The sequence below is a fragment of the Exiguobacterium sp. QJM3NY_9 genome (assembly GCF_056173545.1).
The window spans coordinates 2,968,355-3,026,025 of record NZ_CM149679.1 but is presented as its reverse complement, the minus strand read 5'-3'; the positions used below and the strand labels follow the sequence as shown (position 1 = coordinate 3,026,025).

General features: G+C 47.3%; 54 protein-coding genes and 3 riboswitches (2 of these 57 running past the window's edge). Of the genes, 33 read left to right on the top strand and 21 right to left on the bottom strand.

Features of this window, described 5'->3' with window-relative positions; translation table 11 throughout:
- The 6 genes from AC0VYQ_RS15380 to AC0VYQ_RS15355 form a co-directional block, all read left to right on the top strand.
- Positions 1–526: the 3' end of a S1C family serine protease gene (locus tag AC0VYQ_RS15380; protein WP_088838294.1), read on the top strand. The gene continues 770 nt to the left of window position 1, outside the view; the window shows 526 of its 1,296 coding nt (coding positions 771–1,296); the start codon falls outside the window, past its left edge; the stop codon is at positions 524–526.
- Positions 527–875: 349 nt separating this feature from the next.
- Positions 876–1,037 (top strand): CxxH/CxxC protein, encoded by a 162-nt coding sequence (locus AC0VYQ_RS15375; protein WP_475403960.1) that lies wholly within the window; start codon positions 876–878, stop codon positions 1,035–1,037.
- Positions 1,038–1,109: 72 nt separating this feature from the next.
- The gene (rlmH, locus tag AC0VYQ_RS15370; protein ID WP_012371884.1) at positions 1,110–1,589 is read left to right on the top strand and encodes a 23S rRNA (pseudouridine(1915)-N(3))-methyltransferase RlmH; all 480 of its coding nucleotides are present in this window, start codon (positions 1,110–1,112) and stop codon (positions 1,587–1,589) included.
- A gap of 395 nt (positions 1,590–1,984) precedes the next feature.
- Positions 1,985–2,467 carry a hypothetical protein gene (locus tag AC0VYQ_RS15365; RefSeq protein ID WP_214770321.1) on the top strand — a complete coding sequence of 161 codons (483 nt, stop codon included), beginning with the start codon at positions 1,985–1,987 and terminating at the stop codon, positions 2,465–2,467.
- 111 nt (positions 2,468–2,578) lie between these two features.
- Complete coding sequence (locus AC0VYQ_RS15360; RefSeq protein WP_475403959.1) at positions 2,579–3,172, top strand: DUF4230 domain-containing protein; 594 nt, start codon at positions 2,579–2,581, stop codon at positions 3,170–3,172.
- A 114-nt stretch (positions 3,173–3,286) separates the two neighbouring features.
- The gene (locus AC0VYQ_RS15355; RefSeq protein WP_475403958.1) at positions 3,287–4,222 is read left to right on the top strand and encodes an aldo/keto reductase; all 936 of its coding nucleotides are present in this window, start codon (positions 3,287–3,289) and stop codon (positions 4,220–4,222) included.
- Positions 4,223–4,391: 169 nt separating this feature from the next.
- Here the strand turns inward: AC0VYQ_RS15355 and AC0VYQ_RS15350 are convergent, their stop codons facing one another.
- The 3 genes from AC0VYQ_RS15350 to AC0VYQ_RS15340 form a co-directional block, all read right to left on the bottom strand.
- Entirely contained in the window at positions 4,392–5,402 is a 1,011-nt protein-coding gene (locus tag AC0VYQ_RS15350) for a serine hydrolase domain-containing protein (RefSeq protein ID WP_475403957.1), read from the bottom strand.
- An 84-nt stretch (positions 5,403–5,486) separates the two neighbouring features.
- Complete coding sequence (locus AC0VYQ_RS15345; RefSeq protein WP_475403956.1) at positions 5,487–5,729, bottom strand: hypothetical protein; 243 nt, start codon at positions 5,727–5,729, stop codon at positions 5,487–5,489.
- Positions 5,730–5,778: 49 nt separating this feature from the next.
- Entirely contained in the window at positions 5,779–6,411 is a 633-nt protein-coding gene (locus AC0VYQ_RS15340) for an HNH endonuclease family protein (protein ID WP_475403955.1), read from the bottom strand.
- 352 nt (positions 6,412–6,763) lie between these two features.
- On the opposite strand from AC0VYQ_RS15340, the gene AC0VYQ_RS15335 reads away from it, so the two are divergent.
- The 3 genes from AC0VYQ_RS15335 to AC0VYQ_RS15325 all read left to right on the top strand — a co-directional run bounded on the left by AC0VYQ_RS15335 (position 6,764) and on the right by AC0VYQ_RS15325 (position 12,089).
- Positions 6,764–7,960, top strand: a complete 1,197-nt coding sequence (locus tag AC0VYQ_RS15335; RefSeq protein WP_475403954.1) for a DUF4317 domain-containing protein — start codon at positions 6,764–6,766, stop codon at positions 7,958–7,960.
- Positions 7,961–8,217: 257 nt separating this feature from the next.
- Positions 8,218–9,318, top strand: coding sequence for an alpha/beta hydrolase (locus AC0VYQ_RS15330; RefSeq protein ID WP_475403953.1), 1,101 nt, complete (start codon positions 8,218–8,220; stop codon positions 9,316–9,318).
- Positions 9,315–12,089: a glycoside hydrolase family 3 protein gene (locus AC0VYQ_RS15325; protein WP_475403952.1), complete on the top strand. Its 2,775-nt coding sequence runs from the start codon at positions 9,315–9,317 to the stop codon at positions 12,087–12,089. Before AC0VYQ_RS15330 ends, AC0VYQ_RS15325 begins: the two co-directional genes overlap by 4 nt.
- An 88-nt stretch (positions 12,090–12,177) precedes the next feature.
- Here the strand turns inward: AC0VYQ_RS15325 and AC0VYQ_RS15320 are convergent, their stop codons facing one another.
- Both AC0VYQ_RS15320 and AC0VYQ_RS15315 read right to left on the bottom strand, forming a co-directional pair.
- Positions 12,178–13,173, bottom strand: a complete 996-nt coding sequence (locus tag AC0VYQ_RS15320) for a tRNA dihydrouridine synthase (protein WP_475403951.1) — start codon at positions 13,171–13,173, stop codon at positions 12,178–12,180.
- Positions 13,174–13,312: 139 nt separating this feature from the next.
- The gene (locus tag AC0VYQ_RS15315) at positions 13,313–14,899 is read right to left on the bottom strand and encodes an FMN-binding glutamate synthase family protein (protein ID WP_475403950.1); all 1,587 of its coding nucleotides are present in this window, start codon (positions 14,897–14,899) and stop codon (positions 13,313–13,315) included.
- 160 nt (positions 14,900–15,059) lie between these two features.
- On the opposite strand from AC0VYQ_RS15315, the gene AC0VYQ_RS15310 reads away from it, so the two are divergent.
- The 3 genes from AC0VYQ_RS15310 to AC0VYQ_RS15300 are packed head-to-tail and all read left to right on the top strand — an operon-like array spanning position 15,060 to position 16,601.
- Positions 15,060–15,539 (top strand): LURP-one-related/scramblase family protein, encoded by a 480-nt coding sequence (locus AC0VYQ_RS15310; protein ID WP_214770286.1) that lies wholly within the window; start codon positions 15,060–15,062, stop codon positions 15,537–15,539.
- Positions 15,540–15,560: 21 nt separating this feature from the next.
- Entirely contained in the window at positions 15,561–16,070 is a 510-nt protein-coding gene (locus AC0VYQ_RS15305; protein WP_214846177.1) for an LURP-one-related/scramblase family protein, read from the top strand.
- Positions 16,071–16,601, top strand: a complete 531-nt coding sequence (locus AC0VYQ_RS15300; RefSeq protein WP_475403949.1) for an NUDIX hydrolase — start codon at positions 16,071–16,073, stop codon at positions 16,599–16,601.
- 50 nt (positions 16,602–16,651) lie between these two features.
- On the opposite strand, the gene AC0VYQ_RS15295 is transcribed toward AC0VYQ_RS15300, so the two are convergent.
- A complete protein-coding gene (locus tag AC0VYQ_RS15295; RefSeq protein WP_475403948.1) occupies positions 16,652–17,896 on the bottom strand; it encodes an MFS transporter in 1,245 nt (414 codons plus the stop codon).
- A gap of 248 nt (positions 17,897–18,144) precedes the next feature.
- On the opposite strand from AC0VYQ_RS15295, the gene AC0VYQ_RS15290 reads away from it, so the two are divergent.
- The gene (locus AC0VYQ_RS15290; protein ID WP_475403947.1) at positions 18,145–19,128 is read left to right on the top strand and encodes a PD-(D/E)XK nuclease family protein; all 984 of its coding nucleotides are present in this window, start codon (positions 18,145–18,147) and stop codon (positions 19,126–19,128) included.
- Here the strand turns inward: AC0VYQ_RS15290 and AC0VYQ_RS15285 are convergent.
- Positions 19,114–19,656 carry a histidine phosphatase family protein gene (locus tag AC0VYQ_RS15285; RefSeq protein ID WP_475403946.1) on the bottom strand — a complete coding sequence of 181 codons (543 nt, stop codon included), beginning with the start codon at positions 19,654–19,656 and terminating at the stop codon, positions 19,114–19,116. The genes AC0VYQ_RS15290 and AC0VYQ_RS15285 overlap by 15 nt on opposite strands.
- Positions 19,657–19,870: 214 nt before the next feature.
- Positions 19,871–19,946: riboswitch (glycine riboswitch) on the top strand.
- Positions 19,947–20,108: 162 nt separating this feature from the next.
- Here AC0VYQ_RS15285 and AC0VYQ_RS15280 point away from each other — a divergent pair.
- Both AC0VYQ_RS15280 and AC0VYQ_RS15275 read left to right on the top strand, forming a co-directional pair.
- Entirely contained in the window at positions 20,109–21,479 is a 1,371-nt protein-coding gene (locus AC0VYQ_RS15280) for an amino acid permease (protein ID WP_475403945.1), read from the top strand.
- A gap of 208 nt (positions 21,480–21,687) precedes the next feature.
- The gene (locus AC0VYQ_RS15275; protein ID WP_475403944.1) at positions 21,688–23,181 is read left to right on the top strand and encodes a malate:quinone oxidoreductase; all 1,494 of its coding nucleotides are present in this window, start codon (positions 21,688–21,690) and stop codon (positions 23,179–23,181) included.
- Positions 23,182–23,242: 61 nt separating this feature from the next.
- Here AC0VYQ_RS15275 and AC0VYQ_RS15270 read toward each other — a convergent pair whose 3' ends face one another.
- The 7 genes from AC0VYQ_RS15270 to AC0VYQ_RS15240 form a co-directional block, all read right to left on the bottom strand.
- On the bottom strand, positions 23,243–23,785 hold the full coding sequence (locus AC0VYQ_RS15270) for an ECF transporter S component (RefSeq protein ID WP_475403943.1): 543 nt from the start codon (positions 23,783–23,785) through the stop codon (positions 23,243–23,245).
- Positions 23,786–24,135: 350 nt separating this feature from the next.
- Positions 24,136–25,665: an alkyl hydroperoxide reductase subunit F gene (ahpF, locus tag AC0VYQ_RS15265; RefSeq protein ID WP_475403942.1), complete on the bottom strand. Its 1,530-nt coding sequence runs from the start codon at positions 25,663–25,665 to the stop codon at positions 24,136–24,138.
- A gap of 14 nt (positions 25,666–25,679) precedes the next feature.
- Positions 25,680–26,243: an alkyl hydroperoxide reductase subunit C gene (gene ahpC, locus AC0VYQ_RS15260; protein ID WP_028105377.1), complete on the bottom strand. Its 564-nt coding sequence runs from the start codon at positions 26,241–26,243 to the stop codon at positions 25,680–25,682.
- A gap of 219 nt (positions 26,244–26,462) precedes the next feature.
- Positions 26,463–27,863 carry a decarboxylating NADP(+)-dependent phosphogluconate dehydrogenase gene (gene gnd, locus AC0VYQ_RS15255; RefSeq protein ID WP_475403941.1) on the bottom strand — a complete coding sequence of 467 codons (1,401 nt, stop codon included), beginning with the start codon at positions 27,861–27,863 and terminating at the stop codon, positions 26,463–26,465.
- A 19-nt stretch (positions 27,864–27,882) separates the two neighbouring features.
- Positions 27,883–29,229 (bottom strand): GntP family permease, encoded by a 1,347-nt coding sequence (locus AC0VYQ_RS15250; RefSeq protein WP_029332123.1) that lies wholly within the window; start codon positions 29,227–29,229, stop codon positions 27,883–27,885.
- Between the two features lie 22 nt (positions 29,230–29,251).
- Entirely contained in the window at positions 29,252–30,793 is a 1,542-nt protein-coding gene (gntK, locus tag AC0VYQ_RS15245) for a gluconokinase (RefSeq protein ID WP_159173176.1), read from the bottom strand.
- Complete coding sequence (locus AC0VYQ_RS15240; protein ID WP_475403940.1) at positions 30,786–31,502, bottom strand: GntR family transcriptional regulator; 717 nt, start codon at positions 31,500–31,502, stop codon at positions 30,786–30,788. Before AC0VYQ_RS15240 ends, gntK begins: the two co-directional genes overlap by 8 nt.
- Positions 31,503–31,695: 193 nt before the next feature.
- On the opposite strand from AC0VYQ_RS15240, the gene AC0VYQ_RS15235 reads away from it, so the two are divergent.
- The 4 genes from AC0VYQ_RS15235 (at position 31,696) to mmuM (ending at position 36,921) form a co-directional block, all read left to right on the top strand.
- Entirely contained in the window at positions 31,696–32,610 is a 915-nt protein-coding gene (locus AC0VYQ_RS15235) for a ketopantoate reductase family protein (RefSeq protein WP_475403939.1), read from the top strand.
- 303 nt (positions 32,611–32,913) lie between these two features.
- A complete protein-coding gene (locus AC0VYQ_RS15230; RefSeq protein ID WP_475403938.1) occupies positions 32,914–34,320 on the top strand; it encodes a polysaccharide pyruvyl transferase family protein in 1,407 nt (468 codons plus the stop codon).
- Positions 34,321–34,428: 108 nt separating this feature from the next.
- Positions 34,429–34,530: riboswitch (SAM riboswitch) on the top strand.
- An 80-nt stretch (positions 34,531–34,610) separates the two neighbouring features.
- Entirely contained in the window at positions 34,611–36,014 is a 1,404-nt protein-coding gene (locus AC0VYQ_RS15225; protein WP_475403937.1) for an amino acid permease, read from the top strand.
- The gene (mmuM, locus tag AC0VYQ_RS15220) at positions 35,989–36,921 is read left to right on the top strand and encodes a homocysteine S-methyltransferase (RefSeq protein ID WP_475403936.1); all 933 of its coding nucleotides are present in this window, start codon (positions 35,989–35,991) and stop codon (positions 36,919–36,921) included. The genes AC0VYQ_RS15225 and mmuM overlap by 26 nt, the downstream gene beginning before the upstream one ends.
- 148 nt (positions 36,922–37,069) lie before the next feature.
- On the opposite strand, the gene AC0VYQ_RS15215 is transcribed toward mmuM, so the two are convergent.
- Positions 37,070–37,492, bottom strand: a complete 423-nt coding sequence (locus tag AC0VYQ_RS15215) for a MarR family winged helix-turn-helix transcriptional regulator (protein ID WP_475403935.1) — start codon at positions 37,490–37,492, stop codon at positions 37,070–37,072.
- A 178-nt stretch (positions 37,493–37,670) separates the two neighbouring features.
- On the opposite strand from AC0VYQ_RS15215, the gene AC0VYQ_RS15210 reads away from it, so the two are divergent.
- From AC0VYQ_RS15210 to AC0VYQ_RS15200, 3 genes are all read left to right on the top strand, one after another.
- Positions 37,671–38,126 carry a CBS domain-containing protein gene (locus tag AC0VYQ_RS15210; RefSeq protein ID WP_029332115.1) on the top strand — a complete coding sequence of 152 codons (456 nt, stop codon included), beginning with the start codon at positions 37,671–37,673 and terminating at the stop codon, positions 38,124–38,126.
- 17 nt (positions 38,127–38,143) lie between these two features.
- Positions 38,144–39,385: an MFS transporter gene (locus AC0VYQ_RS15205; RefSeq protein ID WP_214848488.1), complete on the top strand. Its 1,242-nt coding sequence runs from the start codon at positions 38,144–38,146 to the stop codon at positions 39,383–39,385.
- Between the two features lie 112 nt (positions 39,386–39,497).
- On the top strand, positions 39,498–39,863 hold the full coding sequence (locus tag AC0VYQ_RS15200; protein ID WP_475403934.1) for a hypothetical protein: 366 nt from the start codon (positions 39,498–39,500) through the stop codon (positions 39,861–39,863).
- Between the two features lie 47 nt (positions 39,864–39,910).
- Here AC0VYQ_RS15200 and AC0VYQ_RS15195 read toward each other — a convergent pair whose 3' ends face one another.
- Both AC0VYQ_RS15195 and AC0VYQ_RS15190 read right to left on the bottom strand, forming a co-directional pair.
- Positions 39,911–41,071: an ArgE/DapE family deacylase gene (locus AC0VYQ_RS15195; RefSeq protein ID WP_475403933.1), complete on the bottom strand. Its 1,161-nt coding sequence runs from the start codon at positions 41,069–41,071 to the stop codon at positions 39,911–39,913.
- A gap of 266 nt (positions 41,072–41,337) precedes the next feature.
- Positions 41,338–42,159 (bottom strand): SDR family oxidoreductase, encoded by an 822-nt coding sequence (locus tag AC0VYQ_RS15190; protein WP_475403932.1) that lies wholly within the window; start codon positions 42,157–42,159, stop codon positions 41,338–41,340.
- A 148-nt stretch (positions 42,160–42,307) separates the two neighbouring features.
- Here AC0VYQ_RS15190 and AC0VYQ_RS15185 point away from each other — a divergent pair, with 148 nt between their 5' ends.
- Entirely contained in the window at positions 42,308–43,165 is an 858-nt protein-coding gene (locus AC0VYQ_RS15185; protein WP_475403931.1) for a hypothetical protein, read from the top strand.
- Positions 43,166–43,249: 84 nt separating this feature from the next.
- Positions 43,250–45,115, top strand: coding sequence for a molecular chaperone HtpG (htpG, locus tag AC0VYQ_RS15180; RefSeq protein ID WP_475403930.1), 1,866 nt, complete (start codon positions 43,250–43,252; stop codon positions 45,113–45,115).
- A gap of 365 nt (positions 45,116–45,480) precedes the next feature.
- Here the strand turns inward: htpG and AC0VYQ_RS15175 are convergent, their stop codons facing one another.
- Both AC0VYQ_RS15175 and manA read right to left on the bottom strand, forming a co-directional pair.
- Positions 45,481–47,064 (bottom strand): Na+/H+ antiporter NhaC family protein, encoded by a 1,584-nt coding sequence (locus AC0VYQ_RS15175; RefSeq protein WP_088838252.1) that lies wholly within the window; start codon positions 47,062–47,064, stop codon positions 45,481–45,483.
- Between the two features lie 104 nt (positions 47,065–47,168).
- Positions 47,169–47,344, bottom strand: a riboswitch (Lysine riboswitch).
- Between the two features lie 109 nt (positions 47,345–47,453).
- Positions 47,454–49,262, bottom strand: coding sequence for a mannose-6-phosphate isomerase, class I (gene manA, locus AC0VYQ_RS15170; RefSeq protein WP_475403929.1), 1,809 nt, complete (start codon positions 49,260–49,262; stop codon positions 47,454–47,456).
- A 150-nt stretch (positions 49,263–49,412) separates the two neighbouring features.
- Between manA and AC0VYQ_RS15165 the strand changes: the two genes are divergently transcribed.
- The 5 genes from AC0VYQ_RS15165 (at position 49,413) to AC0VYQ_RS15145 (ending at position 53,658) form a co-directional block, all read left to right on the top strand.
- Positions 49,413–49,709 carry a PTS sugar transporter subunit IIB gene (locus AC0VYQ_RS15165; RefSeq protein WP_088838250.1) on the top strand — a complete coding sequence of 99 codons (297 nt, stop codon included), beginning with the start codon at positions 49,413–49,415 and terminating at the stop codon, positions 49,707–49,709.
- Positions 49,710–49,713: 4 nt separating this feature from the next.
- Entirely contained in the window at positions 49,714–50,043 is a 330-nt protein-coding gene (locus AC0VYQ_RS15160) for a PTS sugar transporter subunit IIA (protein ID WP_088838249.1), read from the top strand.
- Between the two features lie 14 nt (positions 50,044–50,057).
- Entirely contained in the window at positions 50,058–51,395 is a 1,338-nt protein-coding gene (gene celB / locus AC0VYQ_RS15155) for a PTS cellobiose transporter subunit IIC (RefSeq protein ID WP_088838248.1), read from the top strand.
- Between the two features lie 30 nt (positions 51,396–51,425).
- On the top strand, positions 51,426–52,847 hold the full coding sequence (locus AC0VYQ_RS15150; protein ID WP_475403928.1) for a glycoside hydrolase family 1 protein: 1,422 nt from the start codon (positions 51,426–51,428) through the stop codon (positions 52,845–52,847).
- Between the two features lie 82 nt (positions 52,848–52,929).
- On the top strand, positions 52,930–53,658 hold the full coding sequence (locus AC0VYQ_RS15145) for a GntR family transcriptional regulator (RefSeq protein ID WP_088838246.1): 729 nt from the start codon (positions 52,930–52,932) through the stop codon (positions 53,656–53,658).
- Positions 53,659–53,712: 54 nt separating this feature from the next.
- On the opposite strand, the gene AC0VYQ_RS15140 is transcribed toward AC0VYQ_RS15145, so the two are convergent.
- Positions 53,713–54,459, bottom strand: a complete 747-nt coding sequence (locus tag AC0VYQ_RS15140) for a uracil-DNA glycosylase family protein (RefSeq protein WP_475403927.1) — start codon at positions 54,457–54,459, stop codon at positions 53,713–53,715.
- A gap of 161 nt (positions 54,460–54,620) precedes the next feature.
- Positions 54,621–54,950 (bottom strand): heme oxygenase, encoded by a 330-nt coding sequence (locus tag AC0VYQ_RS15135; protein ID WP_029332105.1) that lies wholly within the window; start codon positions 54,948–54,950, stop codon positions 54,621–54,623.
- Positions 54,951–55,034: 84 nt separating this feature from the next.
- Between AC0VYQ_RS15135 and AC0VYQ_RS15130 the strand changes: the two genes are divergently transcribed.
- From AC0VYQ_RS15130 to rlmN, 4 genes are all read left to right on the top strand, one after another.
- Positions 55,035–55,667, top strand: a complete 633-nt coding sequence (locus AC0VYQ_RS15130) for a methyltransferase (RefSeq protein WP_475403926.1) — start codon at positions 55,035–55,037, stop codon at positions 55,665–55,667.
- 42 nt (positions 55,668–55,709) lie between these two features.
- Positions 55,710–56,591 (top strand): ABC transporter ATP-binding protein, encoded by an 882-nt coding sequence (locus AC0VYQ_RS15125; protein WP_475403925.1) that lies wholly within the window; start codon positions 55,710–55,712, stop codon positions 56,589–56,591.
- Positions 56,588–57,391: an ABC transporter permease subunit gene (locus AC0VYQ_RS15120; RefSeq protein ID WP_475403924.1), complete on the top strand. Its 804-nt coding sequence runs from the start codon at positions 56,588–56,590 to the stop codon at positions 57,389–57,391. The genes AC0VYQ_RS15125 and AC0VYQ_RS15120 overlap by 4 nt, the downstream gene beginning before the upstream one ends.
- Before the next feature lie 145 nt (positions 57,392–57,536).
- A protein-coding gene (rlmN, locus tag AC0VYQ_RS15115; RefSeq protein WP_088838241.1) for a dual-specificity RNA methyltransferase RlmN crosses the window boundary here: on the top strand, positions 57,537–57,671 show its beginning. The gene runs 939 nt beyond the window's last position; 135 of the gene's 1,074 nt are visible here — the first part of the coding sequence; it begins with the start codon at positions 57,537–57,539; its stop codon lies beyond the right edge, outside the window.

Below are 57,671 nucleotides of genomic sequence, written 5' to 3'. Positions count from 1 at the left end.
CAACACGGAAGTGATTCAGACGGATGCGGCAATCAACCCCGGGAACTCGGGCGGAGCACTGATCAATACGTCCGGTCAATTGATCGGGATCAACTCGATGAAGATTGCGGAAGCAAGCGTCGAAGGTGTCGGTTTTGCGATTCCGATCAACGAAGCGTTACCAATCATGCGTGACCTCGAACAGAACGGTGAAGTCATTCGCCCGCAACTCGGGATTCAGATTCGGGACGTCCAGGAGTTCCCGAGTGGCTACCGTGAGGACCGCCTGAAACTGCCGAGTGACGTGACGAAAGGAATCGTCGTCGTCGGTCTGACAAACAACAGTGGAGCAGAAAAAGCAGGGATGAAAGCAAATGACGTTATCGTCGAAATCGACGGGACAAAGATTAATTCATTCGCAGACCTGAAGAGTGTCCTGTACCGTGATGCGAAAGTCGGACAGACCGTCAAAGTGACGTTCTACCGGAATGGGGATAAACAGTCCCTTGATGTGAAGTTGTCGGCACAAGCGGCGACGGTGCAATAACAGATTCAGATTAACTACTCGTACATGTACGGGTAGTTTTTTGTGTGAAGAATATTGTGGTTCTGATCGTGTCTTGCTGTCACGCGCGTTCCTCAGGCGAGGAACAAGCCGCGGGCTTCTTGCCTGTCGGCTCGAGGCCCGGGTCTCGTTTTCCTCTGACAGCACGGCCGAGCCGTGCTTTTTCCTGTAGGAGTCGCGTGCAGCCGACACGATGAGCAGCAGGTTAATCATGAAACGAAAAGAAGCGAGAATACCACGCATGTGGATAACTTTTAAGCGGTTGAAGAAGCCGATTTTTGTTATACTGGTAGCGGATAACTGTGGATAACTAAAAAGGAGGAGAAGACCTGTGGATAAATACGTCTGCTTGGAACATGTCGAGTTAGCACTTGACGAAGTGGTTGATGAAACGGAAGAATATCCGATTTTGGAAGAAGTGAATTCAGAAAAAACGGTCGCATGCGAGTACTGTGATCAGCCCGCAACATATCTTGTGTCAAGCAAAAAATAATTATCAACATGTGGACATGTGGATAACTCTGTGGATAACTCCTGAATTTTCTGTCAGAAAGCGAGAAAAATGATGCAAATTACCATTATTACGGTCGGAAAGCTGAAAGAGAAGTACTTGAAGCAAGGGATTGCCGAATATACGAAACGGCTTGGTGCCTATTGTTCGATTCAAGAAATCGAAGTGCCGGACGAAAAAGCACCGGAACAATTGAGTGACGCCGAGATGCAGCAAGTGAAGAAAAAAGAGGGCGAACGGATTTTAGCGAAGATTGGACCGGACGTTCATGTCTATGCACTTGCTATCGAAGGAAAGCAACGGACGAGTGAACAGTTTGCGACAGAACTCGATCGACTGGCGACGTACGGCAAAAGTAAAATCGCGTTTGTCATCGGCGGATCGCTTGGTCTTGCACCGGAAGTCATGCAACGGGCGAACGATACGATTTCCTTCTCGAAGATGACGTTTCCGCATCAATTGATGAAGATGATTCTCTGTGAGCAGATTTATCGGGCATATCGGATTAATCGGAATGAGCCGTATCATAAGTGAATAGAGTTGATAAGAAAGACCATTTCAAACGTTAAGAAGCGTTTCAGATGGTCTTTCTTATGTATGTAGTATGTAGTATGTAGTATGTAGTCATTATTGAAACAAAGAAGGAAAATTTAAAAGAGTACGTTTTAGAAACGGCAGTGAATGAGCGGAAAGATACATCAGTATGATACCTCGGAATAAAAAAATGAGCAGCGACTGTTACATAGTAGTTAGCAAGTAATCTTTTTTTATAAGCATTATGTTCGTAAGGTTTGAGGTATTACGAATAAATCACTATTGACAATAAATAATAAAAAACCATTGTAAAATTAAGGAATGAAACCGATACTTATTATGAAATTCTATCTTTTATTAGTATAGAAATTAATTTAAGGACCGGGGGAAATAACATGTTACCTATTTCTATTTCAGAGTTAGATCGTATTAAAGCAGAGTGTAACGCAATGGTGAATAAACGAGCATCGGCTTCAGCCGCAGCAGCGGTCGTGCCGATTCCCGGGGCAGATGTCGGAGCGGATGTTGTCATCATGATGGAACTTCTTCCTGCAATTAACCGTAAGTTTGGATTATCCCCGGAACAGATTGATCAGCTCGATTCTGAGATAAAAGGAAGACTTGCGATTATCATTTCTTCCGTCGGCAGTGAACTAGTCGGTAAGTACATTACAAAAACAGTAGTGGCACAGTTACTGAAAAAAATGGGAGCTAAAATGGCAATTAAACAGGTCACAAAGTACGTTCCTTTTGTGGGCCAGGCCGTCTCGGCCGGAATCAGCTTTGGTGCGATGAAATACTTAGGAAATGCACATATCGAAGAATGTTATGCGGTATGTAAACGAGCGATGGAATCCAATCAGTATCAAGAAGCGTAAAACTCAAGGGGGGGTATGATGTCTGGCAATCACATCAACTCTTTTTAACGAAATTTTGACATATTCTCTATGCCAGGAGTGTAATGATACAGACTTAAGGAGATTTTACAGATGAAGAAACTAATCATGAATATGTTTATTGTTTTATTAATTCTCGGAGTGATTGGTGCGGGAGCCGTTTTCTATTTCAAACCTTCTCTCTTTTCTACGACTAAAAGCTCTGACACTGCTCTTGTAAAAGAACGGTTAGTAGAATTATCGGAATGGACTACTTTGAAATATGAATACAGCAAAGTCATAGTCAGTCGAAGCAGTAAAAAGGTACCGTTCACCGACATGAAGCTAGCAGAGGCAATCAAACTAATTGAATATGATGGTTATTTAAAAGCGGGAACGGACCTTTCGAAATTACAGTTATCTTATGACGAAACAGCAAAGCAATTATACGTTAAGGTTCCGAATGCGACGATTCTTGATAATGTAGCGGATACAGATACAGCCAAGGTAACGGATGTCAAAGGGAATATTTTTTCTGACTATCAATCCCAGCAGATTTTCGATGACATTAATAAAGAAAAAAGAAAAATTGAAGAGGAAAAAATCGAGCAGGGTTTTTTGAAAGAAGCAGATGAACGAATCAAAAAACTATTAACCTCTTTCCTTAAAACAAACGGGTATGACGATGTGACGGTTGAACTTTACTGAATGAATGATACAAGACGGTCGTGTGGATGGCCGTCTTTTTAGACGCTTCATAGAAATAACGTAACGAGGGAACTAACTGGACAAGATCCTAAAACGGAGAAGGGCGGGGAGAAAATGAAAACACGATTATTAGGAAATACCGGAATCGAGGTCTCGGAAATCGGTTTTGGTGCATGGCAGTTAGGCAATGAAAAAGATTGGGGGAAAATGGCCGATGCGGATGCGGTACGTTTAGTCGAACAAGCAATCGATGAAGAATGTACCTTTTTTGACACGGCACCTAATTACGGAGCAGGAAAAAGTGAAGAATTAATCGGGAAAGCGGTCAAAGGAAAACGGAATCAAGTCGTGATCAGCAGTAAATGTGGACATCATTCGAATGGAGAACAAAATTTTGAACCGAAACAGCTCTTGTTATCAGTCGAAAACAGCTTACGCCGATTACAAACGGATTATCTGGATTGTCTTTTACTGCATAACCCTTCGTTTTCGACATTGACGAGTGAATCTCCACAGTTTGAATTACTCGAACGATTAAAAACGGAAGGTAAAATTCGGGCCTTCGGTGCTTCGGTCGATACGGGAAAAGAAGTGAAAGAACTCTTGGATCGTACAAACAGCCAAGTCATTGAAGTGATGTTCAATATGTTTCATCAGGAACCGGCGCTGGCGATGAAATCAGCCCATCAACAAGGAGTCGGAATCATTGCTAAGATTCCGCTGGATTCGGGTTGGTTAACGGGAAAATATAATCGACATAGTACATTCAGTGGAATTCGGAATCGCTGGAGCAGCGAAGATATCGAGAAAAGAGCGGCGTTAGTCGAAACTGTACGCCGCATTCTCGGTCAAGACCCGTCGATGGTGCAGGCGGCATTACAGTACATTCTTTCGTACGAAGAAGTAGCGACGACGATTCCTGGAGCTAAAAACAGTAAACAACTGCAGCACAACCTGTCTGCGTCAGAAGGCGAGTTACCGAGGCATGTCCTCGAAGAGATGCGGGGGTTGTGGGAGAATCAGATAAAAAATGCGAAGTTGCCGTGGTAAATCGAGTCGATTTATTTTTAGCGTCTTTAGGAACTAAATCTTGTAATCACATTGATTATAGAAAAGGTCATCGAAACAGAAAAACGTTTCGATGACCTTTTTCGTTTACGAACCCGAATGATGCCCTTACCTCTGAGAAATCGTTGAATCCTTGTAGAGGACGCTCAGTTTAAGGATTCATTGAAAACGTGTCCGAGGCTAGATTACTAAACTCACGAAGATAATGAAGATAGTTGTCTCCACCAAAGTTGTACCGTTTATTATACATCCGTACAATAACAAGACGACTTTCTGGTATCACGAGTAAGAGGGGACCTGTGTTTCCAAGGATTTGATAGGCATTTTGCGGGACACGCTCTCCTATCTCGCTTTTATCCCGTGCTCTGTCTTGCACATACCAAAACAGCCCATTGGCAGGCAGTTGTGAATCTTCGTATTCAAGACTTTGAATGGAGGTGCAGAGCTGAATGACTTCTTTCGGGACGACTTGAATCCCTTCATGACGTCCGTTGTTCAGATGAAGGTTGCCCCAAAGTGCTAATTCTCTCGCTGTGGTGTGTAGGTTAGAACCCGTGCCATCGTCAGAAGGATAAAGTGCAAACTCTGCCATCTGTCCGGGATTATCGATGACTTGAACTAGGGTTTCTGCTGCTTCCGTTATCCAGTCCGTATACTCAAATCCCATTGGAATGAAGACACGCTCTTTTAACAATCGAGTGAAATCATAACCATATAGATGCTTAAACAGCTCAGTCATGATTCGGACATTGATACCACGATAGGCCCATCCTTTACCGGCATCGAACTCTCTGTAAATCAATCCGTCCGGTCGTTCATTCAGCCCATGTGAGTGAGTGACAAGATGTCGAATTGTCGTATCCTGAAAGACTTTCTTATCGTAGTCGTTCAAATATTTGGAGACCAAGTCGTCAAGGCTATGAATTTTCTTTTCATACAAGGCAAATCCAATTGCTAATGCCAGATAACTTTTACGAGCGGAAGCGATGTTGAACATGGAATTTATACCAATTTCGTTCGATTCCGCATTGGAATGAAATCCTTCATAGTGCTCCGAAATGATTTTGTCATTCTGCATGACAACTAAGGCAGCAGCACTACTATGATTTTGTTCCTTGATATCACTTACGTAGGAAATCAACTGACGATATGATGGGTGCAAATGAACAACACCTCTTTCTATGACTTATACATTTCTTCAAGTTATTTATGATTGAAACAGACACTAGAATATTTCTCTGTGTTTTTAAACACGTTCCAGCACTGAAGTCAACATTCGGTGCACGACTTCGTGGTCGCGGACATCATGCAGCTGGTAATCCTTTCCGGGTAGCGTGTAAACATCGGTTGAACCGACGTAGGAAATGGCGAGTTCGAGTGTGCCGTCTTCCTGACAGGTTGTCCGTAATTCCAGTTCGCCGCTGATGACGCCGACTTCATTCGTCATCACGCCGTGTGTGGCGGTAAACGTAGAGGTTTTCGTTTCCATCGAATCAGTCCTTCCGGATAACTTGATTTGTGTCGGATGTGTGCTTCTTTTAGTAATAACATGTGTTTAACATCGTTTGTAATGCCGTTTTTTCAGCTGATTGGAGGCTTAAGCCCCAGCGGCTTTTTGTATGAATCCACATTTTCGAGTAACCACAGCTTGCACCCGAGCGTGTCGGTTGCCATGTTGATGGATCCTGGTCTCCTTTTGAACGGTTCGAGCTTGCTGAGACGGCAATCAGTTGGGGACCTTCGAGGTCGTTTGCGAATGCTTGACGGGTCGTCGTCGTCCAGCTGCTTGCACCCGAACGCCAGGCTTCGGCGAGCGGCACGACGTGATCGATATCGAGATCAGACGGGTTCGTGAACGTCAGTCCATCATAATAACTGTACCATGAGCCGGATGTGACCGGACAGTTGCCGACGTAAGAATCCGCATCGCGTTTTAAGACGACCTGGCGTGTGTCACATCCACCACCCTGGCTGCTCCAATGCGGGAAGAGGTCGCGGGAGTAACCGGTCATCGTGCTTTCGTTTTTGACCGTTAAGGCATTGAGTTCGGATTGTGCCGTCGCTTTTGACGGGAGCCCGGACGGGAGTGCGGAAACGGGTGAGAGGTCGAACTGAAACGCAGTGAGAAACAAAACGAACGATACGGCGAGTAGCTTGAGTTTCTGGAACATGAACTGCCTCCTCTTATGTAGGTATGATGAGAGAATCCTCTTACATTTTTCAGTATGCCATTGAATATTTTGGATAGGGTTAAAATATTGTAAACATTACAAAAGTTGAATACTTTTTATCAAAAATATTTTTTGGAAATTAAGCCTAAAGTAATAGAAAAATAAATTACTTAAAAAATTAAAATCAATATCAGATAAAAACGAAGTGGATGATTTAAAATTACAGAGACTTTTAACATAAAAAAAATCAACTCTTGTATAGTAAAGGGGTACCTCTGTTCGATTTGGACAGGAGGCACTCCTTTTTTAGGAGCCACGAGGAATTCAAACGCCAAGGAGCTGAAACCGCATCATGAACAAACAAGACATCAGTGATATCCGTCGCCACTTTAAGGTCGACTCGGAACTGCTTAAAATCAACGAAATTTATAATGTATATATCCGCAAGGAAACGAGTGAAATCTTCTATGAAGAAAGCCGGCCGTTCGCCTTTCTTGAGCTTGAACAACAGGAATTGTTCCTTGCGAACTTCAAGAAAGTTTTAACCGGTAAGCTCGACATCAAGCTGTTTGAAGTCAAATTCCAGCAGCCGGAAGAAGGGGCGACCGGACATACGCAACAACTGTTGTACGAAGGGCTGTACACGGAAGAGACGGAAGACTGGACGGAGCAGATGCAACAGATTGCGCTGAAGATGGTCCAGGACGTGCAGTACGAAAACGATATCGTCGTCACGTTCATCCGTGGGCAGTATTACAAGACGACGAAACGGCGGGCGGATGAGACGGAGGTCGATAAAAACGATGAAGTCTATACGACGCCATTCATCCTCAGCAGTCTTAATCAGACGGAACTGCCGAAACAGTCGCTCGTCTTTGACTACGTCGATCTCGAATTTAAGTCGAACCTGCTGATCAATCCGGTCATCAAACTCGCGTCACCGATCGGCGGCTTTTTATTCCCGTGCTTTACGGACAATGCGGCGGACGTTAACCGTGTCCTTTACACAGCAAGCAAGCCGAATAAACCGGACCTTGCCTTCATCGAGAATGTCCTGAACGGGGACCACATCGTGACGGCGGAAGAAGATAAAGCGGTCTTTGAAGAAATCGTCAAACTCGTCATCGGCGAAGAAGTCGATTCCAAAACGCTTGCCGGCGTCTATGAGGAAGTCAATCACCTGCTTGTGCTTGAGGATGAAAAAGAAGACGAGCCGGAAGAGATTCCGATGCTTGACGTCAAAGAAGTCGAACGGGTCTTAAAAGCGAGCGGCATCGAAGACGTCGACACGGAACAAGTCGAGCGGGCCTTTAAGACAGTCATCGATGATACGGCATACGAGATGAAAGCGAGCAACATCATCCCGAATTATGAAGCGAAGTCGATTAAAATCAATACGAAAGTCGCAAACATCACGGTCAGTCCGCAAGACTTGAAGTACATCAAACAGGTCAATTACAACGGTAAACAGTGTCTGTTGATTGAAGTCGAGGAAGATACAATCATTGACGGCTTTAAGCTTGTTTCGGAAGAAAATATTTTAAGTTAAGTCAAAAAGCCACTCATTTCACGTCATTCCGATAAGGGAAGCACGCGAAAGATGAGTGGCTTTTTTGGAATCATCCAGAATGATTGATTAATCCGATAAAGATGCGTATGATTGGTTTTGTAAGCGGTATCTTTTTATTGATAAAGGAGATACCGAAAATTTTTTGGAGATTTACGAAAGCGGTTTCGATACTTATTTTTACAAATGATGTTTCTCTTATAAACATGATAAAAAATCCAGTTGCAGGAGGAAGATGTATGAGCGATTACAGCAACCTTGTTCAGAAACTAGCGACAGAAACGACGGGTGTACGACAGACAGGTGTCGAAGTTGTCACCAAATCGGTGCCGGACCGTCAAGAAAAAGGTGTGCTCGATCCACGGGTTTTGGAAGTCATGATGCAGCAGCAACAAAACAGTTCACCGGCAGGTCCGTTTTCACTCGAAGCGGCACGGGCCGGGATGGGCTGGGTCAATACCGACCTGACGACGACAGACATCACGACGGAAGACATCACAATACCGAGTGCCGAGCAACCGATTCCGGCACGAATCTATCGTCCCCGGTCGACGGAACCGTTACCGGCGGTTGTCTATTTCCACGGCGGCGGCTTTTTCGGCGGGACACTTGAGCCGGTCGAGCACCCGTGTAAGTTGTTGGCAGAACGGGCGCACGTCGTCGTCATTTCGATTGATTACCGGCTCGCACCGGAACATCCTTTCCCGAGCGGTCTGAACGACTGTTTTACGGCCGTCAAATGGGCGTACGAACAGGCGCATCAGCTCGGCATCAACCGCGAGCAGCTGGCTGTCGCCGGCGACAGTGCCGGAGGAAACTTAGCGACCGTCTGTGCGCTACTCGACCGTGAGCAACAGACACAGATGATCCAGTACCAAGTCCTGCTCTATCCGGTCGTCAATCTTGCCGCCTTGCCGACGGACGACTTCGAGTGGCGTCTTGACGCGTACGAGATGAACGAAAATCGTGAGTTACTTGAAGGAATCGTCACAGCCCTTGAAGACACGGATGGCTTGTTGAACCGCTTGTATTTGCAAGGGACGACGGACGTACAGGATCCGCACGTGTCACCACTCTTCAGTGACAAGCTGGCAGGATTACCGGAAGCATTACTCATCACGGCGGAGTACGATTACCTTCGTCTTGAAGGCGAAGCGTACGGACGGAAACTCGCACGGGCCGGTGTGAAAACAAAACGGATTCAGTACAACGGCATGGATCATGCCTTCATTGAAAAACTTGGGCAATACCCGCAAGCAGAAGACTGCATCACGGAAATCGCGAACGGTCTCAAAACAAAATTTATTCAACCAACAGGAAATGAGGGGATGAGCAGATGACGACATATACATTGGATTGGAACGCTTATACGAAACTTGCCCGGAAGACGGTCGCAGAAGGCGCGGTCCTGTTAAAAAATGACTTGCAGACGTTACCGCTTGCTGCGGGGACGACGGTTTCCGTTTTCGGACGCAATCAGTTCAACTACTATAAGAGCGGAACGGGATCAGGCGGGATGGTCAATGTCTCACATGTAGTCAGTCCGCTGGAAGCGATGCAACACCATCCAGATTTGAGCGTGAACCAGTCATTGCTCGACGTCTACGAAGCTTGGCTTCAGGATCATCCGTTTGATAAAGGCGAAGGCTGGGCGGCGGAACCGTGGTCGCAGGAAGAAATGCCGGTTACGGATGAAATCGTCGCTGCGGCAGCGTCGCAATCGGACGTCGCGATCATCATGATCGGACGAACGGCAGGGGAAGACCGCGATAATACGGCGAATCCGGGCAGTTACCTGCTGACGGACGTCGAGTTGACCTTGATTGAAAAAGTCTCGCAGGCCTTCCCGAAGACGGTTGTCTTGCTGAACGTCGGGAATGTCATCGACATGCAGTGGGCGCTTGATTTTGATCCGAGTGCGATTCTGTACGGTTGGCAAGGCGGGATGGAAGGTGGAAACGCGTTGGTCGATCTCTTGACGGGAGAAGTCACACCGTCCGGGAAACTGCCGGATACGATTGTCCGCTCACTTGAGGCGTACCCGTCAACACCGTACTTCGGTCATGAAGACCGGGCGATTTATAAGGAAGACATCTATGTCGGATACCGCTACTTCGAGACGTTTGCGAAAGACGACGTCCTCTATCCGTTCGGCTTCGGCTTATCGTACACGACGTTTGACGTCGCGACGGAGACAGTCGACATGACGGAGCAACAGGTGACGTTAACCGTCACCGTCACGAATACGGGGGCGCACAGCGGAAAAGAAGTTGTCCAGGTCTATCTTGAGAAACCACAAGGGAAGCTCGGTAATCCGTCGCGCGGACTTGTGACGTTCGCGAAGACCCAACTCCTTGAAGCGGGTCAAAGTGAAACGCTGACTTTAACGGTTCCGCTGACGGAATACGCAAGTTATGATGACTCCGGTCTGACCGGTCATAAATCGTCTTACGTCATCGAAGCGGGAGCGTATCATCTGTACGTCGGAACAGACGTCCGGACGGCGACGCACGTGGCGACGCAAACGATTGGGCAGTTACAGGTGATCGAGACGTTAAGCGAAAACATGGCACCGGTCACGGCATTCGACCGCTTGAAGCCGAAACAGACGGAGAGCGGTTACGACGTGTCGTACGAAGCGACACCATTGCGGACGGTTGATCCGGAAGCCCGCCGCTTAGCGGAACGTCCGGCAAAGCGGACCTATTCGGACGATCAAGGGCTGACATTGCAGGACGTCTCAGAAGGCAAGACATCACTCGACATGTTCCTCGATCAGTTAACGGATGAGGATCTCGCCGCGATCGTCCGCGGTGAAGGGATGAATTCACCGCGTGTCACACCGGGAACAGCGGCGGCGTTTGGCGGCGTGACCGACCGGCTGACGGCGTTCGGGATCCCGGCAGCCTGCTGTGCCGACGGTCCGTCTGGCATCCGGATGGATATCGGAACAAGAGCCTTTTCACTTCCGAACGGGACGCTTGTCGCCTCGACCTTTAACGTCGAGCTCGTGGCTGACTTATTTGAGATGACAGGTCTTGAACTTCGGAAAAACGGCGTCGATACCTTGCTCGGACCGGGCATGAACATTCACCGTCATCCGCTCAACGGCCGAAACTTCGAGTACTTCTCGGAAGATCCGCACCTGACGGGGATGATGGCGGTCGCTGAACTGGACGGCATGCACCGGGTCGGTGTGACGGGAACACTCAAACACTTAAGTGCCAACAACCAGGAGTTCCACCGTCACGACCTGGACTCGATCGTCTCGGAACGGGCACTACGTGAGATTTATCTCAAAGGTTTCGAACATGCCGTCAAACGCGGACAGGCGTATGCGATCATGACGACGTATGGTGCCGTCAATGGTCTCTGGACCGCAGGACTCTATGATCAGAACACACGGATTCTCCGGGACGAGTGGGGCTTTGACGGTGTCGTCATGACCGACTGGTGGGCGAAAATTAATGCCGAAGGAACGGACGCCAACCGGCAACAGACGGCGACGATGGTCCGTTCGCAAAACGATCTCTACATGGTCGTCGGGGAACCGGGGGCGAATCCGTTTGAGGATGATACGTTGTCGTCGCTTGCAGACGGGACGTTGACACGGGCGGAGTTGTTACGGAGTGCGGCGAACATCTGTCAGTTCATCCTCCGGTCACCGGTCATGGAGCGAACGCTTGGTCAGGAAGCGACGGTCGATGTCACCGGATTACCGGAAGTAACGGATGATCTGCACGAACAGGCGGTGACGCACCAGCAACTTCAGAGTGGTGTTCCGATTGTGTTTGATGAACTCGATACGTCGACCGGAAGCAGTCACGTCTTTGCCGTGACGGCAGAAGAAACGGGCATGTATCACGTCACGTTCGAAGCCCGGTCGTACGCGGGGGAACTCGCGCAGATGCCGGTGACGTTGTTTGCGAACAACATGCCGGTCGCGACGTTTACGTTCAACGGGACAAACGGCGAATGGGTGACGCAGACGAAAGACGTCTTCGTCTTTAATCCGCACAACTACTTTAAGCTCTACTTTGCGCTCGGTGGGCTTGAACTGAAAAACATCACCTTTACGTTAACGGAATCGTTCCATATGAAAAACGGATAATCACATCATAGAAAATTAAAAAATGTGCATGAAAAAAGAGAGAAGCGATGTTAAATCCGCTTCTCTCTTTTGGTACTCTATTTTTTTCTTAAATCGAAAACGAATTGACGGCGTGAATGCCTTCCTGTTCGACGAACTCGTCGAGCAGCGCCCGGACGTCGTCCGTTGAATTCGTCTCCATCAAACGGGCACGCAATTCGCTCGCCCCGCGGAAACCGCGGACATAAATCTTGAAGAACCGGCGGAGCGGTTTGAAGAGACGGGGTTCGAATTCCGTTGAATACTGATCATGCAGGTCGAGTTGCAAACGTAACAGTCCCAGTAACTCTTCGCTCGAGTGCTCTTTCTTTTCGACTTCGAACGCAAACGGATTATGGAAAATCCCGCGGCCGATCATGACACCGTCGACACCGTACTGCTCGACGAGTTCCAGACCGTGCTGCCGGTCGTTGATGTCCCCGTTAATCGTCAAGAGCGTTTGCGGTGCCACTTCATCGCGGAGCTTCTTGATTTCCGGAATCAGTTCGAAGTGCGCCGGGACGGCACTCATTTCTTTACGCGTCCGCAGGTGAATCGACAGATTGGCGATGTCCTGCTCGAGAATGTGGCGTAACCAGTCGTGCCACTCCTCGACTTTCGAATAGCCGAGACGCGTCTTGACGCTGACAGGCAGACCGCCGGCTTTCGCTGCTTGGATCAGTTCAGCCGCAACGTCGGGACGGTTGATCAAGCCTGATCCTTTTCCGTTGACGGCGACGTTCTGGACCGGACAGCCCATGTTGATGTCGATGCCCTTAAAGCCCATTTCCGCCATCCCGATACTCATCTCACGGAAATATTCCGGTTTGTCGCCCCAAATGTGGGCGACCATCGGCTGTTCATCTTCCGTGAACTCGAGGCGTCCGCGGACACTCTGTTTGCCTTTCGGATGACAGTAACTCTCCGTATTCGTAAATTCAGTGAAGAAGACATCCGGCCGCGCTGCTTTCGCGACGACGTGACGGAAGACGACGTCGGTGACATCTTCCATTGGTGCAAGTACAAAAAATGGTCGTGGCAGGTCCTGCCAAAAGTTGTTTTTCATCGTATATAAAACCCTTTCCTTAAGGTAATTCGTTTTGCACAATTAAAATTTCATCAACTATATACTTTAAGCGTATTGCGGAAAAAGTGCAAGCAGCTGACTCCACAGATTGTAGGAGTCAGCTGCTTGCATGCGTCGATCATTTCAATGGATTGTAGTTCAGCGCCGTTGCTTTCGTGACATGACCATTTTGGTCCTTGTAGATGATGTGTTCAGCCGTCAGCTGCGTCGGGCTTTCAAGTCCGGCCGCTGCCGTCAGATTATAGAGACCTTCCCGAAGCGAGATGATGTAGTTCGTCACCCGGAAGCTCTTCTCGTCGACGATGAGGGCTTTTTGCAGTTTCGGATCCGTCGTCGCGACACCGACCGGACAATGGTTTGTGTGACAGACTTGCGCCTGAATGCAACCGACGTTGAACATCAGGCCGCGGGCGATGTTGACGAAATCAGCACCGAGCCCTAAGGCGACGGCAATCTTATCAGCACTGATCAACTTACCGGACGCAAACAGTTTGATCCGGTCGCGAATCCCGTATGCGACGAGGAGCTGATGGACATAAGGGAGGGCCGATTTGATTGGAAGACCCGCCGCGTCGGCGAGCTCCTGGAACGACGCTCCGGTCCCGCCTTCGCCGCCGTCAATCGTAATGAAATCGGGATGTTTGCCGGAGTCCGCCATATAGGCGACGAGATCCTTGATATCATCGACTTTCCCGACGACGATTTTGATACCGACCGGCTTCCCGCCGATGTCGCGTAACTTCTCGACGAACGTTAGCATCTCGGCGTTCGTCTTGAACTCATTAAAGCGGTTCGGACTATCGATGCCGACACCGGCTTTGACTTTCCGGACTTTGGCGATCTCCGGTGTGACCTTTTCACCTTCGAGGTGACCGCCACGCGTTTTTGCACCTTGGGCAAGTTTTAATTCAAATGCTTTGACTTGAGGAATTCGACTTTTCTGTTCAAATTCTTCGAATGAAAAGTCACCGTCTTCCGTCCGGACGCCAAACAGTCCAGGCCCGATTTGGCAGATGATATCGACGTCGCCTTTTAAATGGTGGTCGGACAGACCACCTTCGCCCGTGTTCATCCAGGCGCCTTGGGCACGTCCGAGGCCAATCGACAGCGCAGTGATTGCCCGGTCTCCAAGTGCACCGAAGCTCATCGCTGATTGCCCAATCAGTCCGCGGACTTGAAACGGCTGGCGGCACGTCGCTTCACCGATGATCGGGGCGTCGTCGTCCCGTAATAAAAAGGGCGCGACTTGTTTTTCGACGAGATGTTCTTTCCGGGTGAATAAATTATCTTGATCGAGTTCATATAAGTAGGTCGGGACTTTGTTATCGTTCGCGACCCGGAGTTCATCGCGGTTCGTCGGAAAGAGGGCATTCTGGATATAAAAACCGGCTTCATCGAAGTCACGTTCTGATCCAAAACCGAGAATCCGTGAATTGTATTTACCGGCGATGACGGCTGATTTGTAATCGTTTCGGGAAAATGGTTTCCCTTCATTGTTGTTCAAGAACAGGTATTGCCGAAGTTCCGGACCCATCTTTTCTAAGATATAACGCATTTTACCGAGGACGGGAAAATTTCGGAGGACGGCATGTTCTTTTTGACGTGAATCGGTCGCCCATAAGTAGAGAACGACAATAAGCGGGACGATGAAGACGAGCGCAACGAGCAGAAGTAAGGTAATCAAGATGACGGTATGGATGGACATGAGTGGACCTCCTAAGCGAACTGTAGTCTTAATCCGATACCACTCACGAGACGCTAACAAACCTAACTAACTATGTGAAATATTCGTATTGTGTTGAAACTAAATGCTGGAACGATGCGTAAAGTAGTAAAACTTCTGAATTTCGAAAGGATGAAGAGCCATGCACACACTTTACATGAAACAGAAAGTATTCAGTTTACGGGGACGTTTTTCGATTCAAGATCAGCAGGAACAGGATGTCTATCTCGTCGAAGGAAGCTTCATGCAGATTCCGAAGACCTTTTCGATTTCGAGCGTCGACGGGGAAGAAGTCGCCGTCATCACGAAGAAAGTATTCAGCCTGTTGCCGAAATTTTTTGTTGAGGTCGATGGCGAAACACTGACGATCGAAAAATCATTTACATTCTTTAAAGACCGTTACACGATTGACGCGGCAGATTTAGAAATCGACGGCGATTGGTGGGACATGGATTTTCAAATCAAACGTCATGGTGAAGTCGTCGGAAGCGTCGAGAAAAAATGGTTCACGTTTGGTGACAGTTACGAGATTCAAGTCTTTGATCCTGATGTCGAGAAGGTGTTGATTGCGCTGGTCGTCGCAATTGACTGTGTCAAAGAGGACGAAGAGGCAAGTTCATAAACCGAACTCAGGGAGGAACCGATGAAAGCACTTTTGATGAACCAGACGATGGATTTGAACCGTCGTTTTACGATTGAAGATGAAGCCGGACACGTCACGCATGAAGTGACCGGGCAGTTGTTGCAAATGCAGAAAAACTGGCAACTCGTGCAAGAAACAGCCGAGGTCGGCCGCGTGACGAAACAGACGTTCAGCATGCTGCCGCATATCCTTGTGGAAGTGGACGGACGTGTCGTTGCGACCATTCAAAAAACCGGGTTTTTGATGTTTGCGGATTACAGGATTGACAGCCGGGACCTGCAGATCGACATCAACTGGGCGACGATGACGTTTAGTGTCACGTATCAAGGAAACAAAATCGGGCAAGGCAAAAGACGGTGGGTTCGTCTCAGCAAACAGTACGAACTGACACTGTTCGACGAGACGGCGGAGACACTGTTTTTAAGTGTCGTGCTCGGACTCGACCGGGCGAAAGCAGACAAAACGGTCTCGACGCTGTTTGCGGACAATTGGGCAGGGGGGAAGAAGTAAATGGAACAATGGGATATCTATACCGCGGACCGCGAGAAAACAGGACGGACATGGACACGGGGAAAGAAGTTACAAGACGGCGATTATCATCTAGTCGTGCACGTCTGTCTGTTTAACTCAAGCGGCGAAATGTTGATTCAGCAACGGCAATCTTTCAAAGAGGGCTGGTCCAACTTATGGGACTTGACCGTCGGGGGAAGTGCGGTCGCGGGAGACACGAGCCAGCAGGCGGCAGCACGGGAGCTGTTTGAAGAGATTGGCCTGCGCTATGATTTTGAGGACATGCGCCCGCATTTGACGTCACATTTTGACGAGGGATTTGATGACATCTACTTAATCGAAAGGGATGTTGATTTAACATCACTCGTCCTGCAACAGGAAGAAGTGCAAGCTGTCGCCTGGGCGACGGAGGAGGAAATCATCGCCCGGATTCAAGCAGGGACGTTCATTCCGTATCATGAAGGGTTGGTTTCGACATTGTTCGCGTTACGTAAGCAACGCGGCAACATCACATCATACGCGTTATTGTAACTAAAAACCCATCGTATTTCTGTTAGGAAACATGATGGGTTTTTGCAATGTTACGCCGTTTTTTTCGAAGCGGGTTGCGTCTGCTTCGGTTTTGTTTCAGGTAAGAAGAAGCTGAACAGCAGATAAGTCGAACAGCTGACGAAAAAGACGACCATCGAGACGGTATAGCCCATATGACCGAGGGCATAGCTCCAAATGATGGTGAAAATCGTCTGTGTCGCATAAGCGATTGCCCAAAACAGACCGAAGAGGACGGTGATTTTTTGTGGTGTCATCCCTTTCATCTCATGTGCCAAGTTCATGAAAATCGGATACTGGATGTACATCGCAAAACCGGAAATGAAGGCAAAGATGTACGAAACGAGTGGCGAGATGTTGCCGAACGCAACCGTGACGATGAAACTGCCAATCATGATGAGTCCGCTGGTCAGGAGAATCGGTTTTCGCGGTGTTCCGCGACTGCCGATTTTCAGACCAACAAAGGTCCCGATGATGCCGGCACCGGAGACGAGCAGGTTGACGAGTGATCCGTTCAGTTCGGTGTACGTATCGAACACCGGTTTGAGACCGACGAGTGACAAAATGTAGAGCGTCAGGAAACCGCCGAATGCAATCGCATACTTCCATAAGAAGCTGTCTTTGATCGCATCGCGGTAGCCGTAAGCTGTCACGGCTTCGTTTTGATCGCTTGCTGCATTTAAGTCGAATTCTTCACTGAACATCAACCAGGCAAGGAACAGGACGGCTGTCAACGCAGCAAAAATCGTCAATGTCAGTTGCCAGTTGTTCGTGAACTGGGTCGCAAAAAACGTAAACAGTAATGAAACAACGAACGCACCAACGTTATACGAGACGGTATTGAGCGCATTGATTCGCAGTTTTTCCGTCGGATCACTGATGTAGCGGGTGACGACCGGATTCATGTAGACGATGACCATCGAACCGCCGAGACCCATGACCATTCGTGCTGCCGTATAGGCCCAGTAGTTCGGCAGATAAATGGCGACGATCGCCATCATCAGAAACAACAGGGCGAGCATCGGTGCTTTTTTCGGTCCCAGTTTCATCAAGATGAGTGCCGCCAGGATGTTCGCGAAGACACGTGCTGTCGTGATTGAGTAGTTGACGAGTTGCGAAATCAATGGATCAACGGTCCGGTCTCCGAAAAAATGAGCCGTGATTTGCGGGGTTAATGAGGAACCGGCGACCCAGTTCATGGCGAACGTCGCATACGCGAACCAGAGAACAGCCATCATCAAATACCCTTTTCGTGCGTGACTTGCTTGTGTAGACATAATGTACCCCTTCTTTTCTTAAGACAATTCCCTGTAGAGACAGGGATTCGAACTACTTCACTTTGTTATCAATTCGTTAAATGTAGTCGAGTTCGAAGGGGAAGTAAAATAGATATATCTTATAAGAACTATAAGTAAATGGCATGAATATAAACTTAATTCATTCGTTAAAAGAATGAATTAATACTGTAGTCGTTTAATCCATTTATTGGATATAATTAATAAAAGGAAAAGGAGGGTCTCTATTGATGAAGCCTAATTTATTTGATTACGCCACGAGCGAACTGTCACAAGATGCTTTTTTATGTTGGTTGCTGAAGTGGGGGGAAGCGGATCTGCATTCAGTCGATCAGGAGTTACATCGTGTTGCGACACGGTTTATTCATAAAGTGTTTTCACTACATAACCGTTCCTTAGAAGAAACCATTCATCAAGTCCGCATCATTCGTCAATTTAAAGGATTAGATATATTAGCCATTATTAATGAAAAATATGCAATCTTAATTGAAGATAAAACATTCACTTCAGAACATTCCGGACAACTCGAACGTTACTTGGAAGAAGTAAAAACGAATGTCGTAACACGAGACTGTATCCCTTTGCCGATTTATTACAAAATTGTCGAGCAGTCAAATCATCGGAGTATTCATAAAGCAGGTTATCAACTGTTCACACGCCAAGAAATGATTAAGATTTTAGAACATGATGATTGGAAGCTTCCGAAGAATGCGATTTTAGCAGACTATCTTCAACATCTGAAGCGGCTGGACGATGAGATCAATTCGTATAAAACGCTTCCGGTCGCGGAATGGACAACATTCTCCTGGCAAGGGTTTTATCGTGATTTACAAGACATGCTTGATGGGAAGTGGGGTTACGTAGCAAACGCAAGAGGTGGATTTTGGGGGTTTTGGTGGAAGGGAAATGAGCGACAAAATCATTACTGGCAACTGGAAGAAACGGTATTGCGTGCGAAGATTGAAGCGAAAACAAACGATGACGTCAAAGCCTATCGTGACACGTGTATGTCTAGCCTATTAAAAGACTCTTTTGAGTATGAGTTGGACTTAAAAAGACCTAAAAGGATAAGTACGGGTAAAAATATGACGATTGCCTATCGCGAAAATTATTTACAACTTCAAGAAAACGGCTTACTCGATTTCGAGAAAACCGTTTTTGAACTCGAACGTTACGGTCGGTACAACCAATCAGTGGAATCAGAAGAGATCTAACTGGTCGAAAACGAGAGCATCGTCAACTTCTGTCACGAGAAATACATCGGGATTGCGAAGTTGTTGTCCTTGTTCAAAACCAAAAGAGACATCGAGTGAGTGGAGGTATAGTGCAAGCAGATTGCCATGTGTGACAAGAACACTCGTCTCAGCAGAGTGAGACCAAACGTCATTCATGATATTTTGGATTCGCCGCGTCGCTTCTGCACTCGTTTCTCCGCCCGGACACGCATAATCAAAATCAGTAAACGTTCTTTGGAGATGCTCCTGCCAATCGGTCAGTGGTTGACGACTTAGAACGCGTTCACGCAAGTCATCTTGGATTTCAATGGGACAATTTGTCTGAAAAGCAACAGCTTCGATTGATTCAATTGCTCGGCGAAAAGGGCTTGATAAGATACGATCGACGGAACGGGATTCAAAAAAAGAAACCAATTCTTTAGCTTGTCTATGGCCGTTCTCCGTCAACGGAGCGTCCGGTTCTTGTCCGGATGCTTCGCAGTGGCGGATCAAGTAAATTTTTTTCATGATAATCCTCCTAATTCGACTGTAATGATTTACTTCTTCTAGAAAATCAACATCGATCCCTGTTTCAGTCTATGAAAGAAGAAATGAAAAATTTTATAAAACGGTTGACAAACAATCATAAGATTACTAGTATTAAAAACAATTCAGGTGATTATGTCACCTCAGCAACCGAATAAAAGAGAAAGCTATGATTGTCATGGGTCACACTATGGCAGGAGCAGCTTCTGGAGAGACCGTATATACGGCGCCGAAGGGTTCACAATCTCAGGCAAAAGGACAGAAGAGTACTAAATCTTGATTCTTTGAATTGGCGTCGCCAGTCAAGGGATGATTATTTGCTATTCTGATGATTTTTTTGAGATTGGACACCCGTCCAGTCTCTTTTTTTTGTTGGACTGACAGAACAGTCCGACCGGGGGAACTAGAGAAAGCATTCAAGGAGGAGTTCAGGTTTGGAACAACAAGAAGGATTGAAACGGGATTTATCGAATCGGCACGTCCAGTTGATTGCGATTGGGGGAACGATTGGGACAGGATTGTTTTTAGGATCTGGGAAAGCGATTCAACTCGCGGGACCATCGATCGTCTTTGCGTATTTACTCGTCGGGATTGCGATTTTCTTCGTCATGCGGGCACTGGGAGAATTGTTATTGTCAAAAGCCGGATACGGATCATTAACGGATATCGCAGAAGATTATCTCGGTCCACGTGCCGCGTTCGTGACCGGCTGGACGTATTGGTTCTGCTGGATCATGACGGCGATGGCGGACGTCATTGCGGTCGGCGTGTACGTGAAATACTGGTTCGATATTCCGCAGTGGATTCCGGCTGTGATCTCGCTCCTGATTTTACTCGGCTTTAATTTACTGACAGTCAAACTGTTTGGGGAACTTGAATTTTGGTTCGCCTTGATTAAGGTCATTACGATTTTAGGTTTAATTGGTGTCGGGATCGTCTTACTGATCATCGGTTTCCAAACCGATTCAGGTCCTGTAACCGTCAGTAATTTATGGCAACACGGCGGGATGTTCCCGAACGGTGTGACCGGCTTCCTGTTGTCCTTCCAGATGGTCGTCTTTGCCTATGTCGGAGTTGAATTAATCGGGGTCTCAGCAGCGGAAACAGCCGATCCGAAAAAGAACATTCCATCTGCCATCAACAAGATTCCGTTACGGATTCTGTTCTTCTACGTCGGGGCGTTACTGGTTCTCCTGATGATCAATCCGTGGACGGGACTAAATGCGACGGAAAGTCCGTTCGTCAAAACGTTCAGCTTGATTGGAATCCCGCTTGCTGCCGGCGTCATCAACTTCGTTGTCTTGACGTCTGCTGCCTCCGCCTGTAACAGCGGGATGTTCTCGACAAGCCGGATTCTCTATAATCTCGGAAATCAAAAACAGGCACCGGCTAATTTTTCGAAGCTCAACAAAAACCATGTCCCGGCGAATGCTTTGTTTGTCTCGACACTCGTCGTATCGGGCGGAGCGTTACTCAGTAAATTGATCCCGGGACAAGCCTTCAGCATCGTCACGACAATCAGTGCGATCTGTTTCATCTGGGTCTGGGGTGTAATTCTCGTCTGTCACTTGAAATATAAGAAAACACAACCGGAACTGCATGCGGCGTCAACGTTCAAGGCACCGTGGACACCGTTCGTCAACTACCTCGTCCTCGGATTGTTCGGACTGATCCTCGTCGTCATGCTCGTCGCAGATGAAACCCGTCCGGCTTTACTCCTGACACCGGTTTGGTTTATCGGATTGTTTGTCCTGTATCAGTTGCGGATGAAAAAGCATCAAAAAGCAGAACGGCATAGTGCGTAAAAATGAGGCGCTTTTCTTCTATATAGGAAGAGAGGCGCCTTTCTTTTTCGTTGCAGCGATTCGGAAGATTTTTTTAGGGACAAACACCCAATATTTTAATATATGAACGACCTGTGATAGGGTTATAATGGAAAGGTAAGTTGTCGTCATGAGAGCGCTCTATTTTTCATGGCAGGTCCATAATATCAACGGGGATAGGAAGGATATCATGAGCAGTATGCCTAAACAAACAGACGTAATATTGATTGGTGCAGGAGTCATGAGTGCGACGCTAGGGGTCTTATTGAAGGAGCTCGCGCCTGACATGACAATTAAAGTGTTCGAGAAGTTACCGAGCGCAGGGGAAGAAAGTTCGAATGAGTGGAACAATGCGGGCACGGGTCATGCCGCGTTATGTGAGCTCAACTATACGACAGAGAATGCAGATGGAACGATCGATATCAGTAAAGCCGTGAAAGTAAATGAACAATTCCAACTGTCACGCCAGTTTTGGTCGCATCTCGTCAAAGAAAACGTCTTACCGAATCCGGAAGAATTCATCATGCCGATTCCGCATATGAGTATGGTCGAAGGAGCGGAAAACGTCGAGTTTCTGAAAAAACGATTGGAAGCGCTATCAGCGAATCCACTCTTTAAAGGGATGGAATTTTCCGATGATCCGGAGCAGCTGAAGCAATGGATTCCGCTCATCATGGAAGGGCGGACGTCACCGGAACCAATCGCTGCAACAAAAATTGATTCGGGGACAGACGTCAACTTCGGTGCGCTGACACGGATTTTATTCACGCACCTCGCAGGACAGGGCGTTGAAATCAATTATGGGCACGGCGTCGAAGACTTGAAACGAGTCGACGGCGGCTGGGAAGTCAAAGTCAAAAACGAACAGGACAACCGGATTGAACATCATACGGCGAAGTTCCTCTTTATCGGCGGCGGTGGCGGCAGTCTGCCATTGCTCCAAAAAACAGGGATTCCCGAATCAAAACAAATCGGCGGATTCCCGGTCAGCGGTCTGTTCCTCGTCTGTAAAAATCCGGACATCGCGGAACGTCACCATGCAAAAGTGTACGGGAAAGCGAAAGTCGGAGCACCTCCGATGTCGGTCCCGCATTTGGATACACGATACATCGACGGGCAGAAATCACTGTTATTCGGACCGTTTGCCGGGTTCTCACCGAAATTCCTTAAGACCGGTTCGAATCTCGACCTGCTCGCGTCCGTCAAACCGAACAATGTCTTGACGATGCTTGCTGCCGGAGCAAAAGAAATGGGCTTAACGAAATATTTGATTGAACAAGTGCTGCTTTCGACAGAACAACGGATGAACGAGCTACGTGAATTCATTCCGAACGCAAAAACTGAAGACTGGGATGTCGTCGTCGCGGGACAACGCGTTCAGGTCATCAAAGATACACCACAAGGAAAAGGGACGCTCCAGTTCGGAACGGAAGTTGTCAGTGCGGCGGATGGGTCCGTCGCGGCCTTACTCGGTGCGTCACCGGGAGCTTCGACCGCTGTACCGGTCATGCTCGAAGTGCTCGAAAAATGTTTCCCGGATCAAATCGACGGTTGGACAGCTAAAATCAAGGAGATGATTCCGTCATACGAAACATCGCTTGTTGCACACCCCGATCTGTTTGACGAAATCCATGCGGAAACGACCGAGACACTTAAATTAACAGCCGCACAACCGAGTCATTAAAAACGACAAATGAAAAAGCCCTGTTTCCTAATGTGTTAGGAGACAGGGCTTTTGCTGTCGATTATCCGCGTTGGCGGAAGTAACGTGTTTTCTTCAAAGCGATACCGACCGGAATCGCAACAAGAATTCCGACTACATTCTGAATGAGGTTCCCCGTGATTGAACCGAATGGAGCGACCCAGCTGCTAAAGGCAATTCCTTCGTGAACAAAGTAAACAGCCACCATGACAGGAACCGAAGCGAGCATCCCGATCAAATTGAATGCGACATTCGTTCCTTTTCGACCACCGGACCAAGCGATGTAACCAACGATCAATCCTTGAAGTCCACGAGCGATAATGGTACCAGGGGCCCAAATCGTATAGCCCATCAAAATATCAAATAATCCCATTCCGACGGCGCCGGCAATAAGTGCTGTACGTGGACCGAATAAAATCGCAATCAGGAATAACATGGCTGTTCCCATATGGATCAGTCCACCGTTCGTTGCGATTGGCAATTTGATATTGATGAACATTGTTGCGACAAGAACAAGTGCAATCGACATCGACGTGATGACGAGTTGCCGGGTACGAGTGCTTGAATACGGTGTTGCGTTTTGCATGAGTCAGACCTTCTTTATGATAGATTTTGAATAGCTTAAATCTATCAAAATACTGGACTAGCTAAAAGTGTCAATATCGAACAATTTATAGGGGTCAGTTTGAATCTTAATCTTTACTAACGAAAGTATAGACGTAAAAGAGGAGTTCCCGTGACTTCTACGGGAAAAGCGTGTTTACACGCTGTCAGAGGCAGGTGAGACCCGGCTTTAAGACCTGTTGGTCGTAAAAGCCGCGGCTTGCGCCTCGCCCGAGAAAAGCACGGGAAAAATCCTCTTTAGTTGATGGAGCTTCTGTTCATACTAGATTTTGCAATCAAAAAACGCCTTGCCGAAGCAAGACGTTTAAACGATTAATTGCGAATCATATGATCGAAGGCACCAAGTGCAGCTGTCGCGCCTGAGCCCATCGAGATGATGATTTGTTTATACACACTGTCGGTACAGTCACCTGCTGCGAACACACCAGGGACATTCGTCGCACCATGACGGTCGACGAGGATTTCACCGAATTTGTTGCGTTCCACCGTATCACCGAGCCAGTCCGTGTTCGGCACGAGACCGATTTGGACGAAGACGCCTTCCAGCTCAACGTGTTGTTCAACGCCTGTTTCACGCTCGACATACGTGATGCCGTTTACTTTATCCGTCCCCGTGATTTCCTTCGTCTGGGCGTTTGCGACGACCGTGACGTTCGGAAGACTTGCGAGACGTTGCTGTAAAACCGCATCTGCCTTCAGTTCAGGTGCGAACTCAAGGACCGTGACGTGTTTGACGAGACCTGCGAGGTCGATGGCCGCTTCGACACCGGAATTACCGCCGCCGATGACCGCAACGCGTTTTCCTTCGAAGAGTGGACCATCACAGTGTGGGCAGTACGCGACACCTTTGTTCTTAAACTCAAGTTCGCCTGGGACACCGACGTTACGCCAGCGTGCACCTGTCGACAAAATCAACGTTTTCGTTTTGAGGACCGCACCATTCTCAAGTTCCAGCTCAACGAGGTCTTTTTTCTCGAGGCGAGTAGCCCGTTGTAGGTTCATGACATCGATGCCATACTCCTTGACGTGCTCTTCAAGACTCGCGACGAGTTTCGGACCTTCCGTGTACTTCATGCTGATGAAGTTCTCGATGCTCATCGTATCCATGACTTGCCCACCGAAACGTTCTGCGACGATCCCAGTCCGGATGCCTTTACGTGCTGCGTAAATCGCGGCACTTGAACCGGCAGGACCACCACCGACGACAAGGACGTCGTACGGATCTTTGTCAGCAAAATCGGCTGCATCTGTACCCGTACCGAGCTTCGCCAAAATCTCTTCGAGTGACATCCGTCCGTTCCCGAATGCTTCGCCGTTGACGAAAACGGTCGGGACCGCCATGATTTCTTTTTGCTCGACTTCTTCTTTGAACGCTCCACCGTCAATCATCGTGTGACTGATGTTCGGGTTGAGGACGCTCATGACGTTCAAGGCTTGGACGACATCCGGACAGTTGTGACAGCTGAGGCTGATGTACGATTCGAAGTGATACGTCTCTTTGATGCCTTTGATTTGTTCGATGACAGGCGCATCAATCTTCGGCGCACGACCACTGACTTGGAGCAAAGCCAAGACGAGTGACGTGAACTCGTGACCGAGCGGAATTCCTGCGAACGTAATTCCACTTACTTCACCAGCGCGGTTAACGCTGAAGCTCGGTGTCCGGGCAAGCGTCGCCTGTTCGATGCTGATGCGTGGTGACATACTCGCGATTTCTTCGACGAGTTCGCTCATCTCGAGTGAGACGGAGTCCGTCCCGGCGCTGACGGTGAGGACGATGTCTCCTTCTAACAAATCGAGGTATTGAGCGAGTTGTGCTTTAATATCTGCTGCTAAAGCCATCTCAAATCCGCTCCTTAAATTTTCCCTACAAGGTCAAGGCTAGGTGTGAGTGTTGCAGAACCCTCTTCCCATTTCGCCGGGCAAACTTCACCTGGGTTGTTGCGCACGTATTGTGCTGCTTTAATTTTGTTGACGAGTGTACTTGCATCACGGCCGATTCCACCCGCGTTGATTTCAACAGTCTGGATGACGCCGTCCGGATCGATGATGAACGTTCCGCGATCAGCAAGTCCATCTTGTTCGTTTAAGACTTCGAAGTTACGTGAGATGACGTGTGACGGGTCACCAATCATGACGTACTCGATTTTACCGATTGTTTCTGAAGTTTCGTGCCAAGCTTTATGTGTAAAGTGCGTATCTGTTGAAACGGAGTACACTTCAACGTCAAGCGCTTTGAGTGCTGCGTATTGGTTTTGAAGATCTTCGAGCTCAGTCGGGCAAACGAATGTAAAGTCTGCTGGGTAGAAACAAACGACACTCCATTTTCCACGAAGGTTAGCGTCTGTAAGATCGACGAACTCTCCGTTGTGGAATGCTGATGCACTAAATGGTTTTACTTCACTTCCGATTAAAGACATGATAAAAATCCTCCTGTTGGGTTCTATTTAAGAATCTGTTCTAGTCGTTAAAAATAACTGTACTTATCACACTAGAATAATTCTAATCTAATACTAATTTCATATAAAGCGTCTATTTTGTCAAGGTATAACCTGTAAATTCTTATTTTAAGAAATGAATTGTGAACAAAAAAAGAGCTCTATCTCCCTGAATGAAACAGGGAGATAGAGCTGTATAAGTCATTGCCACTCAGTATGGAACATTCCTTCGCGATCGGTCCGGGCATACGTATGGGCTCCGAAATAATCACGTTGTGCTTGCAGGATGTTGGCATTTGAATTCGCTGTCCGGTAACTGTCGTAATACGTCAGTGACGTGCTGAGACACGGTGACGCGAGACCTGTAAGTGCACCTTCTGCGACGACTTGTCGGAGCGACGTTTGATACGCCTGTACCTTGTCTGCGAAGTACGGCGCGAGCATCAAGTTGTCGAGTGATGCGTCCGTTGCGAACGCCTCGCTGATGACATTGAGGAACTCGGCGCGGATGATACAGCCGCCACGGAAAATCAAGGCGATCTCTTCAAGACGTAAGTTCCAGTCATACAGTTCGGATGAAGTGCGGTACTGGGTGAAGCCTTGTGCGTAAGCCGCAATCTTACCCATGTAGAGTGCTTGGCGGATACGTTCAATCCAGACGTCCTTGTCGAGCGCTGCACGGGCTTCCGGTCCACCGAGGACAGAGGCGGCAGCGACACGTTCTTCTTTGACGGCAGAAAGATAACGGGCGAAGAGGGCCTCCGTAATGATAGAGGAAGCGATCCCATTATCAATGGACTGCAAGCTCGTCCATTTGCCCGTTCCTTTTTGACCGGCTTGATCGAGAATGACGTCGATCAAGGGAAGACCCGTCTCGTCATCTTTTTTCCGTAAAATCTCAGCCGTGATTTCAATCAGATAACTTTTTAACTCGCCGTCGTTCCATGAGGAGAAGATGTCCGCAATTTCTTCGACATCGAGTCCGAGACGGACACGGAGGAAACTGTAAGCTTCTGCAATCAACTGCATGTCAGCGTACTCGATTCCGTTATGGACCATCTTGACGAAGTGTCCGGCCCCTTTAGGTCCGATGTAGACACAACATGGGTCGCCGTTCACTTGTGCTGCAATTTTTGTCAAAATCGGCGCAACTTGATCGTACGCTTCTTTTGTTCCGCCCGGCATGATGGCAGGACCGGTCCGGGCTCCGACTTCACCACCCGAGACACCGACACCGATGTACTCGATGCCATGCTCGTTTAGTTGGTCGAAGCGACGTTCCGTATCGAGGAAGTGGGAGTTCCCACCGTCCATGATGATATCGCCCGTCTCAAGGTGCGGGATAAGCGAATCGATGACGGAATCGATGGCACTTCCCGCCGTGACCATGACGAAAATCTTGCGTGGACGCTCGAGTGAGCGGACGAAGGCTTCGACGTCATAGTACGGATGAAGCGGTAACCCTTCGCGGTTTGCGACGAGTTGTTCCGTTAAGTCTGGCGTGTAGTTATAGATAGCGACGTTTTCATCATGGCTCGCCATGTTCATGGCGATGTTGCGTCCCATGACACCAAGGCCGATGACTCCGATTGAATTTAGCATAGTGTAACGACTCCTTTTTTTAGACGACGAGACTGAGGAGGAGGACGAATCCAAGTCCGAAGACGGAAATGATTGTCTCAAGCAGCGTCCACGTCGCGAAAGTTTCTTTCATAGTTAAACCAAAGTACTCTTTGAACATCCAGAACCCGGCATCGTTGACGTGCGAAGCGATTAAGCTACCAGCACCAGTCGCAAGCACGACGAGGGCGAGGTTGACGTCTGATTGACCGAGGAGTGGGATGACGAGTCCGGCTGTCGTCAGTGAAGCGACCGTCGCCGAACCGAGTGAAATCCGTAAGATCGCGGCAATCAACCACGCGAGTAAAATCGGTGAAAGTGTTGTGTCAGCAAAGAGTTCAGCGACATATTTACCGACGCCTCCATCGATCAAGACTTGTTTGAAGGCACCGCCACCACCGATGATGAGTAACATCATTCCGATTTGTGTGATCGCTGTCGTACATGAATCCATGACGGTCTTGATTGGGATATTACGTGCAAGTCCCATCGTATAGACTGCGACGAGTAACGAAATCAACATTGCTGTGGAAGCATTCCCGATGAACTGGATGGCAGAAAGGACCGCATTGCCGTCCCAGCCGAGTGTTTTTTGTAACAATGTCAAAATCGTGGCGATCGACATCAAGAGTACCGGAAGCATTGCTGTGAACACACTGATTCCGAATCCAGGTGTTTCGCTTAAATCAAATTCTTTTTGTTCGCCGAGTGAGGCGATGTTACCTGTTTTTTTGAATGATTCCGGCACAAGACGTTTTGCGACTTTCGTAAAGAGCGGTCCGGCGATGATGACCGTCGGAACAGCGACTAAGAAACCGTAAAGTAAGACTTGCCCTAAATCTGCCCCGTATTCACCCGCGATGACAGTTGGACCGGGGTGAGGTGGTAAAAAGCCGTGTGTAACAGAAAGTGCTGCGACCATCGGAATCCCGAGATAGAGAATCGAGACGCGAAGCTGACGTGAAATCGCAAAGACGATTGGAATTAAGAGAACGAGTCCGACTTCGAAGAATAACGCGATCCCGATGATGAATGAAGCGACGACGACTGCCCATTGAATGTTCTTTTCCCCGAATTTCGCGACGAGTGTCATCGCGATTCGCTGTGCACCACCGGCGTCAGCAATTAATTTTCCGAGCATCGCACCGAGTCCGAAGATCAGCGCGAGGTGACCGAGTGTTCCGCCGAGACCGGCTTCAATCGTCGTGACGATTTGGTCGAGCGGCATTCCAAGTAGTATAGCGACGACGAACGAGACGATGATTAATGAAACGAACGTGTTTAATTTCAACCCCATGATTAAAACGAGTAGTGTGATGATCCCAATGGCAACGATGACTAACGGCATGTGACTTCCCCCATAAGATAAATTAGTTTTCTTGCTGAATCAAGCTACGTTGATACTCTGCGATCCGCCGATGGTCAGCTGAAAGCGTCCGTGCCAAGCTGATGAAGATCGGTAGCAATTGACGGTATTCATGCATCGCTTCTTCATTCGGTACATGACGATGTGTTTCCCCAATCATCTCAGCAGCTACTTCGAATGAATCGACTTCCCCAGTCGCATACAATCCGAGAATACAAGCCCCGAGACATGAACTTTCAAAACTTTCTGGAATGACGACTTCCGACTCAAAGATGTCGGCCATCATCTGACGCCACACTTCAGATCGCGCGAACCCCCCGGTTGCTTGAATCCGTGTGACAGGACCATCCATACATTCAATCAATGCCAGGAAGACAGTGTACAGGTTGTAGATGACACCTTCTAACGCGGCACGAATCATATGTTCTTTTTTATGTGACAACGTCAATCCGAAGAATGAGCCACTGACGTCCGGATTCCAAAGAGGTGCCCGTTCGCCCGATAGATACGGATGGAACAACAGTCCGTCTGAACCCGGACGGACCCGTTCAGCGATTTTCGTCAACACCGCATACGGATCAATCCCGAGTCGTTTCGCCGTCTCGACTTCAGCAGATGCGAGCTCATCGCGAATCCAGCGTAAGACCATCCCGCCATTGTTGACCGGACCACCGATGACCCAGTGCTTTTCAGTCAGTGCGTAACAGAACGTCCGTCCCTTTTCGTCCGTCTGCGGCCGGTCAATGATCGTCCGGATCGCACCGCTCGTCCCAATCGTGATGGCGATTTCGCCCTTACGGATGGCATTGACGCCGAGGTTCGATAGGACCCCGTCACTGGCGCCGATCATGAAAGGTGTTGCCGGATCAAGTCCGATTTGTTTTGCATATTCTGGATTAATGTCCGAATACTGTGTCGTCGTCGAGACAGGTTCCGACAATTTTGAAGCATCGATGCCGGCGATCTCTAAGGCTTTCGAGTCCCACTTCATGTCGTGGATATTGAACAATCCTGTCGCCGATGCGAGCGAATGATCAATCACGTAACGTCCGAACAGACGCTGGAAGACAAATTCCTTGATTCCGATGTATTTTTTCGTCCGCTCGGCAATCTCCGGCCGGTCTTCGACGAGCCAAAAGATTTTCGCGAGAGGGGACATCGGGTGAATCGGTGTACCGGTCCGGTGGTAGACATCATTTCCGTACTCTTCCTTAATCCGGTTCGACCAGGCTTCGCTCCGACTGTCTGCCCAGGTGATGCAGGCAGTCAAGGGCTGGTCGTCCTCATCGATGGCAATCAAGCTGTGCATCGCACTACTGAAAGCAACGAATTTTGGTTTTTGGTTCGGGTACTGCTTCGTCAGCAGACGAATCGTTTCGAGGACGGCGTGGAAAATTTCTTCCGGATCCTGTTCAGCAGTCGAGCGGTTTGGTGTATGGAGCGGATAACCGACGTTCGTTTGACCGACGACTTCTCCTTTCGTCGTAAAGAGGACGGCTTTCGTGCTCGTCGTCCCGATATCGATTCCTAGCATGTATTCAGTCATGTGGTTCGACTCCTTTCGTCATCATCTGTTGCGATTGCCATAAATCTTCGACTTCTTGGACATCGTCGAAGTTCTGGTGGAGAGACGTGACCATCCGTTCACGGTCTCCTGTTTCGATGGCTTCGATATAAAGTGCGTGGTTGGCGATGATCCGGTCGAAATCCTCCATCTGTCCTTCGAAGCGAGTCCGCATCGATAAGAGGATGAAGCTTTCCATGACCGGTTTTAAGTTTTGCCAAATCATGCTGACATAACTGTGATCAATCGACCGGATGATCGTCTCGTGGAACAGAACATCTTGATACGAAAATTCGTCGGCATCATTAAACTTGATCGCGACTTTCATCATCTCAAGGATCTTTCTCAGTTCACGGACGAGTTCTTGACGGTCCATCCGGACGATCCGTTCGAAGACGAATGTTTCGATTAACAGGCGGACGTCATAAATCTCACGGATGTCTTTTTCCGACAAGCCAACGACGACGGCCCCCATCCGTTCAAGCCGGATGATCCGTTCGGCAGCGAGAACTTTTAAAGCGTCGCGAACGGGCGAACGACTGACGGAAAAATCCGTCGCTAATTTATTTTCAGAAAGGACGGTCCCTTGCTCAATCTTTCCGGAAATGATGCGCATCCGGAGTTCATGGGCGACACGGTCTCCGGTTGATGCTTTCGATAACCATTTAATCGGGTATAAAAAATCAGACATAAAAATCACCTGCTTTGTTTTATGAGTATACTTGTATACAAGTAGTATAAACGACTGAATACAAAATGCAAGCGCTTCAATGAAAACGCTTTATTTCTTTTCGTTTACATTCGCATTACCTTCAGTATGATAGGATGTAGAAAACATTTTTCTGAGAAAAACATGCTGTTCTTTAGGCGAAGGAGGATACATGATGAAGATTTTAGTCGTAGGTGCAGGGGCTGTCGGAGGATATTTCGGAGGACGCCTAGCAGAAAAAGGCGAAGACGTGACGTTTCTTGTCCGTGAGCGTCGGGCAAAGGAGCTGGAGCGAACGGGTCTTGAAATCATTAGTTCGCACGGAGACGTATCGTTGACGCCACGACTGATTCAAGTCGGAACAAAAGAGACGTTTGACTTAGTCATCGTGTCGACGAAAGCGTATCACCTGGAGCATGTCATCGGGGATCTCGAAGGATTCGTCGGACCTGATACATATGTGTTACCTGTCTTGAACGGGATGCGGCATGTCGAACAACTCGTCGCTAAATTTGGCGAGCCCCGTGTCCTCGGCGGCTTATGCTTCATTGAATCGACGCTTGACGCGAATGGACGCGTCATTCAGACGAGTCCTGCCCATCAACTCGTGTTTGGTCCAAGAACAGGGGACTGGACGGATCGCTTGCTTGAGGTGAAGGAAGCACTTGCAGGGACGAAAGCATCGATTAAAGCATCAGACCACATCATGCAAGACATGTGGCAAAAGTATCTCTTCATTACGACCTTTTCCGGAGTGACTTCGCTATTTCGGGCACCGATTGGTCCGATTCGCGACGACGCCGCCGGGGATCGTGTCATCCGGAATGTCTTACGAGAAGCAAAACAAGCCATGGACAGTCAAGGGGCAACGTTCGTGCAACATATCGAACAGGAGCAGGAAAAACGGATTCATCAAATGGCACCGGATATGAAGTCGTCGTTGCAACGGGATATGGAAAAACAAGGCATGGTCGAAGCAGACCATCTGTTTGGCAGTTTAATAGAAGGAACGGAGCCAGCGGTGTACCCGACGTTACGGATGATTCATACGAATTTAAAGGTATATGAACAGCTATCAATTACTATTTAAGCTGTTGAAGGGCTTCGAAATCGAGAATTACAAATAGCTTCTCCAAGGTGACTCTATCGTTTATCTTAAGAGAAGCTATTTATGTAGCTAGAAAATGTTATGTTCGTAAATTTTTCTTGACTGACTCTGATTACAAGTGGGGAAAATATTAAATAAAATTTAAATGATAAGAATATTCTTTTAAATGATACTCTATCTCTTTAATTAAAATAGACTTAAGTATAAGTAAGGGATATGATTTAGATATCTCTAAAATATAAGTTATTAATGTTTTTTTGGATTTGTGAGAGGGGATAATTTGACATGAAGCGTATTATTATTCGTGCAGGTATGACACCCTTTGAACAGTTTGATGCTGAGTATATAATGAGAGAAAATTCAATCGGAGGGAACGTTGGGAATTTGATCTATCAGTACAGTATCTTCCGAACATTGATGACGGAAGGAACGACGATCACGCCTGACTATTACTACTATGATGAAGAACGTGCAGATGAGATCAACGAAAAATTTGATCTTTACGTCATTCCACTTGCAGATGCATTCCGTCAAGAGTTCGCATCGTCCCTTCGAAAATACACACGATTGATTAAAAAATTGAAAATTCCGGTCGTCGTCATCGGTGTTGGTCTACGCGCACCATTCGAGCCGGACTTAAAAGGCGGATTCCCGTTCGACGAGGATGTTAAAGCATTCGTCAGCGCAGTCCTCGAACGTTCAAGTATCATTGGACTTCGTGGTGAAATCACGTCGAAATACCTGACACGCCTTGGTTTCCGTGAAGGCATCGATCATAAAGTCATCGGTTGCCCATCGATGTATGCATTCGGTCGTAATCTTCACATTCGTGAGACAAACATCACGAAAGATTCGATGGTTAGTGTCAATTCATCACGTTTTTCACCCAAAAATGTCCTTGATTTTATCACACGTGGAATGGAAGAGTATCCAAATCACTATTTCATCCCACAATGGATGAAAGAATTGAAGTTGACGTACACTGGAACTCATCCGTTTGGAGACCTTTCAGATATGAATTATGCAGCTAGAATGTCACACCCGGTGTATATGAATGACCGTGTTCGTTTCTTCTTAAACGCTCAAACGTGGTTCGACTTCCTCAAAGAAGCTGACTTGAGCTTTGGTGCACGTCTCCACGGAAACATCACAGCGACACTCGCTGGAACACCAAGTATTTTGATTCCTAAAGATGCACGGATGCGTGAATTAACAGATTACCATCAATTGACGCACATCTGGGCAAATGACATCACGGCAGACACACGGCTTTCGGACGTCGTCGAAACAGCAGACTTCCAAAGCCCGGCGCGGATTCAAGTGAAAAACTTCGACAACTTTCTTGACTTCTTGAACACGAACGACTTGGAGCATATCTATCAAGACACGAACTATCCAGAGAACGTGCCGTTTGATCGTGAAATGGCGAAAACAGAACTCCTCCCAGCGGTTAAACCGATTACAGGAATCAGTATGGAAGAAGCAATCGCACGTTTTGAATCATTCTTCCCGGAAGAAGAGAAAAAAATTGCTGCGATTCAAAAACATGATAAAGATAAAGACAAAAAGATTAAAACGTTACAAGATAAACTCAACAAGCAGACGAAGGTGGTTAAACATCAAGAAGGTACATTGAACCGTAAAGCGGTTCGGATGGCCCTTAAGACAGCTAATCTCTTCGTAAAAAAATAACAAAAGAACGTCTCATGCCAATGCGGTGTGAGACGTTTTTTTTGAATTCTATTATCTGAATTGTGTTGACAATTCAAAAAAGGACTGCTACTGTTATGAAAAATTACATTCTTATCCAGAGAGGTGGAGGGACTGGCCCTTTGAAGCCTCAGCAACAGGTCGAAAGATACTGTGCTAATTCCTGCGGGTGTTGTACCCGATCGATAAGCGCTCTTGATGTTGTCGACCGACGCACCCTGTCTGTACAGGAGTGCGTTTTTTTATTGAGTGAGAAAGAGGAGTGGTGGAGGATGGAGCAAAAAACAACATTTCGACGAAAGATGGAGTCCCGTCATATCGTCATGCTGTCGTTAGGTGGCGTCATCGGGACGGGGCTGTTCCTAAGTACGGGGTACACATTAGAGCAAGCAGGTCGAATCGGGACGATTTTGTCCTACTTGCTTGGGGCACTCGTCGTTTATCTCGTGATGCTTTGTTTAGGGGAACTCGCTGTACATATGCCGGAAACCGGTGCCTTTCATAGTTATGCAACAAAGTATATTGGACCGGGAACCGGCTATACGGTCGCTTGGCTCTACTGGCTGACCTGGACGGTGGCGCTCGGTTCCGAGTTTACGGCAGCAGGTTTATTGATGCAACGCTGGTTCCCGGACGTGCCAGTCTGGTTGTTCAGCGGATTGTTCGTCATCATCATTTTAGTGATTAATGTACTGACAGTGCGCGTGTTCGCCGAAGTCGAATTTTGGTTTTCTGCCGTGAAAGTCATGACGATCATCGCCTTCATCGTCTTAGGGGCAGCAGCAATCGTCGGCTTTATTCCACTGGCGTCAGGAGAAGCAGCTCCGTTGTTCGGACCGCTGACGGAAGGGGAACTCTTCCCGAACGGGGCCTTTGCGATTTTGATGACGATGCTCGCCGTCAACTTTGCCTATTCGGGGACAGAACTGATTGGTGTTGCGGCAGGCGAGGCGGTTGATCCGAAGCGGACGATTCCTCTTGCCATCCGGACGACGATTGTCCGGCTGGTCGTGTTTTTTGTCGGCACGATCATCGTCCTGGCGATTTTACTGCCGACGGATGCGAACGGTGTGCTCGAGAGTCCGTTCGTTGCCGTCTTCGAACGGATCGGGATTCCATTTGCGGCGGACATCATGAACTTTGTCATCTTGACAGCAATCTTATCGGCAGCGAACTCCGGGTTGTACGCTGCGTCACGGATGTTGTGGTCGTTGTCTGATCAACAGATGATTTCACCGTTCTTTGCTAAATTGAGTCAAAACGGTGTTCCGACACGTGCCGTCATGTTCAGCATGCTCGGCGGATTGTTTGCACTACTATCGAGTGTCTACGCAGCAGAAAGCGTCTATATCGCACTCGTCTCGATTTCAGGACTTGCTGTCGTCGTTGTCTGGATGAGCATCAGTGCTTCGCAATACTTCTTTCGGCGGCGTTACCTGAGAGAAGGACACGACGTGCAAGACTTGGTGTACCGGACACCATTTTATCCAGTTGTCCCGATCGTCTCCTTTTTGATTTGCCTGTTGTCACTGATCGGGATTGCCTTTGATCCGACGCAGCGTGTTGCCTTATATTTTGGAATTCCCTTTATCGGACTTTGTTATCTCGTGCATCACCTGACGAAAAAATCACAGAAACGGAGTGTGGAAGATGTCAAAACAGAAAAATCCAGTTGAAGCCTTACTTAACGAAAAACCGTTTATTTTACTTGATGGGGCGCTCGCGACAGAACTGGAGCGGCACGGGAGTGATCTCGCCGATCCACTCTGGTCGGCACGAGTCTTGGTCGAAGAGCCGGAGCAGATTCATCGTGTCCATGCCGACTATTTTCGAATCGGTGCGGACTGTGCGATTACCTCAAGTTATCAAGCAAGTTTGCAAGGGTTTAAGCAACGGGGAATCGGGACGGATGCAGCGATCGAACTGATCAAGCAGACGGTTTACTTGGCGCAACATGCACGTCAAGAAGTCGCCGGAACAGGAGCAAAAGCGTTGATTGCCGGATCAGTCGGTCCGTACGGGGCGTATTTGGCCGATGGATCAGAATATATCGGACACTACGGCGTCGATGATGCGACCCTTGAGAACTTTCATCGTCCCCGAATCGAGGCATTGATTGCGGCAGGAGCAGATCTACTGGCCTTCGAAACGATTCCGTCGCTTCAAGAAGCAACCGTCCTGTTTCGGATATTGGAAGAATTTCCGGAACACTCGGCCTGGCTCGCCTTTTCCCTTCGCGATACGGGACACATCAGTGAAGGCACGACGATTGCGGATTGTGTCGCAGCAGTCGGCCGCCATCCGCAACTCGCTGCGCTCGGTGCAAACTGCTTTCCGGCGTCGATCACGACAGATTTCGTAACGGGATTGAAGCGACTGACGGACGTGCCGATCATCGTCTATCCAAATTCGGGAGAACAGTATGATCCCGTCGAGAAAACATGGTCTGGTGAATCGGTGTGTACAGCTTTTGGTGAAGTTGCCAGTGAGTGGTATGCTGCAGGGGCACGCCTGATCGGCGGTTGTTGCCGGACGACACCGGAACAAATTGAACGGATACATGCCGCAATCGAAAGAACGTAATGTTGCAAAAATCGAGCTGAAATCAATCGTAGTGCCGGACGGTTCCGCCCTGTGCGCAAGAAACGCCGATGATCCCGTTTTTCATACGGAGTCATCGGCGTTTTCTATCCCTATTCTTCTCGTTCATGACGTTTTAAGGCGTATCTGATCACCGTTCCCGCAGTTCACGGTTAAATTGTTGGAGCAGGCGTCCAAATGCTTCCGTATCATCGCCTGACCAGTCTGTCAGTAAGCGTTCGATGCTCGCGAGGCGTGCCATCCGGTAAATCGTCAGTTCTTCCTGTCCGAGTGAAGTGATGTGATAGAAGAAGGCACGGCCATCTGCTTCATCGCGTACTTTTTCGACCAATTTCTTTTGATCGAGTGCTGCCGCTTGCCGGCTGACGGTAGAGACGTCAAGTTGCAATTCGCGTGCCAATGTCTTCACCCCGACTGGACCAGACTCGGACAGTTGGCGCAGTAACAAATACGACGCGCGATCCAAATTTCGGTTATCGGCCGTCGCTGTCGTCAAACGACGAATCAGAATCGCAAGTTCTAGTTCAATCACTTCGAGTGCCTGATCAGACATGTTAATCCCCTCTTTTCCTAAGTGCTTCATGTTTCCCATCATTACGCAAGGACTTAGCCCATGTCAATGAGAGTTCAGGAAACTTGACAGACCTTTAGTTGTATTATACAATCATTTTTGTTATTTAATTGCATCATACAACTTATTTATTCAGAACGCACACAAAAGGAGAATTCCGATGAAAGCTTATGAATCGATGAAACAAGAAGTGATCACAGTCCACGAAACAGACGTCATCCGCCATGTCGTCGAACGTTTCATCCAATCCGGAATCAGCGGTGTTCCCGTTATCAATGACGAGAGCGAAGTCGTTGGGTACATCAGTGATGGTGACATCATGCGGGCGATTGGAAAGCACAAAGACATCATCGTCGATACGTTTTTATATGTAGATGTCATCAAAGGGGATGAAGAAGATTATGACGCGCGGGTACGTCACATTCTGAACCGTCCGGTCATGGAGATGGCACGCCGGAAAGTCGTCACGGCAGATGTTGAGACGGAGATGGAAGAAATCGCAGCGACGCTCGGTTCGAAACGGATTAAAAAATTACCGATTTTAAAACAAGGAAAGCTTGTCGGAATCATCAGTCGGGGCGACGTCATCCGTCACTCCTTTAAACGGTTCTTATAAGAGAAAGAAGGGACAATATGGCACTTGCCAATAAAACAACGACGCTTGCGCCGGAAACGGTGTTAGAAGAAAGCAAGCATGGATTATTCCACCAACCGATTGCCGTGTGGGCAGTATTTTTTGCGAGTATCACGGCATTCATGGGGATGGGGCTCGTCAATCCGGTTTTACCGACGATCGCTGATAATTTAGAAGCCTCAAAAAGTGAAGTTACGCTCTTATTTACAAGTTATAATGCCGTCATGGCATTCGCAATGCTGATCACAGGTGCGATTTCATCACGGATTGGTCAAAAAGGAACATTGATGTTAGGCATTGCCGTCATCGCGCTCGTCGCCGGATTTGCATCGCAAGCCGATAGCATCTGGACGCTTGTCGCCTTACGTGGCGGCTGGGGGCTCGGGAATGCCTTGTTCGTCGCAACGGCACTTGCAGCCATCGTCTCCCTCTCGTCAGGCGGGACAGCAAAAGCGATCATCTTATATGAAGCAGCCGTTGGTCTCGGGATTTCGATTGGACCACTCCTCGGAGGGACACTCGGTTCGATCACATGGCGCGCACCATTCATGGGTGTCGCGACAATCATGGTCATCGCCTTCCTCGTCTTGTTGTTCTTGATGCCAAAACCAGTTGCAACAACGACAGCACCACGGCAAAAGATTTCCTTGCTCGCACCTTTCCAAGCGATGAAACATCGTTCACTGTTGACACTCGGGATTGTTGCAGCACTTTATAACGTCGGTTTCTTTACAATCATGGCCTATGCGCCGTTCGTCATGAAACTGCCGGCACAAGGTCTCGGTTTCGTCTTCCTGGGTTGGGGGATGTTGCTCGCCATCACGTCTGTCTTGACAGCGCCGAAGTTAAAACAATGGCTTGGAACGATTAAAGCGATGGTATTGATGCTGTTACTGTTCGCCGTTCTCCTGCTGTTGATGGGGATCTTTACGGAAACACCAGCTGTCGTCATCGTCTGTGTGATTCTTGCCGGGGCGGTACTTGGTAATAACAACACACTCATTACGACAGCCGTCATGGACGCGGCACCGGTCGAACGTTCGACTGCATCTGCTGCATACAGCTTTTTACGTTTCCTCGGGGCAGCCATCGCACCATTCATGGCCGGTAAATTGGCTGAAATCTTTAACGCAAACTTGCCGTTTTACGTCGGGAGCGGATTTGTCTTACTCTCTGTCGTCATCATCGGGGTCAATCTCAAACACATCCGTCACATCGATACAATCGATAGCGGGCATTGATGTAAACGAACATCCTTTCTTCTGCAGAAGCGGAAGAAAGGATGTTTTTGATTAGGTCGACAAAAAAGACGATCGTCGCTTACGATGGTAGGAAACAGAATGGAGGGAACGAATGGAACATACGATTGCTTTCATCGGTTATGAAGGGAAGGTCGAATGGCGTATTTTACGGGTCAATCGTCTGGAAGAAATACTGGAAATCGATGTCGTCCTATCGCAATCGGACAACCAGACCAGTCATCGATTAAATATGTCGTTCGCTGAGTATGATTCCTTTGCGCATGATTTTTTAACGGTCCATGAGCAACTTCGCGGATCTACGACCTATACGCAAGCGGATTTTCACATGACGTTGATCTATCATCGTCTTGGTCACGTCTCGATTGAACTCGGATGGAAGAATCAAAACACAATCACGCTGCAAAGTGATCAAAGTTACCTCGGACAAGCGCTTGCCAGTATCGGGGTCTATACGTAAAAACCGCTCCAGTCTTCGAAAGAGAAGGCTTGAGCGGTTTTTTTCGTTCAGGCTAGGGATTCAAGTGCGAGTTGCTTACATAACGCAATCGTCTGGAAATACTCCGACAAGGGAATCGATTCATCGACTTGATGGGCGAGACGGAAGTCGTGGAACGAAGCGACGGCAATCGGGAATGACTGGCTTGCTTGGCTGAACATCGCCCCGTCCGTCCCACCCGGAATCGCAACGCGCCGCGCCGGATGACCCGTGATGGTTTCCATGTGTCGTGCAACCGTTTCGAGGAACGGTGCATTCGCATCCGTCTCACATGAAGGAATCTCTTTGATGACACGCAGGGTCATCGCGAACGTCGGATCTTCCTGAAGCAGCCGTTGTTCGATATGCGCAAAAGCTTCTAAAATCTCTGGGCGTCCGAATCCGGGAATCGTCCGGATATCCATATAAAAGGAAGCATTACTCGGGATGACATTCGGACCTTCTCCGCCTTGGATCGACGTGATCGAGGCGACGACAGGACCGAGTTGCGGGTGGCGATTGTCGGTGATCGTGAAACGGTCCGACTTCACTTCCTGAATGACACGATACAGGTCATCGATGGCATTTTTCCCGAGTTGCGGCGCAGAACTATGAGCCCCTTTACCGACGCACGTCACTTCGATTCCGACGACACCTTTTTGAGCATATCCAATCATCCCGCTTGTCGGCTCCGTGATCAACAGCGCATCTAAATCGTCGGCGTCACCACGTTCCGTCAAATGTTTTGCACCGGTCATACCGTTTTCTTCATCAGACGTAATAAGCAGTTTGAGATGATTTGGTCGGTCGGCACAGTCCTTTAACTCAATCATCGCATTGACCATTGCCATCACACCAGACTTCATGTCGGACGCCCCGCGACCGTAAATCCGTCCGTCTTCGATTTCACCACCAAAAGGTTGTTTTGTCCAACCGGTCGTTTGGACAGGTACGGTATCAAGATGACCCGATAAACCGATTGTTTTTGGTTCGACGGCTATCTCGCTTGCCGGCAGTGTCGCGATGAGACAGATTCGTTTTGGCGCGACCTCAATCCATTCGGTTTCGATTTCGTGAGTGGTCAAGTGGTCATAGACAAAAGTTGCGACGTCTTGTTCCCCGTCGAGCGGATTGACACTCGGAATTTGCAGGCAATGTTGTAAAGATTCGATTTGTTGTTGCTGCGTCATGCTGATTCCTCCTTGATTTACATTCACTAGAGTATTCCCTGAAAAAAAGTCTTTCAGGAGATAAACAAGCGAGGAGAAAATTTAAAAGCGCGGTACTTCTTAGAATCAAATGGTCCGTTTTTAAGAGGATGCGTCAAAGGGCTGTGGTCGAAAGGCGCAAACCGTTGATTTAATAAGTCGAAGGACATACGAAAAAGAGGAGGACGATTCGTAATCGTCCTCCTCCTTATTTAGATGCTGCGATGCGTTATGCGTCAAATGGATCGTTATTCAGCATCCGTCTTCCATTTATCATCAATCAACATCTCACCAGGCCATGTGTAGGCCATGATCCCGCCGTCTGCTGTGATGTCTTCACCTGTCACGTAAGAGCTGTCGTCGGAAGCGAGGAAGAGGGCAACCGTTGCCATCTCACGTGGTTTCCCGAGACGACCCATTGGTGTGATCCATGCATTGGCATCACGGAATTGTTTTCCTTGGTCTTCGTCTTTTCCGCCGACGAGCGTGTCGATGAGTGGTGTTTCGATCGTACCTGGTGAGAGCGAGTTGACACGAATGCGGTCACGCGCATAATCGATTGCCATCGCCCGTGTAAAGTTCGTGATCCCGCCTTTTGCTGCGTTGTAACCTGAGCGGTTTAAGTCGGCAGCGCGACCTGACATCGATGACGTATTGATGATCGATCCGCCCTTCTCAAGCATTAAAGGAATCAAGAATTTACTCGTCAAGAATGTACCACGTAAGTCGACCGCGATGATTTGGTCAAACAGTTCAATCGGATATTCATGGACTTTTCCGCCTTGCTGATCAATCCCGGCATTGTTGAACAGAACGTCAACCGTCCCGTACGTTTCTTTCAGCTGTGTCGCGAGCTGTTCGACACTATCGACTTGCGTGACGTCGACGTGAATCGCTTCCGCTTGTCCACCAGCCTGTTTGATTTTTTCGACCGTCTCCTGTGCTTTTTCAAGATTGACGTCAGCACAGACGACTTTCGCCCCTTGTTCGGCAAAGACGAGTGCCGTTGCTTGACCAATTCCTGTTGCTGAACCTGTAATAACTGCTACTTTATTCTCTAATCGACCCATGTGTAATTTCCTCCTTCTAAGTACTCTTGCTCCGAATGTTGTTCACCTTATGAATCATTCCCTCGACTTTGGAGGATAAACCTACTGAACTGTCTAGCAATCCATGAGAACGGGAACAGATGAAAAGTGAAAACCCGACAGGAAAGGAATGAGAACGCTGACATCCGAACAACGTGAATATGCAAAAAAATTACTCGATGAAGCGATTCTGTACCAAATCGAGTTAGAGAAAGATGTATTTAAGGATGAGTTGATTGACCGGACGACACCGGTCTTATGGTTTGGTGACGTAAGCGAGCGTAGCTGGCTTACGATTGCGACGAATCCGTCGGCAGGCCAGTTTTTGAACCGGGATGGCACGTTACGCTATGAGACGACAGGACCATTCGTCCTAAGAGAAGTCGATGCGCCGCTTACGGAGTACCGGACGGACCAACGATTTAATCAAATGATTGATTCCTATAATCGTTATTTCAAACAGCCGGACATTTATAAATCGTGGTTCGGACGGGAGGGGGGAGGAAAATTGGAAGGTTTTCTGAATGGATTCGAAGCTTCTTTTTACGGAACCGGAGAGCCGGTCATCCATGCGGATTTTTTTCCATTTCCGACGAAACGGTATATGGGAACGATTGCTCAGCGACATGAACTGGAAGAAACCGTATTTGGTCAGACGTTCCTTTTGAGATTGATTCGTCTTTTTCGATTACGCGGCATTATTCTTCTCGGACGGGAACATACGGAACGTTACCGGACAATCGATCCGACGGCTACATGGCAAGCACCCGAGCCGGTCCCGGGGTACCCGGATGCCGTCGTCGAACTCGGGTATTCGGAACAATTTTCCGTTCCAATCATCGGTCTTCATTTTAAGCCGAGTGAACAGTTCATCGGGCTCGGGAATCGCCCGGATTGCCATGGTGTCAGTCATGGCACGTATGGATCGACCGCGCACTTACGAAACATCGGAAAGTATGTCCGAAAACGACTCGAAGAAGGGGATTGACACTATTTTTCCAATCCGTGATAATAGATATGTATTAGCACTCTTGTAGTTAGAGTGCTAAAAAGAACTAGGGGGGTATCGGAAATGGAAACGAAACAGTTCAAGGCAGAGTCGAAACGTTTACTCGAAATGATGATTCATTCCATCTACACACATAAGGAAATCTTTTTACGTGAGTTGATTTCGAACGCTAGTGACGCGATAGACAAGATTTATTACAAAGCATTGACGGACGAGACACTGACGTTCGAAAAGGATGCCTATAAGATTACGATTGAACCGAACCAAACGACACGTCAGCTCATCATTCGTGATACGGGAATCGGGATGACGAAAGAGGAGCTCGAAGCGAATCTCGGAACAATCGCGAAGAGCGGGTCACTTGCCTTTAAGGCGGAGAATGCCGCGCAAGACGGACACGACATCATCGGACAGTTCGGTGTCGGCTTTTATTCGGCCTTCATGGTCGCGGACGTCGTCACGGTCATCACGAAACCATTCGGTAGTGAAACGGCGTACAAGTGGGAGTCGCACGGTGTCGACGGTTATACGATTGAAGAAGTCGAAAAAGCTACGGTCGGGACGGAAATCACGCTGCACATCAAAGCGAACGAAGAAGATGAGAACTATGATGAGTATTTAGATACACATCGTTTGCGGACGATCGTCAAAAAATATTCCGACTTCATCCGCTATCCGATTGAGATGGAAGAGACGGAACGTCAACCGGTCGAAGGATCGGACGAGATGGAAGAAGTGAAGGTCGTTAAGACCATCAACAGCATGGTGCCGATTTGGCGGAAAAATAAACGGGAGTTGACGGACGAGGATTACACGAACTTCTATCAAGAAAAACGATATGGATTTGATACACCAGTCAAGCACATCCATATCAGTGCAGATGGTGCCGTCCGTTATCAATCGATTTTATTCATTCCGGAGCAACCGTCCTTCGACTACTATTCAAAAGAGTTCGAGAAAGGTCTTGAACTGTATGCGAACGGCGTCTTGATCATGGAAAAATGCAGTGACCTCTTGCCGGACCACTTTAGCTTCGTCAAAGGGATGGTCGACTCGGAAGACTTGTCACTCAATATTTCACGTGAGTTGTTGCAGCACGACCGCCAACTCAAATTGATTGCGAAAAACATTCAAAGTAAGATTAAGACGCAACTTGAAGGATTGCTTCGCGACGATCGCGAGAAGTATGAAGCCTTTTATCAAGCCTTTGGTCGTCAATTGAAGTTTGGAATTTACAATGATTACGGCATGCATAAAGAGACGGTCAAAGATCTTGTCCTGTTCCACTCGGCAAAAGAGAAGAAGCTGGTCACGCTCGCTGAATACGTCGCGGCGATGCCGGAAGATCAAAAATACATCTACTATGCTTCAGGGGAAAGTACGGACCGTTTAGATAAGTTGCCGCAGTCGGAGCTTGTCAAAGACAAAGGGTTCGACATTCTGTACTTTACGGAAGAAATCGATGAGTTCGCGATTCAAATGTTGCTCAACTATGAAGGAAAAGAATTTAAATCGGTTACGAGCAGTGATCTTGGAATCGAGCAAGCGGATCAAGCAGAAACGACCGAAACACAAGTCGAGATGTTTACAGCAATGCAGGAAGTGCTCGCTGGGCAAGTCAAAGAAGTCAAAGCTTCGTCACGCTTAAAATCACATCCGGTCTGCTTCGCGACGGATGGTGCCGTTTCGATTGAAATGGAGAAAATTCTTAAGTCGATGCCGAACAACCAAGATGTTTCAGCCGTGAAAATTTTAGAGTTGAACACGTCACATGACGTCTTCGAAGCCATTGAAACGGCCTTTAAAAAAGACCGTCCGAAATTTGAACGCTATACGAAATTAATGTACCAACAAGCGTTGCTCATGGAAGGCTTGCCAATCGAAGATCCAGTTGCGTTTGCAAATGAAGTGTGTGCCTTGATGGTGTAAGAATGATCGCTTCAGCGTGTAGACAAACTCTTATGAAGCGTGAACATGCGATATCGAATTGCAATTCGTTCGTGCTTTCCTGGATTTCTCTCACGGTATTACCTAAAAAGCATCACGTTTCGTTGACTCCTACGGGGAAAAGTGCGTTTTTAACGCACTTTCAGAGGCAGGCAAGACCCTGCTCGTTGTCCGTGAGGATTAAGGAGCAACGGCTTGCGCCTCGCCCGAGGAAAGCAACGAAAAAAAGACGCTTTTTATTTCTTCATACCATGTTGTCTACAACTTAAAAAAGGGATTGCACATCATCGTAGATGGCAATCCCTTCTTTTTTTCTCGTCTCGGCTAAGCTGAGCGTTACTTTTTTATTATTCAGCGCGAAGTTCAGTTGGTACTTTGCCACGTTTCGAGACGACATTCAGGACGACGAGTGCGAGTAAGAAGGCGATAAGTGCACCGATGAAGCCGATGATTGATGAATCGGTTAAACCGAGCACAAGGTAGCCGACTGCCGATGTCGCTGCACCAACCAACGCATACGGAAGTTGTGTCGTGACGTGATCGATATGATGCGAACCGGCACCTGTCGAACTGAGAATCGTCGTATCGGAAATTGGTGAACAGTGGTCTCCGAAGACGGATCCGGCAAGAACGGCAGCGAGCGTCGGAAGTAAGAGATTCGGTTCGACCGCCATGATGAGGTCAGCACCGATCGGCAGCATGATACCGAATGTTCCCCAACTTGTACCTGTCGAGAATGCCATTAAGCTTGCAATCAAGAACAATAAGAAGGGGAGGTACGAAGCAGAAATCGACTTACTGACGAAGCTTGCTAAGTACTCACCTGTTTTCATGTCACCGATAACAGCGATGATTGTCCAAGCGAATAATAAGATGACGACAGCAGGCCACATGGATTTCATCCCAGCCCAGATGCTGTGTCCGTATTCGCGCGCCGGGATTTTCCGACCAATCAACATCAGGAAAGCAACGACTAAACTGATGACGACACCAGCAACGAGTGAACGTGTTACGTCTGTCGCTTCAAATGCACCAATCAACGTAAATGCACGATTGTCAGCAGCGAGTGCCTGAGCACCGGTAAAGAGTAATGCGGAAACCGTTGCAATGACGAGAACGATAATCGGAACGACGAGGTCACGTACTTTTCCACCTTCGTGTTCTTTGACTTCCTCTGCCATCCCCATCGGTGTTCCTTTACTTGCGTCGAAAAGTTCACCTTTTAATGCACGAAGTTCATGCGTCCGCATCGGTCCGACCGCAATCCCTGTGTACGCGATGTAAAGCGTCAGCAATAGAGCGAAAATCGCATAGAAGTTGAGTGGCACGATCATCATGAAAGCACTGAATGCGGAATACTCCGTAATCGAATGTGTCGTTAAGATACCAGCGATGATCGAGATGATGAACGCTCCCCAACTTGAAAGCGGGCTGATGACACAGACTGGAGCAGCCGTCGAGTCAATAATATAAGCAAGTTTTGCACGCGAGACGCCACGACGGTCCGTTAACGGACGACTGACATTCCCGACAGCAAGACTGTTGAAGTAATCATCGATGAAGATTAAAATACCTAAACCAAATGCTGCGAGGCGAGCGCCGCGCGCTGTCTTGACGTGTGTTGTTGCCCATTCACCGAAGGCATGTGCACCGCCCGATGTTTGGATAAGCGTCGATAGAACACCGAGTAATAGTAAGAAGATGAGTAATAAGACGTTCCATTCATTTAACGCCCCATCCGCCCAAAATAGACTAAAGATGTTTTTGCCGAGATAGACGACCGTATCGATTGGATTAAAGCTATGCAGCAATAAAGCACCAATCAAAATACCGACACCAAGTGAAATAACGACTTTGCGCGTCACGATTGCAAGTGCGATTGCAATGACAGCTGGAATGAGCGCAACGATTGAATCTGAATAATTGACCATTGTGTGGTTCCTCCTCTTTTTTTAGAAGATGAGACCCATTGCATACAAAAAAGCAAGGGCACCGGCAACAAAGCCGACACCCTTGCTGGATGCGTCTTTCTTAGCCGAATTGGAGCGCTCCATACAAAACACGTATGGCAATCGAACGGGTATTTCCCAATTCGACCAGTACCACCAAGTCAGACACTTGACGATACTTCGGCAGCATTACCTTTCCTTGATCGTCCTCGTTGTCATCCTCAGATCAAATACTCATTAAGACCGCGCCTCTACCTCATCGATAGAATAGTCATATTCTTTTAATAAGAAAACCTTATCATATTTCAGAAAAAAGTTTCAAGTCTGTTTTTAAAAAAAGTAGTAAAGTCTGTTCAAAAGGAACAATGAAGTTATTCGGCGTTCATCCGATTTAAATGGGCAGCACCGATGACACCGGCATTTCCTTCCAATGCAGCTAAGCGGATGATTGTTTTTTGACGTAACGTCGGGTAGAGACGGGCATTGACGGCTTGTAAGAGCTCCTCCCAAAATAAATCGGCGGAAGCCGTAACACCGCCGCCGATGATGACAGCTTCCGGATCAAGTGTATGAATGATGTTCGCGATGCCTGTTGCTAAATGGTTAACGAAGCGAAGTCTTTCCAGTGGATTGCGAAGAAGTGTTGCGACAGACCGCTCGTTCAACAAATCAGCCCGTGTCTGAAGAGCCGTACCGCTTGCTAATCCTTCGAGTGAGCCTTTGTTCAAGACAGGGTGTTCCGGTCCAGAAGCATCGATGATCGTATTTCCGATTTCACCAGCGTATCCGTGTGCGCCTCGAATCAACGTCTTTTGATAGACATATCCGCCACCGATTCCTGTACTGACTGTCATGTAATAGATGGATGCATAGTCTTGGCCTGCCCCGAACAATGCTTCGCCGAGCGCGGCGGCATTTGCATCATTTTCAAGGGAAACCGGGATGTTGAAGAACTCTTCTAACGGGCGAACCAAATGTACATCGTCCCAACCCGGCAGGTTCGGAGGTGACAATAGCCGACCCGTTGCTACATCAAGCGGACCAGGCGCTGCGATACCAATTCGTTCGACTTCAAATTCTTCAAGTAGCTTTTGGATGGCTTGTCTTAAATGATTAATTGTATAGTCCGGGCCAGCAGCCGCCTCTGTCAAAAATCGATATTGTTTTACGACATGGTGCTGATTGATTGCGGCAACACGCGTGTGAGTCCCACCAAGATCAATTCCGATGTGAAGTCGTTGTTTCGGTGTTGGATTTGGACCAGTCAATAGAAGTTTCCCCTTTCCAGAAACGGTACAAGTTACTTTTGCCGGAATCAGAACCGTGTCTCCGGTGGTATAACGCAATTGGTTGATGATCAGCGTGCCACTGATGATAGTGATGACTTGGAAGGAAGTTCGTGGTGCAATCGTAATCATGTCATGGATGGCCCATTCCTCGACAAAAAAATAGGCGTTGGTTGTCAGTAGTCTTGAACAAAAAGAGGTCGGTACATAAGGCTCCTCGTACTGGAAATGAGGAAATTGAATGACTTCGAGTGCTTCTTTAAGGTGGAGTTGACGCGGTTTGTTGGTCGAATGGTCAATTCGATCGTAATCGTACAACCGGTACGTGGTATCAGAGTTCTGCTGGATTTCGATGACAAGACACCCTTCGGTTAAAGCATGAACAGTACCTGCTGGAACGTAAAAAAAATCGCCGGGTGAAACAGGCAAATCAATTAAGCCGGAAGTTAAATCGTCTTCACGGACAGCGTGCAACAAATCAGCTTTTGTTTTGAAGTCATGCCCATAAATAATGGTGGCGTCTGCCGGACAATCGACGATATACCAGCATTCGTTTTTCCCGTAAGGCTGTCCTTCTAGGCGACAGGCATCATGATCGTCAGGATGGACTTGAACGGACAAATCATCCGCAGCGTCAATCCACTTAATGAGTAAAGGAAAAGCTTCCGTTGTGTCCACCCCAAAGATTTCAGGGTGATTTGACCATAAATCCCGTAGTGCATCACCGGAAAAACGTCCGGCATTCACCTTGGTTTGCCCGTTTTGGTGATCAGCCAAGGTCCAAGCTTCACCGATGTTTTGTTTGCCTAACGTATCAAATCCATATGCACCAAGCTTACATCCACCCCATATCCGCTCCTGTAAAATCGGCTCAAAACAAATCAGTTCTTCCATGATTGTTCCTCCTCCAAGTTGTTTTCGATTACAACACTACACTTTTTAAAAATAAAAATAAACAAAATAAAAATCAAGTATAGACATGGATGTTAAAATCCGTATAATCAAAGTTGTAAGCGATTCCAAAACGCGGAAGGAATGGTTGAAATGAAAAAAATCATGTTGGCGTGTAGTTCAGGAATGTCGACGAGTATTCTCGTCACTAAGATGCAGGAACATGCCCAATCACTTGGTGAAGAGGCGACAATTTGGGCAGTCGGTCAAGACCAAGCTTTAAAAGAAATGGATGGAGCAGATGTTGTATTGATTGGTCCACAAATGCGCTTTTTATTATCAAAATTTCAACAAGCGACAGATAAACCAGTCGAAGTCATCGATATGATGGCGTACGGAATGGCCGACGGAAAAGCGGCCTATGAACAAGCCGTTAAGTTGATGGGGTGAAGAAATGAAAACAAATGAACAGACGATGGAACAAGTAGCGTTCATGATGATTTTGCATAGTGGAAATGCGCGAAGTACGATTCGTGAAGCAATCGAAGTGTACAAGGAAGAATCATTTGAGGCATTTGAGCGGTTATTAACAGATGCCCGAGAACAGTTGCAAGAAGCGCACCAGATTCATTTCGGTCAAGTCCAAAAAGAAGCGAGCGGTGAGCCGACGACATTGTCTTTACTGCTTTTGCATGCAGAAGATCATTTGATGTCGACACAAACGATGCTTGATTTGACGTCAGGATTAGTTGAAATGATGGAACATAAGTTTTCTCAAAAATAAGAGGAGGGATTGAAATGGCTGGTAATAGTAAGTGGTTCGATTTGTTGAGTCGTTTCCTGATGCCGATTGCGGCATATTTAAACAATAGCCGCTATCTTCAGACGTTACGTGACGCGTTCATGCTCGCTTTTCCGATTACGATGTTCGGTTCATTAATCGTTGTTATTGCGAATTTACCATTCTTAGATAAATTTATGTCGCCTGGAGTATTGGATGCTTTTAAAACTTCATTAGGAAACGCCCCTTCGGCGACGATGGGAATCATGTCACTATTCGTCGTCTTCGGTATCGGATATTATCTCTCGAAAAGCTATGATGTAGAAGCTGTTTTTGGTGGTGTAATCGCCCTTGTTTCTTTTTTACTTTTAACACCTTTCTTTGTAGCAGTCGAAAATGTTGCTGATCCTGTCGGAAATGTCATTCCACTTGACCGTCTCGGTGCAAAAGGCATGTTCCTTGCAATGATGACAGGGTTCTTAGCAGGAGAAATTTATCGATTTGTCGTTCAAAAAAACTGGACGATTAAAATGCCGGCTGGTGTGCCGACTGCTGTGGCTAAATCATTTTCAGCTCTTGTGCCTGCACTTTTGACACTTTCCATTTTCCTTGGCATTAACATCGCTATCACCTCGCTTTTAGACACGAATCTCCACGATTTAATCTTTAATTTAGTTCAAAAACCACTCGTGAATCTTGGGAACGGTTTAGTTCCGACATTAATCGCCATCTTTTTTGTTCAATTGTTTTGGTTCTTCGGCCTGCATGGTCAAGTTATCGTCAATTCGGTCATGGATCCGATCTGGAACACTTTGTCACTTGAAAACTTAAACGCCTATACGGCGAATGGAGAACTCCCGAATATCATCAGTAAACAATTCATTGAAATTTATACAGTTGGAATTGGTGGTTCCGGTTCGACACTGGCTGTCGTCGTCGCAATCCTCCTCTTCATGCGCTCAAAACAGTTGAAGCAAATCGGTAAGTTGTCAATCGGACCCGGAATCTTTAACGTCAATGAACCAATCATTTTCGGATTACCGATCGTCATGAATCCTCTCATCATGATTCCCTGGATTTTTGCACCGTTGATTACCGTAACCGTTACTTATTTTGCGATGTCGACAGGAATCGTTCCGCCGCCAACAGGAGTTGCTGTGCCTTGGACGGTGCCGATGTTTATCAGTGGCATGATGGCAACGAATTCACTGGCGGGCGGATTGTTACAACTCGTCAACTTCGCCATTATCATGGCAGTGTGGTTCCCTTTCCTAGTCTTCATTGACCGCTTGAATATGAAAAAAGAACGAGAAGAAGCGAATGTTGCCGGAGATGAAAATCAACATGTAGGTTGAATTCAAAAATAGAGATAGGACGTGGATGAGATGAATCAAACGGAAGTTACGACGGCAAAAGAACAAAAGTATACGTTCCCTGCAGATTTTTGGTGGGGAACAGCAGCTTCAGCGACACAAACGGAAGGTGCAGCATTTGATGGTGGAAAAGGACCGAACATTTGGGATCATTGGTACGAACAAGAACCGAATCGCTTTTTTGATGGTGTAAATGCAACGGTAGCCTCTGATTTTTATTATCGTTATGAAGAAGATATTGCGTTGATGAAAGAACTCGGACACAACTCGTTTCGAATCTCGATTTCCTGGTCACGTCTTTTTCCTGAGGGGCAGGGGGAAATGAATCCGATTGCCATTGATTTCTATAATCGTGTGATTGACGAATTGATTGCAGCGGACATCGAACCGTTCGTAAATCTATATCACTTTGATATGCCGCTTGCACTGCAAAACATCGGTGGCTGGGAAAGTCGTGCCGTCGTCACCGCCTATACAGAATATGCTAAAAAGTGCTTTTCACTATTCGGAGATCGTGTCAATAAATGGTTTACGCATAATGAGCCGATCGTCCCGGTAGAAGGTGGCTATTTATACGACTTCCATTACCCGAACGTTGTTGATTTCAAGCGTGCCGTTCAAGTGGCCTATCATTCGATTTTATCGAGTGCACTTGCAATACAGGCCTATAAAGAAACAGAGCAGACGGGTGAAATTGGCATCATCTTGAATTTAACGCCATCTTATCCTCGAAGCCAAAATGCTGGGGATGTGAAAGCGGCCCAAGTAGCCGATGTATTGTTCAATCGTTCCTTCTTGGATCCTTCCGTACTCGGAACGTTCCCGGCCGAATTGGTCGATTTATTGGAACAACAAGGTGCTTTGCCCGAGGTCGTTCAAGGTGACCTGGAACTCATCGCGAAAAATACCGTTGATTTACTCGGAATTAATTACTATCAACCACGACGCATCAAAGTAAAAGAGCACCTTCCGCATCCAGATGCACCTTTCATGCCGGAGCATCTGTTCGATTATTACGAGATGCCGGGAAGAAAAATGAATCCATATCGTGGCTGGGAAATCTACGAAAAGGGAATTTACGATATTTTGACGAACCTGCGAGAGAATTACGGGAACATCAAGTGTTTTGTTTCTGAAAATGGAATGGGTGTAGAAGGGGAGGAACGTTACCGGGACGAGGACGGCAGTGTTCAGGACGATTATCGCATCGATTTCATCGCCTCTCACTTGCAATGGATGCATCGTGCGCTGGAGGAAGGATCAAACGTCAAAGGTTATCACTTATGGACGTTCATGGATAACTGGTCTTGGAGCAATGCCTATAAAAACCGTTACGGTTTTGTCGGACTCGATCTCGCGACCCAAAAACGAACGGTCAAGAAAAGCGGCCATTGGTTCAAACAATTGATTGAAGAGCAAGGATTTACGAAATAATTGAAAAGATGATTAGGATGTCTAGTCCTGATCATCTTTTTTTGTTATATTATTTTTATATGTCTATACATGGGGTGAAGTCATGTCTATAAAGAAACAACCGAAATATGAGAAAATTGCTGATGAACTTCGCAAACGAATCCTAAATGGGGGATATGATGTCGATCAGGCGATGCCGGACGAAATCAACTTAGCAGAAGAATTCGAAGTCAGCCGGATGACGATGAAGAGAGCACTTGAGATTCTCGTCTTAGAAGGAATTATTTACCGACAACGGGGACAAGGGACGTTTATTTTACCATCGAATTTTTCACAAGGACGTATTAACGTTCTGAACAAAGAATCGCAAGGATTGACCAAATTGCTTGGGGAACGGGCTGTTAAAAGCGAAGTACTTCAATTTGAGGTGCGCTTTCCGGAGAAGGAAGTCGCACGACATTTGATGATTGAGCAAACGGATCCGGTCTATGAAATTAGACGTGTCCGCTACGTCGAAGGAGAGGCTTACGTGATTGAGCATACATTTATGCCTTCCTCCTTGATTACAGGTTTAACGAAGGCGATTCTCGATCAATCGATTTACCGCTATATTCAAGAAGAACTTGGTTATACGATTACGAGCTCGCACAAAATGATCCGTGCAGATAAACCGAATGAATGGGATCAAAAATATCTTGGAAATCTCGAAACCGATCCTGTCATCGAAGTGGAACAAGTCGTTTTTTTAGGGAACGGAAAACCATTTGAATATTCATTTTCGCGGCACCGGTATGACAAATTCGTGTTCACATCTGTGCATATCGGTCGATAAGAAGTCCCTGACGTCTCAGCTTGAAGCTGATACGGCAGGGACTCTTTTTTTGATTTAATCCGAACGCGTGAAGTAGTGAATCAATTGTTGGTTGAGGTAGGAACGGTTGTCTTCGAATTGACGTTTACGATGGCCATTGGCACCAGAGGGATGAGGAAAACCCGATAAAAGAAAATGTTTTCGAATCCGTCCTTGATGAAGTAAGGTCCGGACCGTCGCCTCAACGATTCGGCCGAGCGGAATAATCAGGGCAGGTTCATTTAATTGATTCAATTCTGCTGCGAAGTGTTCATACGCATAGTGTCGGAGCAAAGGGATACGATCTATCTTCGGTTGATGACCACTGTAGTTTTTCCCGCGATAGAAAACAGGATGTTTTAAGAGGGAGGTCGCATGGAGTAGCTCCTGGTGTTCATTAAATAAAGTAGCGGTCGTCGGAATCGACAGCATTGTCGCAAAATCAAGTTCGTCCAGCATCGTTACGAGATTTCGACGCATCACACCGGAAAAGCTAGCTGAATAATTGGCGTTTTTTGCCGCTTCCTCTAACGAAACGCCATGGTGTAAGGCATCGGCCATCTCTTCGAACGCGATTCGCATCTGTTCAAGTCCTGGCGTAATTCCGACGATAATGACTTTTGCGAAAGGATTGATGTAGTCACCGATTGGGGAATAATAGACCGATAACTCATGTTCCGTTTGCAATAAAAAATCTTCTGTACAAATATCTTCTCGTGTCAACGACCGGTCGACAGGTAAATCTCGAATGACTTGTTCAAAAATCGTTAAGGAATCAATCATAATATGTCCTCTCTCTCTAGTATTGGACATATAATAACAATAAATGGAACAATATACAATTTAACCCTTGTTAAATATTGTGCGAGGTTAATTGCAAAATAACGTTTGAAAAATTAAATCCCCGAATCGATTTAAGGATTCGGGGATTTAAGTCGTATCAATTAACGTGTACTTTCTTTCACGGAAGCGACTTCATAGGTGATGATCTCGCTGCCGAGCATCGGTGATTCCTGTGCCTCACCCTCTTGCTGCGCAGGACGCTTATGCGATTCCTTGAAGTCATCACTGTTCCGCCATGCTTCGAAGTGCTTCATGTCTTCCCAGTACATGTTGACGTTCATTTCGTCATGTTCTTCGATATTTTGCGTTAAGAGAACTTCGACACGAATGAATCCGTCCATCGAGTCGAGACCACTCGGGCGTGTGAAGCGAGGTGCTAGTGCAGCAGCCATCCCTTTTTTGACTTTAATCCGGTTCGTTACGACGATCATAAAAACATCCCCTTTTATCGAATTACGTACCTCTTTAGTATAGTACGATGGAGAAAACAATGCTTGAAAGAAGGAAGTTGAACTATGAATGAACAAGAATATGAAACGCGGCTCCACATTAAAACGATTGATGTCCAGCACCTCTACAATGCCTTCAGTCACTATAACCGTTATGAACCGACCCCATATGCAGCCCTGGATGAGCTATGCGCGGTCTATCCGTTTCATCCTGAGGATACGGTGATTGATTTTGGGTGCGGGAAGGGACGCTTGAACTTTTATCTCCACGATCGGTTTGACTGTTCCGTCATCGGAATCGAGATGAACGGTCAGTTTTATGAGGATGCACTGACGAATCAGATGAATTACTTAAAAAAAGTTAAAAAGCGGCGCGGGAGTCTTCAATTTGAACATGCCTATGCAGAAAGTTATCCGATTCCGGTAGAAGCGACAAAGTTTTATTTTTTTAACCCTTTTTCCGTTCAAATTTTTATCAAGGTCGTCAACCACATCTTACAGTCGGTCGAGCAGGCGCCACGGACCATCGATTTGATTCTTTATTATCCGGCAGATGAATACCGGTATTTTTTAGAGAACCAGACGGCGTTCGAACAAATCGAGGAAGTCCGGTTACGCGATTTATTCGAAAAAAATCATGATGAACGGTTTGTGATTTATCGATTCGCTACGTCCGACACGATGACAGAACGGGTATAACTAACTGTAGCCATTTCCTAAAAAAGAAATGAGGCGGTTGAAGTGATTCATCTCGAACATGTCACGAAAGCGTTCGCGTCGGGTAAAGGAATATTCGATGTCAGTTTTTCTGTCGAGCCGGGAATGGTCTTTGGTTTCATTGGTCCGAATGGGGCAGGGAAATCAACGGCACTTCGTCAATTGATGGGCTTGATTGCTGCTGACTCCGGTCATGCGACGATTGGTGGATTTGATTGCTGGGTTGAAACAAAAGAAGTGAAACGACTCGTCGGTTATCTGCCGGGAGAAATCAGTTTGCCGGGAGACTTTACGGGAGACCACATCTTACAGTTGATGCAACAATTGCATGGTGGGGACCGGAAGCGTCAAGCGGACTTACTTGAGCGCTTTCCGTTCGATCCGAAAACGAAGGTGCGGAAGATGTCTAAAGGTACAAAACAAAAACTCGCACTCGTCGGATGTTTCATGAAGGACGCACCGGTCTATCTCCTTGATGAGCCGACGAGCGGACTTGATCCGTTGATGCAGGAACGATTTCTGACGTGGTTAGAGGAAGAACGTCGCCTCGGAAAAGCAATCTTGATGAGTTCGCACCACTTCCCGGAGATGGAGAAGTCGTGCGACCGGGCAGCGTTGATAAAAGACGGACGAATCATCGTTGAATCCGATATCCATGAACTGATCCGGTCGAGCCGGAAACAGTATACGGTCGAATTCGGTCTTGCTGCACAGGCGGAACAATTTGCGATTCAAGTCGGGGCGACGCAAAAGCAACAACGTGTCTCCTTTTTGACAAGTGACCAATTGACACTGAATCAAGTTCTCCGTCTTCTGACTGCATACGATATTCGTTCGATTCAGACGGCGGCTGATGATTTGGAGCATGTCTTTTTGCACTATTACGGGGATGGTGACGAATCATGAGCGTGGTCGTCTGGTCTTTACTCAAGCAGAACGTCAAACCGATCGTTGCCTATTCACTTGGTACCAGTTTGTACTTATTGTTGCTCGCCGCCTTGTATCCGTCGATGATGAAGACCGGTCTGCTCGAGGCAAAACTCGAAGCTCTCCCAAAAGAATTGTTACAGGCATTCCAATATGACAAGGTGACGTTCAATAATCTGCTCGATCTCTTAGCCGGCAATTATTACGGCTTGATTTTTCAAGTCATTGCGACGTTTTATATGTTGTCCCTCGCGGCACGGTTACTTGCCCGTCCGATCGACAATGGCGAATTGATTTTATATCTCGCAGCCCCGATCACGCGGATTCAATATACGGCAGCAGCGCTCATCGTCATGCTGATTGCGAGTACCTGTCTCATTCTATTAAATGGACTCGTTTTACTGATGGCGGACTGGACGATGTCTGGTATCTCGATTGATGGTATGACTTTATTGCGACTGCAAGTCAATGCCTTGTTTTTGCTGTATGCGGTTGCTGGTTTCACGTTGTTTATCGCGACACTCTTTGACGATGAGCGTCGTGCCTTTTCCGTCGCTGCCGGTGTCCTCGTCTTCTCGATTGTCTTGACGATTGGAGCGGGCTTAAGTGAAAAAACGGACTGGATGCGTTATGGATCGATCTTCAGTTTGTTTGATACGGGACGATTGCTGGCGGGGACAGAACATTTACTGTTGCACATCCTTCTACTTGTGCTAATCTGTCTGATGTTCAGTAGTTTTGCTTTTATCAGTTTTCGAAAACGGAATTTATCGATTTGAGGCATTTTTTTGACAAAACAAAGCGAAACAGCCTTTCGAAATCTACAGAAAGTGAACATTTAGGATTTGAACGTTGCGTAAGTGCCCGATTTTTACTAAGATAAAGGAATGTTATAGTTCTGGAAAAAGAAATGAGGTCTCACTAATGAATAAACCATCCATTTATGGATTAACAATTGAGCAGATGACAGACTGGTTATCGCATCAAGGTCACAAGCCGTTCCGTGCGAAGCAGGTTTGGGATTGGCTTTATCGTAAACGTGTCACTACTTTCGCTGAA

What these genes read in the sequence shown, in the direction of transcription:
- celB (WP_088838248.1), top strand. Translation starts at nt 50,058, where the DNA reads ATGGCTGGTAATAGTAAGTGGTTCGATTTGTTGAGTCGTTTCCTGATG.
- AC0VYQ_RS15130 (WP_475403926.1), top strand. Translation starts at nt 55,035, where the DNA reads ATGAATGAACAAGAATATGAAACGCGGCTCCACATTAAAACGATTGAT.
- AC0VYQ_RS15135 (WP_029332105.1), bottom strand. Translation starts at nt 54,950, where the DNA reads ATGATCGTCGTAACGAACCGGATTAAAGTCAAAAAAGGGATGGCTGCT.
- AC0VYQ_RS15315 (WP_475403950.1), bottom strand. Translation starts at nt 14,899, where the DNA reads ATGTCCATCCATACCGTCATCTTGATTACCTTACTTCTGCTCGTTGCG.
- AC0VYQ_RS15225 (WP_475403937.1), top strand. Translation starts at nt 34,611, where the DNA reads ATGGAGCAAAAAACAACATTTCGACGAAAGATGGAGTCCCGTCATATC.
- mmuM (WP_475403936.1), top strand. Translation starts at nt 35,989, where the DNA reads ATGTCAAAACAGAAAAATCCAGTTGAAGCCTTACTTAACGAAAAACCG.
- AC0VYQ_RS15340 (WP_475403955.1), bottom strand. Translation starts at nt 6,411, where the DNA reads ATGTTCCAGAAACTCAAGCTACTCGCCGTATCGTTCGTTTTGTTTCTC.
- rlmH (WP_012371884.1), top strand. Translation starts at nt 1,110, where the DNA reads ATGCAAATTACCATTATTACGGTCGGAAAGCTGAAAGAGAAGTACTTG.
- AC0VYQ_RS15215 (WP_475403935.1), bottom strand. Translation starts at nt 37,492, where the DNA reads ATGTCTGATCAGGCACTCGAAGTGATTGAACTAGAACTTGCGATTCTG.
- manA (WP_475403929.1), bottom strand. Translation starts at nt 49,262, where the DNA reads ATGGAAGAACTGATTTGTTTTGAGCCGATTTTACAGGAGCGGATATGG.
- ahpF (WP_475403942.1), bottom strand. Translation starts at nt 25,665, where the DNA reads ATGGCTTTAGCAGCAGATATTAAAGCACAACTCGCTCAATACCTCGAT.
- AC0VYQ_RS15330 (WP_475403953.1), top strand. Translation starts at nt 8,218, where the DNA reads ATGAGCGATTACAGCAACCTTGTTCAGAAACTAGCGACAGAAACGACG.
- AC0VYQ_RS15190 (WP_475403932.1), bottom strand. Translation starts at nt 42,159, where the DNA reads ATGGGTCGATTAGAGAATAAAGTAGCAGTTATTACAGGTTCAGCAACA.
- AC0VYQ_RS15250 (WP_029332123.1), bottom strand. Translation starts at nt 29,229, where the DNA reads ATGCCGTTAGTCATCGTTGCCATTGGGATCATCACACTACTCGTTTTA.
- AC0VYQ_RS15160 (WP_088838249.1), top strand. Translation starts at nt 49,714, where the DNA reads ATGAAAACAAATGAACAGACGATGGAACAAGTAGCGTTCATGATGATT.
- AC0VYQ_RS15205 (WP_214848488.1), top strand. Translation starts at nt 38,144, where the DNA reads ATGGCACTTGCCAATAAAACAACGACGCTTGCGCCGGAAACGGTGTTA.
- AC0VYQ_RS15120 (WP_475403924.1), top strand. Translation starts at nt 56,588, where the DNA reads ATGAGCGTGGTCGTCTGGTCTTTACTCAAGCAGAACGTCAAACCGATC.
- AC0VYQ_RS15355 (WP_475403958.1), top strand. Translation starts at nt 3,287, where the DNA reads ATGAAAACACGATTATTAGGAAATACCGGAATCGAGGTCTCGGAAATC.
- ahpC (WP_028105377.1), bottom strand. Translation starts at nt 26,243, where the DNA reads ATGTCTTTAATCGGAAGTGAAGTAAAACCATTTAGTGCATCAGCATTC.
- AC0VYQ_RS15325 (WP_475403952.1), top strand. Translation starts at nt 9,315, where the DNA reads ATGACGACATATACATTGGATTGGAACGCTTATACGAAACTTGCCCGG.
- AC0VYQ_RS15300 (WP_475403949.1), top strand. Translation starts at nt 16,071, where the DNA reads ATGGAACAATGGGATATCTATACCGCGGACCGCGAGAAAACAGGACGG.
- AC0VYQ_RS15230 (WP_475403938.1), top strand. Translation starts at nt 32,914, where the DNA reads ATGAAGCGTATTATTATTCGTGCAGGTATGACACCCTTTGAACAGTTT.
- AC0VYQ_RS15345 (WP_475403956.1), bottom strand. Translation starts at nt 5,729, where the DNA reads ATGGAAACGAAAACCTCTACGTTTACCGCCACACACGGCGTGATGACG.
- AC0VYQ_RS15290 (WP_475403947.1), top strand. Translation starts at nt 18,145, where the DNA reads ATGAAGCCTAATTTATTTGATTACGCCACGAGCGAACTGTCACAAGAT.
- AC0VYQ_RS15285 (WP_475403946.1), bottom strand. Translation starts at nt 19,656, where the DNA reads ATGAAAAAAATTTACTTGATCCGCCACTGCGAAGCATCCGGACAAGAA.
- AC0VYQ_RS15240 (WP_475403940.1), bottom strand. Translation starts at nt 31,502, where the DNA reads ATGTCTGATTTTTTATACCCGATTAAATGGTTATCGAAAGCATCAACC.
- AC0VYQ_RS15335 (WP_475403954.1), top strand. Translation starts at nt 6,764, where the DNA reads ATGAACAAACAAGACATCAGTGATATCCGTCGCCACTTTAAGGTCGAC.
- AC0VYQ_RS15200 (WP_475403934.1), top strand. Translation starts at nt 39,498, where the DNA reads ATGGAACATACGATTGCTTTCATCGGTTATGAAGGGAAGGTCGAATGG.
- AC0VYQ_RS15195 (WP_475403933.1), bottom strand. Translation starts at nt 41,071, where the DNA reads ATGACGCAGCAACAACAAATCGAATCTTTACAACATTGCCTGCAAATT.
- AC0VYQ_RS15305 (WP_214846177.1), top strand. Translation starts at nt 15,561, where the DNA reads ATGAAAGCACTTTTGATGAACCAGACGATGGATTTGAACCGTCGTTTT.
- AC0VYQ_RS15275 (WP_475403944.1), top strand. Translation starts at nt 21,688, where the DNA reads ATGAGCAGTATGCCTAAACAAACAGACGTAATATTGATTGGTGCAGGA.
- gntK (WP_159173176.1), bottom strand. Translation starts at nt 30,793, where the DNA reads ATGACTGAATACATGCTAGGAATCGATATCGGGACGACGAGCACGAAA.
- AC0VYQ_RS15320 (WP_475403951.1), bottom strand. Translation starts at nt 13,173, where the DNA reads ATGAAAAACAACTTTTGGCAGGACCTGCCACGACCATTTTTTGTACTT.
- AC0VYQ_RS15270 (WP_475403943.1), bottom strand. Translation starts at nt 23,785, where the DNA reads ATGCAAAACGCAACACCGTATTCAAGCACTCGTACCCGGCAACTCGTC.
- AC0VYQ_RS15310 (WP_214770286.1), top strand. Translation starts at nt 15,060, where the DNA reads ATGCACACACTTTACATGAAACAGAAAGTATTCAGTTTACGGGGACGT.
- AC0VYQ_RS15150 (WP_475403928.1), top strand. Translation starts at nt 51,426, where the DNA reads ATGAATCAAACGGAAGTTACGACGGCAAAAGAACAAAAGTATACGTTC.
- AC0VYQ_RS15145 (WP_088838246.1), top strand. Translation starts at nt 52,930, where the DNA reads ATGTCTATAAAGAAACAACCGAAATATGAGAAAATTGCTGATGAACTT.
- AC0VYQ_RS15295 (WP_475403948.1), bottom strand. Translation starts at nt 17,896, where the DNA reads ATGTCTACACAAGCAAGTCACGCACGAAAAGGGTATTTGATGATGGCT.
- gnd (WP_475403941.1), bottom strand. Translation starts at nt 27,863, where the DNA reads ATGCTAAATTCAATCGGAGTCATCGGCCTTGGTGTCATGGGACGCAAC.
- AC0VYQ_RS15365 (WP_214770321.1), top strand. Translation starts at nt 1,985, where the DNA reads ATGTTACCTATTTCTATTTCAGAGTTAGATCGTATTAAAGCAGAGTGT.
- AC0VYQ_RS15360 (WP_475403959.1), top strand. Translation starts at nt 2,579, where the DNA reads ATGAAGAAACTAATCATGAATATGTTTATTGTTTTATTAATTCTCGGA.
- AC0VYQ_RS15185 (WP_475403931.1), top strand. Translation starts at nt 42,308, where the DNA reads ATGAGAACGCTGACATCCGAACAACGTGAATATGCAAAAAAATTACTC.
- AC0VYQ_RS15175 (WP_088838252.1), bottom strand. Translation starts at nt 47,064, where the DNA reads ATGGTCAATTATTCAGATTCAATCGTTGCGCTCATTCCAGCTGTCATT.
- AC0VYQ_RS15165 (WP_088838250.1), top strand. Translation starts at nt 49,413, where the DNA reads ATGAAAAAAATCATGTTGGCGTGTAGTTCAGGAATGTCGACGAGTATT.
- AC0VYQ_RS15140 (WP_475403927.1), bottom strand. Translation starts at nt 54,459, where the DNA reads ATGATTGATTCCTTAACGATTTTTGAACAAGTCATTCGAGATTTACCT.
- htpG (WP_475403930.1), top strand. Translation starts at nt 43,250, where the DNA reads ATGGAAACGAAACAGTTCAAGGCAGAGTCGAAACGTTTACTCGAAATG.
- AC0VYQ_RS15210 (WP_029332115.1), top strand. Translation starts at nt 37,671, where the DNA reads ATGAAAGCTTATGAATCGATGAAACAAGAAGTGATCACAGTCCACGAA.
- AC0VYQ_RS15235 (WP_475403939.1), top strand. Translation starts at nt 31,696, where the DNA reads ATGAAGATTTTAGTCGTAGGTGCAGGGGCTGTCGGAGGATATTTCGGA.